This is a genomic window from uncultured Tyzzerella sp. (assembly GCF_963558545.1).
Lineage (GTDB): Bacteria > Bacillota > Clostridia > Lachnospirales > CAG-274 > Tyzzerella.
Genome location: NZ_CAUWHO010000013.1, coordinates 1 through 44,661 on the forward strand (window position 1 = coordinate 1; position 44,661 = coordinate 44,661).

At 26.2% G+C, this 44,661-nt stretch carries 53 protein-coding genes; 11 read left to right on the forward strand and 42 right to left on the reverse strand.

The annotated features are described in order from the left end of the window. Positions 1-92 (reverse strand): sporulation transcriptional regulator SpoIIID (locus R5Z65_RS03165; RefSeq protein WP_317367076.1); only part of this gene is annotated, 92 nt, incomplete at its 3' end. A 155-nt stretch (positions 93-247) separates the two neighbouring features. Here R5Z65_RS03165 and R5Z65_RS03170 point away from each other — a divergent pair. Further along, complete coding sequence (locus tag R5Z65_RS03170; RefSeq protein ID WP_317367021.1) at positions 248-1,348, forward strand: stalk domain-containing protein; 1,101 nt, start codon at positions 248-250, stop codon at positions 1,346-1,348. A gap of 70 nt (positions 1,349-1,418) precedes the next feature. Here R5Z65_RS03170 and nspC read toward each other — a convergent pair whose 3' ends face one another. Together nspC and R5Z65_RS03180 are read right to left on the reverse strand one after the other, a co-directional pair. Beyond that, positions 1,419-2,555: a carboxynorspermidine decarboxylase gene (gene nspC, locus R5Z65_RS03175; protein WP_317367022.1), complete on the reverse strand. Its 1,137-nt coding sequence runs from the start codon at positions 2,553-2,555 to the stop codon at positions 1,419-1,421. A gap of 147 nt (positions 2,556-2,702) precedes the next feature. Beyond that, on the reverse strand, positions 2,703-3,902 hold the full coding sequence (locus R5Z65_RS03180; protein WP_317367023.1) for a saccharopine dehydrogenase family protein: 1,200 nt from the start codon (positions 3,900-3,902) through the stop codon (positions 2,703-2,705). A 187-nt stretch (positions 3,903-4,089) separates the two neighbouring features. On the opposite strand from R5Z65_RS03180, the gene coaBC reads away from it, so the two are divergent. Then, a complete protein-coding gene (coaBC, locus tag R5Z65_RS03185) occupies positions 4,090-5,295 on the forward strand; it encodes a bifunctional phosphopantothenoylcysteine decarboxylase/phosphopantothenate--cysteine ligase CoaBC (RefSeq protein WP_317367024.1) in 1,206 nt (401 codons plus the stop codon). Then, complete coding sequence (locus tag R5Z65_RS03190) at positions 5,288-5,716, forward strand: GNAT family N-acetyltransferase (RefSeq protein WP_317367026.1); 429 nt, start codon at positions 5,288-5,290, stop codon at positions 5,714-5,716. The genes coaBC and R5Z65_RS03190 overlap by 8 nt, the downstream gene beginning before the upstream one ends. Before the next feature lie 38 nt (positions 5,717-5,754). Here R5Z65_RS03190 and R5Z65_RS03195 read toward each other — a convergent pair whose 3' ends face one another. The 5 genes from R5Z65_RS03195 to R5Z65_RS03215 form a co-directional block, all read right to left on the reverse strand. Beyond that, the gene (locus tag R5Z65_RS03195; protein ID WP_317367028.1) at positions 5,755-6,138 is read right to left on the reverse strand and encodes a DUF2085 domain-containing protein; all 384 of its coding nucleotides are present in this window, start codon (positions 6,136-6,138) and stop codon (positions 5,755-5,757) included. A gap of 74 nt (positions 6,139-6,212) precedes the next feature. Beyond that, on the reverse strand, positions 6,213-6,497 hold the full coding sequence (locus R5Z65_RS03200; RefSeq protein WP_317367029.1) for a zinc-ribbon domain-containing protein: 285 nt from the start codon (positions 6,495-6,497) through the stop codon (positions 6,213-6,215). A gap of 30 nt (positions 6,498-6,527) precedes the next feature. Beyond that, positions 6,528-6,803, reverse strand: a complete 276-nt coding sequence (locus tag R5Z65_RS03205; protein ID WP_317367030.1) for a zinc ribbon domain-containing protein — start codon at positions 6,801-6,803, stop codon at positions 6,528-6,530. Between the two features lie 132 nt (positions 6,804-6,935). After that, positions 6,936-7,466 (reverse strand): DUF4364 family protein, encoded by a 531-nt coding sequence (locus R5Z65_RS03210; RefSeq protein WP_317367032.1) that lies wholly within the window; start codon positions 7,464-7,466, stop codon positions 6,936-6,938. A gap of 150 nt (positions 7,467-7,616) precedes the next feature. Next, on the reverse strand, positions 7,617-7,919 hold the full coding sequence (locus R5Z65_RS03215; RefSeq protein ID WP_317367034.1) for a hypothetical protein: 303 nt from the start codon (positions 7,917-7,919) through the stop codon (positions 7,617-7,619). Between the two features lie 149 nt (positions 7,920-8,068). On the opposite strand from R5Z65_RS03215, the gene R5Z65_RS03220 reads away from it, so the two are divergent. Then, positions 8,069-8,374 (forward strand): hypothetical protein, encoded by a 306-nt coding sequence (locus R5Z65_RS03220; RefSeq protein WP_317367035.1) that lies wholly within the window; start codon positions 8,069-8,071, stop codon positions 8,372-8,374. Positions 8,375-8,430: 56 nt separating this feature from the next. Here R5Z65_RS03220 and R5Z65_RS03225 read toward each other — a convergent pair whose 3' ends face one another. From R5Z65_RS03225 to rplU, 8 genes are all read right to left on the reverse strand, one after another. Beyond that, positions 8,431-8,997 (reverse strand): zf-HC2 domain-containing protein, encoded by a 567-nt coding sequence (locus R5Z65_RS03225; RefSeq protein WP_317367036.1) that lies wholly within the window; start codon positions 8,995-8,997, stop codon positions 8,431-8,433. After that, complete coding sequence (locus tag R5Z65_RS03230) at positions 8,978-9,556, reverse strand: sigma-70 family RNA polymerase sigma factor (protein ID WP_317367037.1); 579 nt, start codon at positions 9,554-9,556, stop codon at positions 8,978-8,980. Before R5Z65_RS03230 ends, R5Z65_RS03225 begins: the two co-directional genes overlap by 20 nt. Positions 9,557-9,644: 88 nt before the next feature. Beyond that, the gene (locus R5Z65_RS03235; RefSeq protein WP_317367038.1) at positions 9,645-10,568 is read right to left on the reverse strand and encodes a ribonuclease Z; all 924 of its coding nucleotides are present in this window, start codon (positions 10,566-10,568) and stop codon (positions 9,645-9,647) included. 61 nt (positions 10,569-10,629) lie between these two features. Continuing rightward, entirely contained in the window at positions 10,630-11,364 is a 735-nt protein-coding gene (gene trmD / locus R5Z65_RS03240; protein WP_317367039.1) for a tRNA (guanosine(37)-N1)-methyltransferase TrmD, read from the reverse strand. Beyond that, positions 11,364-11,867 (reverse strand): ribosome maturation factor RimM, encoded by a 504-nt coding sequence (gene rimM / locus R5Z65_RS03245; protein WP_317367040.1) that lies wholly within the window; start codon positions 11,865-11,867, stop codon positions 11,364-11,366. Before rimM ends, trmD begins: the two co-directional genes overlap by 1 nt. Before the next feature lie 103 nt (positions 11,868-11,970). Next, on the reverse strand, positions 11,971-12,255 hold the full coding sequence (gene rpmA / locus R5Z65_RS03250) for a 50S ribosomal protein L27 (RefSeq protein ID WP_317358048.1): 285 nt from the start codon (positions 12,253-12,255) through the stop codon (positions 11,971-11,973). A 2-nt stretch (positions 12,256-12,257) separates the two neighbouring features. Further along, positions 12,258-12,566, reverse strand: a complete 309-nt coding sequence (locus tag R5Z65_RS03255) for a ribosomal-processing cysteine protease Prp (protein WP_317367041.1) — start codon at positions 12,564-12,566, stop codon at positions 12,258-12,260. A 16-nt stretch (positions 12,567-12,582) separates the two neighbouring features. Then, the gene (gene rplU / locus R5Z65_RS03260) at positions 12,583-12,894 is read right to left on the reverse strand and encodes a 50S ribosomal protein L21 (protein ID WP_317367042.1); all 312 of its coding nucleotides are present in this window, start codon (positions 12,892-12,894) and stop codon (positions 12,583-12,585) included. Between the two features lie 204 nt (positions 12,895-13,098). On the opposite strand from rplU, the gene R5Z65_RS03265 reads away from it, so the two are divergent. From R5Z65_RS03265 to clpX, 4 genes are all read left to right on the forward strand, one after another. Next, the gene (locus R5Z65_RS03265; protein ID WP_317367043.1) at positions 13,099-13,656 is read left to right on the forward strand and encodes a phosphatase PAP2 family protein; all 558 of its coding nucleotides are present in this window, start codon (positions 13,099-13,101) and stop codon (positions 13,654-13,656) included. Between the two features lie 75 nt (positions 13,657-13,731). Continuing rightward, a complete protein-coding gene (tig, locus tag R5Z65_RS03270) occupies positions 13,732-15,021 on the forward strand; it encodes a trigger factor (RefSeq protein WP_317367044.1) in 1,290 nt (429 codons plus the stop codon). 318 nt (positions 15,022-15,339) lie between these two features. Next, positions 15,340-15,924 (forward strand): ATP-dependent Clp endopeptidase proteolytic subunit ClpP, encoded by a 585-nt coding sequence (clpP, locus tag R5Z65_RS03275; RefSeq protein WP_317367045.1) that lies wholly within the window; start codon positions 15,340-15,342, stop codon positions 15,922-15,924. A gap of 17 nt (positions 15,925-15,941) precedes the next feature. Beyond that, a complete protein-coding gene (clpX, locus tag R5Z65_RS03280) occupies positions 15,942-17,201 on the forward strand; it encodes an ATP-dependent Clp protease ATP-binding subunit ClpX (protein WP_317367046.1) in 1,260 nt (419 codons plus the stop codon). A 106-nt stretch (positions 17,202-17,307) separates the two neighbouring features. Here clpX and R5Z65_RS03285 read toward each other — a convergent pair whose 3' ends face one another. The 5 genes from R5Z65_RS03285 to yfcE all read right to left on the reverse strand — a co-directional run bounded on the left by R5Z65_RS03285 (position 17,308) and on the right by yfcE (position 21,212). Further along, positions 17,308-17,790 carry a PTS glucose transporter subunit IIA gene (locus R5Z65_RS03285; protein ID WP_317367047.1) on the reverse strand — a complete coding sequence of 161 codons (483 nt, stop codon included), beginning with the start codon at positions 17,788-17,790 and terminating at the stop codon, positions 17,308-17,310. 28 nt (positions 17,791-17,818) lie between these two features. After that, positions 17,819-19,501 carry a phosphoenolpyruvate--protein phosphotransferase gene (gene ptsP / locus R5Z65_RS03290; protein WP_317367048.1) on the reverse strand — a complete coding sequence of 561 codons (1,683 nt, stop codon included), beginning with the start codon at positions 19,499-19,501 and terminating at the stop codon, positions 17,819-17,821. 12 nt (positions 19,502-19,513) lie between these two features. Next, positions 19,514-19,777, reverse strand: coding sequence for an HPr family phosphocarrier protein (locus R5Z65_RS03295; protein WP_317367049.1), 264 nt, complete (start codon positions 19,775-19,777; stop codon positions 19,514-19,516). Between the two features lie 300 nt (positions 19,778-20,077). Continuing rightward, a complete protein-coding gene (locus R5Z65_RS03300; RefSeq protein WP_317367050.1) occupies positions 20,078-20,662 on the reverse strand; it encodes an HAD-IB family phosphatase in 585 nt (194 codons plus the stop codon). Between the two features lie 4 nt (positions 20,663-20,666). Next, entirely contained in the window at positions 20,667-21,212 is a 546-nt protein-coding gene (gene yfcE / locus R5Z65_RS03305; protein ID WP_317367051.1) for a phosphodiesterase, read from the reverse strand. A gap of 167 nt (positions 21,213-21,379) precedes the next feature. Between yfcE and R5Z65_RS03310 the strand changes: the two genes are divergently transcribed. Beyond that, positions 21,380-21,634, forward strand: a complete 255-nt coding sequence (locus R5Z65_RS03310; protein ID WP_317367052.1) for a hypothetical protein — start codon at positions 21,380-21,382, stop codon at positions 21,632-21,634. 27 nt (positions 21,635-21,661) lie between these two features. On the opposite strand, the gene R5Z65_RS03315 is transcribed toward R5Z65_RS03310, so the two are convergent. From R5Z65_RS03315 to R5Z65_RS03385, 15 genes are all read right to left on the reverse strand, one after another. Next, positions 21,662-22,357 (reverse strand): acylneuraminate cytidylyltransferase family protein, encoded by a 696-nt coding sequence (locus tag R5Z65_RS03315; protein ID WP_317367053.1) that lies wholly within the window; start codon positions 22,355-22,357, stop codon positions 21,662-21,664. Positions 22,358-22,365: 8 nt separating this feature from the next. Beyond that, entirely contained in the window at positions 22,366-23,526 is a 1,161-nt protein-coding gene (gene neuC / locus R5Z65_RS03320) for a UDP-N-acetylglucosamine 2-epimerase (RefSeq protein ID WP_317367054.1), read from the reverse strand. Further along, positions 23,526-24,521 carry an N-acetylneuraminate synthase gene (gene neuB, locus R5Z65_RS03325; protein WP_317367055.1) on the reverse strand — a complete coding sequence of 332 codons (996 nt, stop codon included), beginning with the start codon at positions 24,519-24,521 and terminating at the stop codon, positions 23,526-23,528. The genes neuC and neuB overlap by 1 nt, the downstream gene beginning before the upstream one ends. After that, the gene (locus R5Z65_RS03330) at positions 24,521-25,144 is read right to left on the reverse strand and encodes a NeuD/PglB/VioB family sugar acetyltransferase (RefSeq protein ID WP_317367056.1); all 624 of its coding nucleotides are present in this window, start codon (positions 25,142-25,144) and stop codon (positions 24,521-24,523) included. The genes neuB and R5Z65_RS03330 overlap by 1 nt, the downstream gene beginning before the upstream one ends. Before the next feature lies 1 nt (position 25,145). Continuing rightward, on the reverse strand, positions 25,146-26,180 hold the full coding sequence (locus R5Z65_RS03335) for a sugar phosphate nucleotidyltransferase (RefSeq protein WP_317367058.1): 1,035 nt from the start codon (positions 26,178-26,180) through the stop codon (positions 25,146-25,148). A 9-nt stretch (positions 26,181-26,189) separates the two neighbouring features. Then, complete coding sequence (locus R5Z65_RS03340) at positions 26,190-27,329, reverse strand: LegC family aminotransferase (RefSeq protein WP_331678005.1); 1,140 nt, start codon at positions 27,327-27,329, stop codon at positions 26,190-26,192. Between the two features lie 33 nt (positions 27,330-27,362). Then, a complete protein-coding gene (locus tag R5Z65_RS03345) occupies positions 27,363-28,490 on the reverse strand; it encodes an N-acetyl sugar amidotransferase (protein ID WP_317367060.1) in 1,128 nt (375 codons plus the stop codon). 31 nt (positions 28,491-28,521) lie between these two features. Further along, positions 28,522-29,499: an NAD-dependent 4,6-dehydratase LegB gene (locus R5Z65_RS03350; protein WP_317367061.1), complete on the reverse strand. Its 978-nt coding sequence runs from the start codon at positions 29,497-29,499 to the stop codon at positions 28,522-28,524. A gap of 97 nt (positions 29,500-29,596) precedes the next feature. Further along, the gene (gene fliS / locus R5Z65_RS03355) at positions 29,597-29,977 is read right to left on the reverse strand and encodes a flagellar export chaperone FliS (protein ID WP_331678006.1); all 381 of its coding nucleotides are present in this window, start codon (positions 29,975-29,977) and stop codon (positions 29,597-29,599) included. A 17-nt stretch (positions 29,978-29,994) separates the two neighbouring features. Then, positions 29,995-30,378, reverse strand: a complete 384-nt coding sequence (locus R5Z65_RS03360) for a flagellar protein FlaG (protein WP_317367062.1) — start codon at positions 30,376-30,378, stop codon at positions 29,995-29,997. Between the two features lie 16 nt (positions 30,379-30,394). After that, entirely contained in the window at positions 30,395-30,817 is a 423-nt protein-coding gene (locus R5Z65_RS03365) for a hypothetical protein (RefSeq protein ID WP_317367063.1), read from the reverse strand. Positions 30,818-30,838: 21 nt separating this feature from the next. Beyond that, positions 30,839-32,383, reverse strand: a complete 1,545-nt coding sequence (gene fliD, locus R5Z65_RS03370; RefSeq protein ID WP_317367064.1) for a flagellar filament capping protein FliD — start codon at positions 32,381-32,383, stop codon at positions 30,839-30,841. 59 nt (positions 32,384-32,442) lie between these two features. Continuing rightward, the gene (locus tag R5Z65_RS03375; RefSeq protein WP_317367065.1) at positions 32,443-32,775 is read right to left on the reverse strand and encodes a hypothetical protein; all 333 of its coding nucleotides are present in this window, start codon (positions 32,773-32,775) and stop codon (positions 32,443-32,445) included. 11 nt (positions 32,776-32,786) lie between these two features. Continuing rightward, a complete protein-coding gene (locus R5Z65_RS03380) occupies positions 32,787-34,574 on the reverse strand; it encodes a 6-hydroxymethylpterin diphosphokinase MptE-like protein (protein ID WP_317367066.1) in 1,788 nt (595 codons plus the stop codon). A gap of 93 nt (positions 34,575-34,667) precedes the next feature. Beyond that, a complete protein-coding gene (locus R5Z65_RS03385; RefSeq protein ID WP_317367068.1) occupies positions 34,668-35,507 on the reverse strand; it encodes a flagellin in 840 nt (279 codons plus the stop codon). A gap of 222 nt (positions 35,508-35,729) precedes the next feature. Here R5Z65_RS03385 and R5Z65_RS03390 point away from each other — a divergent pair, with 222 nt between their 5' ends. Next, positions 35,730-37,700 (forward strand): sulfatase-like hydrolase/transferase, encoded by a 1,971-nt coding sequence (locus tag R5Z65_RS03390; protein ID WP_317367069.1) that lies wholly within the window; start codon positions 35,730-35,732, stop codon positions 37,698-37,700. Between the two features lie 90 nt (positions 37,701-37,790). Further along, positions 37,791-38,489: a sugar phosphate nucleotidyltransferase gene (locus R5Z65_RS03395; RefSeq protein ID WP_317367070.1), complete on the forward strand. Its 699-nt coding sequence runs from the start codon at positions 37,791-37,793 to the stop codon at positions 38,487-38,489. Positions 38,490-38,530: 41 nt separating this feature from the next. Here the strand turns inward: R5Z65_RS03395 and R5Z65_RS03400 are convergent, their stop codons facing one another. The 6 genes from R5Z65_RS03400 to feoB all read right to left on the reverse strand — a co-directional run bounded on the left by R5Z65_RS03400 (position 38,531) and on the right by feoB (position 44,365). Beyond that, positions 38,531-39,055 carry an NYN domain-containing protein gene (locus tag R5Z65_RS03400; RefSeq protein ID WP_317367071.1) on the reverse strand — a complete coding sequence of 175 codons (525 nt, stop codon included), beginning with the start codon at positions 39,053-39,055 and terminating at the stop codon, positions 38,531-38,533. A 14-nt stretch (positions 39,056-39,069) separates the two neighbouring features. Next, entirely contained in the window at positions 39,070-39,909 is an 840-nt protein-coding gene (rlmB, locus tag R5Z65_RS03405; protein WP_317367072.1) for a 23S rRNA (guanosine(2251)-2'-O)-methyltransferase RlmB, read from the reverse strand. 10 nt (positions 39,910-39,919) lie between these two features. After that, the gene (locus R5Z65_RS03410; RefSeq protein WP_317367073.1) at positions 39,920-40,312 is read right to left on the reverse strand and encodes a ribonuclease III domain-containing protein; all 393 of its coding nucleotides are present in this window, start codon (positions 40,310-40,312) and stop codon (positions 39,920-39,922) included. Further along, positions 40,312-41,721: a cysteine--tRNA ligase gene (gene cysS, locus R5Z65_RS03415; protein WP_317367074.1), complete on the reverse strand. Its 1,410-nt coding sequence runs from the start codon at positions 41,719-41,721 to the stop codon at positions 40,312-40,314. Before cysS ends, R5Z65_RS03410 begins: the two co-directional genes overlap by 1 nt. 24 nt (positions 41,722-41,745) lie before the next feature. Then, complete coding sequence (ispF, locus tag R5Z65_RS03420; protein ID WP_317367079.1) at positions 41,746-42,219, reverse strand: 2-C-methyl-D-erythritol 2,4-cyclodiphosphate synthase; 474 nt, start codon at positions 42,217-42,219, stop codon at positions 41,746-41,748. 91 nt (positions 42,220-42,310) lie between these two features. Beyond that, the gene (feoB, locus tag R5Z65_RS03425) at positions 42,311-44,365 is read right to left on the reverse strand and encodes a ferrous iron transport protein B (protein WP_317367075.1); all 2,055 of its coding nucleotides are present in this window, start codon (positions 44,363-44,365) and stop codon (positions 42,311-42,313) included. Positions 44,366-44,661 lie beyond the last annotated feature (296 nt).

A 44,661-nucleotide genomic window follows, 5' to 3' on the forward strand; every position in this document is an offset into this window, starting at 1 on the left:
CCAAACTTTTTAGCAGTTTCTCTAACAGTAGCATTTTTATTAATAATAAAATTTGCTACATCTACTGCCCTTTGTTCTATATAAGGCTTCAAAAAGAACTCCTCCTAAAAAATAACATGTTTAATTATATGAAAAAGTTACTAATATATTCCTTTATATAAATTTATAATTGACATTTTTTTACTATTTATATATAATTAGTATTATTATTTATATGTTTTTCTAAATACTTAAAGGAGAAATTATTATGAAAACTATATTTATAAAATTATACTTATTTTTAAATTTAATTATTTTTATGTCAGTTCCTATAAATGCTCAAACTAAAATTAAATTATGGATAAATAACAATTATATAAAAACAGATGTTCCTCCAGAAATTTATAATGAAAGAACTTATGTCCCTGTTAGAGTTATTTCCCAAACTTTAGGCTATAATGTAGAATGGCTAGAAGAAACTAGAGAAATAAAAATTAATAACGATAGTATTAATTTAATCCTAAAAATAAATTCTCAAGATTATATAATTAATAACGAAGTAAAAAAATCAGATGTTTCTCCTATCATTGTTAATGGAAGAACTCTAGTTCCTGTACGTCTTATAGCAGAAAGCTTTAATGAAACTATAAACTGGGACCAAAAAAATAAAACTGTAGCTATTGGAAATAATTATGAAAATTTTATTTATGAAGAAGCTACTGTAACAAAAACTGTTGATGGCGATACAATAGAGGTTGATATTAATGGAAATATCTACACTGTACGTTTAATTGGTGTAAACACTCCAGAAACAAAACACCCCAAAAAAGGTGTAGAATATTATGGTAAAGAAGCTAGTAATTTTACAAAAAATCAACTAAATGGAAAAAAAATATATTTGCAAAAAGATGCTTCTGATACAGATAAATATGGTAGGTTATTACGTTTTGTTTGGTTAAATAAACCTGCTAATATTACTCCTACAAAAGATGAAATAGAAAAAAATATGTTTAATTCCATTTTAGTTAAAAATGGATATGCAAATGTATCTACTTATCCACCTAATGTTGGATACCAACAAAATTTTATTGAATTAGAAAAAATAGCAAGAGAAAAAAACTTAGGCTTATGGAAAAATAACAATATAATTACAGAAATTTCTACTGAAAATACTACAACAAATAATATTAAGCAAAAACCAGTTATAGAAACATCATCAAATACTGGTAAAATTAAAGGAAATAAAAATTCTAAAATTTATCATTTACAACACCAACAATACTATAATAAAATTAAACCAGAAAACATTGTTTATTTTGACACAGAACAAGAAGCTATAAATGCAGGATATAGAAAATCAAAAAAATAATATAAAAAGCATAGAAAATATATTTTCTATGCTTTTTATATTATCAAATTATAATTTATCTATTTATATACTAAGATAATCTATTTTTGAAATCTTCATATCCAAATCTTTTTATTAACTTTACACCTTCTTTTTCTGTGTTAAAATATATAGATGGTAAGTTTATTCCATTAAACGTATTATTTTTTACCATAGAATATATTGCCATATCACAAAAAACTAATCTATCTCCTTCTTTTAATGGCTCTTTAAAAGAATAATCTCCTATAACATCTCCAGATAAGCAAGTAGGACACCCAAGTCTATAAGTGTACTCATATTCATTAGGCTCTCCTGCACCTATTATTTTAGGTCTATATGGCATTTCCAAAACATCTGGCATATGACAAGTAGCAGATGTATCTAATATAGCTATATCCATACCATTTTTCATAGTATCTAAAACAGTTGATACTAAAAAGCCTGTATTTAGAGCAATAGCCTCTCCTGGCTCTAAATACACATCTATATCATATTTATTTTTTATAAACATAATACATTCTATAAGTGTATCTAAATCATAGTCATCTCTAGTAATATGATGCCCACCACCAAAGTTTAGCCATTTCATATTTTTAATATATTTACCAAATTTTTGGTCTACAACCTCTATAGTACGCTTTAATGTATCAGAATTTTGTTCACACATAGTGTGAAAATGTAATCCATCTAATCCCTCTATATATTCTTTTTCAAAATTTTCTAAAGTTGTACCCATTCTAGAATTTGTAAAACAAGGATTATACATATCTGTTTCTATTTCCGAATACTCTGGGTTAATTCTTATACCAACTTCTACTTTTTTACCACTATTTTCTATCTTTTGTTTATACTTTTTATATTGATTAAAGTTATTAAAAACTATATGGTCGCTATATTTTAATATATCATCAAAATCTCTTTCCATATAAGCTGGAGAATATATATGAACTTCTTTTCCCATTTCTTCATATCCAAGTCTAGCCTCAAATAGCGAACTAGAAGTTACCCCCTCTAAATATTCTCCAATAATATTAAATGTAGAAAACATAGAAAAAGCCTTTGTTGCAAGTAAAATTTTTGCCCCTGTCTTATCTTGTACATACTTTAATATTTCAAGATTCTTTCTTAATAATTTTTCATCTACAATATAACAAGGTGTTTCTAAACTATTAAAATCTATGTTCATTTTTTCCTCCTTATAATTTTTTGAAATAATTAATTATCCTTTAATTATTAAATTAAATTTTTAATCTATATTAATCAAGTTTTTGAATACTTTACATTAAAAAATAGATATTCCCACTTCATATGAAGTGGGATTATATTTAGAATATTATTCTACCATATCAGGATTAAAGCTTTCTTTCCAAGGAAGTCCCCATTTATTAAGAGCCTCCATAAATGGGTCTGGGTCAAACTCTTCTATGTTATATACCCCTGCTTTATCCCATTTTTTAGTCATAATCATCATAGCACCAATCATAGCTGGAACACCTGTTGTATAAGAAATAGCCTGTGAGCCAACCTCTTTATAGCATTCTTCGTGGTCACAAACATTATAAAGGTAGTATGTTTTTTCTTTTCCATCTTTTATACCTTTAAATATACAACCTATATTTGTTTTACCTTTTGTTCTAGGCCCCAAACTTGCAGGGTCTGGTAAAATAGCTTTTAAAAATTGAATAGGTACTATTTCTTTCCCTTCAAAATTGATAGGTTCAATACTTGTCATACCTACATTTTCTAACACTTTAAGATGAGTTAAATATTTTTCAGAAAATGTCATAAAAAATCTTATTCTTTTAATACCTGTTATATTAACAGCTAAAGATTCTAACTCTTCGTGATATAAAAGATACATATCTTTTTCGCCTATTTCTGGGAAATTATATACTCTTTTAATTTCCATAGGCTCAGTTTCTACAAACTTGCCTTCTTCAAAATATCTACCTTTAGATGTAATTTCACGAATATTTATCTCTGGGTTAAAGTTTGTAGCAAAATGATGACCGTGGTCACCTGCATTTGCATCTAAAATATCTATATAATGTATTTCATCAAAATGGTGTTTTAAGGCATAAGCTGAAAATACTCCTGTAACACCTGGGTCAAAACCACTACCTAAAAGAGCAGTTATACCAGCTTTTTCAAATTTTTCTCTATAAGCCCATTGCCATTTATATTCAAATTTAGCAGTATCAAGTGGCTCATAGTTAGCAGTATCAACATAATGTACTTTTGTAGCAAGACAAGCGTCCATTATAGTTAAATCTTGATAAGGTAATGCAAGATTTATAACAACATCTGGCTTAAACTCATTAATTAAAGCAATAATTTCATCAACATTGTCTGCATCAAGCTGAGCTGTTGATATTTTAGTGCGTCCTCCATCAAGCTTTTCTTTTAAAGCATCACATTTAGACTTTGTACGGCTAGCAATACAAATTTCTTCAAAAACGTCTGGATTTTGGCAGCATTTATGAACTGTAACACTAGCAACTCCACCAGCACCAATAATTAAGGCTTTTCCCATTTCTTTTTTATCCTCCAAAATAATTATTTTTATATATAACAATATAAAATTGTTTGTGTAAAATTAATTATACAAAATAAAACTTAATTAATCAAGATTTTTACAAAAATAATTAAAAATTTTTTGTTAAATATATAAATAATAAATATTTTATGTTAAAATATATAAAAAACTAAGGAGAAGCACTATGTTAAAAGGAAAATGTATTGTAATTGGTGTTACTGGTGGTATAGCTTGTTATAAAGTGGCAAATTTAGTTAGTATGCTAAAAAAATCTGGTGCAGATGTAAATGTTATAATGACAAAAAATGCTACTCAATTTATATCTCCTTTAACCTTTGAAACTTTAAGTGGAAATAAATGCGTTGTAGATACCTTTGAAAAAAAGTCTAACTATAATGTAGAGCATATATCTTTAGCAAAAAAAGCTGATATTATAATGGTTGCCCCTGCTACTGCTAATGTTATTGCAAAAATGGCTAATGGAATATCAGATGATATGCTTACTACCACTATATTGGCATCTAAATGTAAAAAAATAATCGCACCTGCTATGAACACAAATATGTATGAAAATAAAATAACTCAAGATAATATAAAAAAATTAAAATATTATGATTTTGAAGTTATAGAACCTGCTGTAGGTCTTTTGGCCTGTAATGATAATGGTATAGGTAAAATGCCAGAGCCTAACATTTTATTTGAATATATATTAAAAGAAATTGCCTTTGAAAAAACTATGTTAGGCAAAAATATATTAATATCTGCTGGTGCTACTTGTGAATATATAGACCCCGTTAGATATATTACAAATCCATCTAGTGGTAAAATGGGATTTGCTCTTGCAAAAGTGTGTATGTTAAAAGGTGCTAATGTTACTTTAGTATGTGGAAAAACAACTGCACCTGCACCTATGTTTACTAATATTATAAATACTATATCGGCAGAAGATATGTTTAATATATTTAAAGATATACATAAAAACTTTGATATAATTTTTATGACTGCTGCAGTATCAGATTTTACCCCTTTAAATGTTCATAAAGAAAAAGTAAAAAAACATATGGTAAATGATAATACCTTGCAATTAAAACAAACTAAAGATATTTTAAAATACTTAGGAGAAAATAAACCTAAAAGTCAAATATTATGTGGTTTTTCTATGGAAACAGAAAATCTCTTAGAAAATTCTAAGCTAAAACTTACTAACAAAAATTTAGATTATATTGTAGCTAACAATTTAAAAGAAGAAGGTGCTGGATTTAATGTAGACACAAATATAGCAACCCTTATATCAAGTGATAATTATATATCCTTTGGAAAATTAACAAAATTTGAGCTTGCCAATAAAATTATAAATACTATAATTAACAATGGAGATAAAAATGATTAGAATATTTAATATAGATGATTTAGATAATCTTATGGATATATGGCTTAATGCCAATGTTAAAACACATAATTTTATAGATGAAAGTTACTGGGTTAACAACTTTGATTATGTAAAAACATTATTGCCAACATCAGAGATTTATGTATATGAAATAAACAATAATATTATTGGATTTATTGGAACTAATAAAAAATATATAGAAGGAATTTTTATTAAAGAAGAATACCAAAATAAAGGTGTTGGAAGTAAACTTCTTAATTATATAAAAAATTTATATGATGAATTATATTTAAGTGTATATAAAAATAATAATAATGCAATAAAATTTTATAAAAACCATAACTTTAGTATTGTAAAAGAGCAATTAGATAAAAATACAAATGAAATAGAATTAGTTATGAAGTATAAAAAGGAGCTTTAAAAGCTCCTTTTTATACTTCATATTAAATAATATATATTTTATAAAATAGCCTTATCTGGTTTAATAATACTTACGATTTTTAAAGCAATTTCAACTGCAAAATAATGAAATTTTAAAAAAATAAATATAAAAGCTATTCCAAATAAAAACCCCGTTACAACCCTTTTAAAATTATTACTTTCATATTTAGTTATAAGCTGTATAAATCCGTCTATTATAAGTGGTAAACTTAATAATATAATATATACCCACCTTAAATTCTTTATTTTAAATGCTACTGGTATAGCAAATATCATTCCTATAAGCTCACCTGTACATCTAGCACAAATAGGAAATTGTTTTCCCTTATAAAAAAATGACCTATCTGCTCTACAATGGCACATAAAAAGTATTTTTAAAAATTTTGATAACTTATTGTACATAACAACACCTTAAAACTACCTCTTTTAAAATAAGCCGAAGATAAAATCTTCAGCTAAAATACATTTATTTAATATTATGCAAAATTTAACATAATACCAACTATTAATAATATATACACTAAATAGAATATAACCCCAGCTCCTATGCTAACTAATGCACCTATGATACATTTTTTAGCGTTTTTAGGTTTTTGGTCTTTCCATACAAAATATAAAATAATACCTGCAACTGGTATACAACAACCTAAAAAGAAATATCCTATATTATCTGTATCTATAGGATTTCCCACTGATGCACCACAATTTTGACAAGTTACACTATTGTCTGGTATATCTTTTCCACAATTTTTACAAAACATAATTATTCCTCCCTAAAATTAATACTTATATTACATTACTTCAAACATAGATAAAATAAAAACTGTAATTATATACAATACCAAAAAAAGTAAATATAATAAAAATCCTTGTATACATTTTTTAGCAGTTAATGGTTTTTGGTCTTTCCACACAAGATATAATACAATACCAGCAATAGGTACACAGCAACCTAAACACATATAACCATTATTACCTGTATCTAATGTATCATTACAAAGCACACCACAATTTTGACAAAATTTACTATCATCTTTTACCTCTTTTCCACAATTTTTACAAAACACAAAAATCTCTCCTAAATTTAATTTTTATACATTATACCATTATTTTCTGTTTTTTTCAATAAAAATATTTTTGTATGTAATTTTAGCATTTGATTTTAAATAAAATATAAAGCCATATTAATTAAATATGGCCTATTTTTCATCACTATTTAATAAAGTTTTCATAAAAGATAAATAATACTTAGAGGCATCTTTTTTCCAGTTATCACATATGGTATTAGCATATCTTTTAGATGCAACTTTTAAGCTCAACTCTATAAGTGGTTTTTTGTCTTCATATACAGCACATTTTACTGTATATTCGTTGTTATTTTCTGTAAAATTAGCTACTATATCTAAATCTTTTTTTATTTGATTTTTATTAATAGCCACATATTCATTTATTTTTTGTTTTATAGAATTAGGAATAAGATTCTCAAATAAATTTAATGTTTTATACCCCTTTTTAGATATTGTATAAGTGGTTTTATTGTGTTCTATATTTTTTATAATATACTCACTTTCTGTAAGCTCACTAAGGTATTTGGAAAGTGAAAAATAATCCATATATTCAGAAGCTAAAGCAAACTCTTGTATATAAGATAAAGACATAGGTAAATTTATTTTATGTAACATATACATTATTATAAGCTTACTTTCTGCTAACTGTGAAGAGTTTTTCATCTATAACACCTCTTAAATTTTATATTTACGATTATTATACAATAAAATTTTTATTATGTCGATAATATTTAATAATTATTTATAAAATTTTTTATGTACTAATAGACTATAAAGTATAGTCTATTAGTAAGGAGTTTTTTCTCGTTTTTGTTAAATAGCATTATGAGTAAAGCTTGCTATTTTAGATATTGGTATTTCTGTAACAGACCCAAGCCAGTTATTATATCCATATCCATAACCTTGGTTATAGTTATATCCATAACCAGAACAGCTAGAGCCTAAAGGACAGCTAGGAGCAGCACCTATATTTGTTATTAATTTTACATAATTATCATTTACAGCAACTAACACACCAGTAAATCCATTACCGGAGCATCCACCACTTGTTGTAAATATTGTTACTGTTTGACCAATATATCTTGTTAAACCATCTAATAAGCAATTATCGTTCACTTTAATTCCCCCTTTCAAGCTTCTTAATGTATATTATGGTTTTTATATAATTTTGTTACAGTTATTTAAAATAAATATATTGTATACAACCGTAACCTTTAATTATAATTTACATAATATATTATATAAACAAAAAGGAGGTAAAAAATATGGATAACTGGATGTGCTCTGCAAAAGAAGACCTTTGTAGATATATAGGTCAAACTGTTACTATTTTTACTACAAGTGGTGGTTACTCTGGTAGTGGATTTACTGGTGTTCTAATATCTGTTAGTGACTGCATTGTAAGGTTACTTATTAATGCTGGAGATGCACCATCTTGCCCTTTAGGCTCTAGCTGTTCTGGTTATAGATATAACTATAACCAAAGCTATGGTTGTAGCGGTAATCCTTTAGGAGCTATTGCTATTATACCTACAAACTCTATTGCTGCATTTACTCATAATGCTATTTAATGTTTAAAAATATAATATAAAGCCTGTACAAAACTAAATTTTATACAGGCTTTATATTATATTTTTAAACTTTCTCGTCTGCGGAGTAAAAAATGTGCTATTATGATACATATTATTGTTATTATAGATGTGTATTTTAACCCTTCTATAATATAAGGTAATATAGTATTTAATAAGGATATCATATCTGTTATATTTAATGTATCTATAGATATATTAAATATGTTTTCAAAAAATTTATAATATCTACATATAATTGGATATTGTTCTGGTTTTGATAAAAATACTTCCTTGTTTAAAGATACTATCAAAAATAGAGAAAACATTAAAGATGTCATTCCTAAAAATACATATGCTACCATATTCTTTTTAGTTTTTTCCTTAATATATCTAGGCTCTATATGTTCTATTTGTTTCATAATGTTAATTTCAAAATCTTCAGGTGCTTCTATAATATAGTCTGCATCTAAGGAAAATTCATCTAATATTTGAGTGTAAAGTTCAAAACTTTCTCTACATTCATCACATTGTTCTAAATGTTTTTGTAATAAAAAATTGTCTTCTTCTGAAATATTAGAGTCCATATAATCCATCATAAGTTTATTAACTTTGTTGCAATCCAATATCCTCACCCTCTTTCATTTTTAAAAGTTCTTCTTTTAGTAATCTTCTACCTCTAAAAATACGGTTTTTCACTTTAGATAAAGGCTCATTTATAGTTTCTGCTATCTCCTGATAGCTAAGTCCTTGTTGGTGATATAAAATAATAGGAACTTTATAAATATCTGGTAAATTATTTAATACCTGGTTTAATAGTAATCTTTCCTCTTTTTCTAAGCAATCTTGTTCTGGTGTATTTTCTGATATAAGCTTATATTCTACCTCTTCCATAGGTACTGTTTCATATTTTTTCTTTCTTCTATAATCTATAACGTGATTTGTAGCTATTTTTACAATCCAAGTAGAAAACTTAAAATTTGGAAAATATTTATCTAAATTTTTATATACTTTTATAAAAACTTCTTGTGCCAAATCATTTGCATCATCTTGGTTATTTACCATTTTTAAAACAACAGAATAAACTAAATTTTTTTTTCTAGATATTATTTCTGAAAAGTATTCTTTTTCTCCATTTAAACACTTTTGCACAAGTTCATAATCTGTCAAATCCTTTACATTCATTTTCATCACTCCGTATATATTAAATTAATTATTATTTTAGCATATAACAATTATACGATAATTTTTATTAAAAGTTTACAAAATTTTTCTAATCTTTAAAATATATAGTTTTAGAAATTCTATCATATCCTATAATGGTATTTTTAAATATATTTGTTGCATTTTGTATAAATTCTTGTGGTTGTGTTAAAGCTGGGCTAAAATGTGTAAGCCAAAGCTCGTCTACATTACCATATTTAGCCATAGTTGCTGCTTCGCTAAATATCATATGTTTTTTAGCTATTGCACCTTCTTTTTTTTCTTCTTCTCCATACATCCCTTCACAAACAAATAAATCTGACTTATATATAAAGCTGTGCATTCTTTCTAAAGGCCTACTATCTGTACAATAACATACCTTTATACCTGTCCTATTTTCTCCTAAAACCATATTGGGTTTAAAAATTTTACCATTATGCTCTACCTCATTACCTTTTTGTAGTACGCCCCATAGCTCTCTTGGTATATTAAGGCTTATAGCTTTTTCTGGCAAAAACTTCCCTGTTCTTTTAACCTCTATCTTATAAGAAAAACAAGGTATTTTATGCTCCATAAACATAGCTTGTATATTAAATCCACTTATATTTATTTCTTCACTTATATTATTTTCTTCATCTATGTCAATCTCTATTATATCTACATTAAATGGTAACTCTGGAAAAATTGTAGACAATCCATCATAAGCCCTTTTTGTACCCTTAGGTCCTATTATTAAAAGATTTTCTTCTCTACCAGAATTACCTATGGTAAGTAATAACCCTGGCAACCCTGATATATGGTCTGCGTGTAAGTGTGTAAAACAAATTATATCTATGTTTTTAAATCCCCAACCAAGTAATTTAGCTGTAACTTGTGTACCCTCTCCACAGTCTATAAGTAACATTTTTCCATTTAATCTAAATAACATAGATGTTAAAAACCTATCTGGTAGAGGCATCATACCCCCAACCCCTAATAAACAAACATCTAACATAACATCACCTAAAATCTAATTATAGTAATTTACTATATTATAACAAAATACATAGCTTATATCAATTATTTCTAAAATAATCTTCTAAAAATATCCTTTCTTTTTCTGTTATAATACACTTTTTTAAAAGGTCTGGTCTTTTTTTATACGTTCTAACCAAAGATTGTTGCCTTTTCCATTCTTCTATTTTTTTATGGTTTCCTGATAATAATATTTCTGGAACTTGTTTATCATTAAACACAAAAGGCCTTGTATAGTTTGGATATTCTAATAAATTATCACTAAAACTTTCATTTAAAAAACTTTCTTCTTTTCCTAAAACATTTGGCACTAACCTAGATATGCTATCTATAAGCATCATTGCAGGTAGCTCTCCCCCTGTTAGTATAAAATCTCCTATAGATATTTCATCTGTAACTATTTCCTCTATTACTCTTTCATCTATTCCTTCATAATGCCCACATAAAATTATTAAATCTTTTTCCTTAGATAAACTATGTGCCATTTCTTGATTAAAGGATTTACCTTGAGGTGTCATATATAAAACTTTTGTACCTTGTTTTACTTTATCTTTTATACTTAAATAACTGTTATACACAGGTTCTGGTTTCATAACCATACCAGCACCACCACCATAAGCATAATCGTCTACCTGATTGTGCTTATTATTAGAAAAATCTCTTATATTAATACAATTTATATTTATTATATTATTTTCTATTGCCTTTTTTATAATGCTATGGTTTAAACCATTGTATACCATTTCTGGAAATAACGTTAAAATATAATAATTCATTATCTTAGCCCTTCTAAAAGATGTACTTTCATAGTTTTTTCTTTTACATCAACATTTAAGATACATTGTTTAATAGCTGGTATTAAAATTTGGCTATCATCTTTTTTTACTAAATATACATCGTTAGCACCTGTAAATATAATATCCTCTATTGTTCCTATATTTTCACCTTCATCTGTAAAAACTTCCATACCATATAAATCTCCAATATAATATTCATCTTCTTCACAAGGTATGGCTAAATCTTTTGATATTTTTATTTCTGTATTTTTAATAAGCTCTGCATCATTCATAGTATCTATACCTTTAAATTTTAAAAGTACAAACTGTTTATGAAATCTAGTACTTTCTATTTCATATAAATCCATACCACTACGTTTAGATATATATACTTCTTTTAATTTTTTAAATCTATTTATATCATCAGTTGTAGGCAATACCCTAACTTCACCTTTTATACCCTGTGTATTAACTATTTTACCAATAACAAAATAATCTGACATATCATTTTTCTCCTTAAATATTTATATTTAATTTTATATTAAAAAATATTTATTGTCAATTTTTAATATAAAAAAGGTATAGCTAAGCTATACCTTTTTTATATTATTCAGCGATAGGATGAACAGAAAGTTGTTTTTTATCTCTACCTTTTCTTTCGTATCTAACAATACCATCAACTAAAGCAAAAAGTGTATCGTTACCACCTTTACCAACGTTTACACCAGGGTGAATTTTAGTACCTCTTTGAGTGTAAAGAATGTTACCAGCTTTAACAAATTGTCCGTCAGCACGTTTAGGTCCTAATCTTTTAGATTCAGAATCACGACCGTTTTTAGTAGAACCTACCCCTTTTTTATGAGCAAAGAATTGAAGATTAATTCTAATCATTGTTACACCTCCTTATATTTTAAAGAAATATCTTTAGGATACTCTATCTCAATACCTTTAAGACCAAGCTCCATACTAGATAATAATAAAATAGCTTTTTCACAAATGCTATCTTTATTTATAATACATTTTAAAAATCCACCATTAGTATCGTAATCTAAACTGTATTTAGCATCTGTAAAAGCCTCAAGGCTATTGACAGTATTTAATGCTAAAATAGATACAGCAGAACATACAATATCTCTCCCGTGGTTTTTAATTTCAAAGCCTATTATACTTTCATTATTTTTAAAAAATACAGCTTGTATCATTTTAAAAACCTAATAATTAACCATTAATTTTTTCAATTTTAAGCATTGTAAAAGGTTGTCTATGACCTTTTTTCTTGTGGAAACCTTTTTTAGGTTTGTATTTATAAACGATAACTTTTTTAGCTTTACCATCGCCTATAACAGATGCATTAACAGTTGCACCAGCAACAACAGGAGCTCCAAATTTAACATCATCACCGTTAGCTACAGTTAAAACTTTGTCAAAAGTGTAAGAAGAACCAGCTTCTACCTCTAATTTTTCAACTTTGATAATGTCTCCTTCAGAAACTTTGTATTGTTTTCCACCAGTTTCGATAATTGCGTACATCCGTACACCTCCTTAAAAATAACTCGCCAGATTTGGTGCTAAGCTTAAACCTCTCTGTGCGGCAAACAATAAATATTATAACATTACTACATATTTTTGTCAATATAAAATAACCAAATTTAAAACTAAAAATGTAAAAATTATTATTCATTATATCCATTTTTTGTGTTATAATAAATACACTATGAATTATGTGAGGTAAATATGGATATAATTTTTAATATTGATAAAAATATTATACTAAATATAAATGAGATTATGCCAAACTATCCTATACTAACATCTATTTTTTCTTTCATAACTCATCTTGGAGATGCAGGTTTTATATGGATAATAATTGGTATAATTTTAATATTAAAAAAAAATACAAGAAAAAACGGTATAATAATGCTTGTATCATTGGCTATATGCTCTATTATAGGAAATGGTATTTTAAAAAATTTATTTGAAAGGCAACGTCCTTTTATAGAACTATCTTTACAGCCATTTATATCTGCACCTAGTGGATTTTCTTTTCCGTCTGGACATAGCTTAATATCTTTTGTTGGTGCTACTTGTGTATTTTATACTAACAAAAAATGGGGTATATTATCATATATATTTGCACTTTTAATAGCTTTATCAAGAATTTTGCTAATAGTACATTACCCTTCAGATGTTATTATTGGCTCTTTATTGGGTATAATAATATCAACAGGTGTTATATACATATTTAAAAATTTAAATACATATAAACTTTTTAAATATTATTGTAACAAATAATTGATTTTTACTAAAATATATGCTATAATTAAATTATATGTAATTTTTACCAAGATTTTAAGGAGGATATGATAAATGAATAATATTGAAAATATGGATATTAATAAGTACAAGTTAACATTTTCTGTTAGTGCTGAAAAATTCCAAGAAGGTTTAGATTATTCTTTTAATAAAAACCAAAAACATTTTAATATTAAAGGATTTAGAAAAGGTAAAGTTCCTAGACAAATTATAGAAAAAACTTACGGTGTTGAAGTATTTTATGATGACGCTTTTAACTTTGTTTTACAAGATGCTTATGCTTTAGCTGCAGAAGAAAGCAAATTAGAAATAGTTTCAAGACCTGAAATAGATGTTGTTAGTGCTTCTAAAGAAGAAGGTGTTGTATTTACTGCTATCGTTTATACAAAACCAGAAGTTAAAATATCAGATTACAAAGGTTTAGTATGTGAAAAGCCTAGCTCTACTGTTAATAAAGATGATGTTGAAGAATACCTTAACAGAGAAAGAGAAAAACATTCAAGAATTAATCCTGTTACAGACAGAGCTGTTAAAAGTGGCGATTTAGTAAATATAGACTTTGAAGGCTTTATTGATGGTGTTGCTTTTGAAGGTGGAAAAGGTGAAAAATATGACCTTGAAATAGGCTCTAAAACTTTTATAGACACTTTTGAAGACCAAATCATTGGTAAAAATATTGGTGACGAATTTGATGTTAATGTTACATTCCCAGAAAACTATGGTAAAGAAGAATTAGCTTCTAAACCTGCTGTATTTAAGGTAAAAATTAACGAAATTAACGAAAAAATTCTTCCAGAATTAAACGATGAATTTATCCAAGATACTACAGAGTTTGAATCTTTAAAAGATTACAAAAAAGAAATTAAATCTAAGCTTACAACTATTAAAAAAGAAGAAGCAGACAAAAAAATGAAAGAAGCTGTTTTAGAAGCTTTAATAGAAAAAGTAGAGGTTAATATACCTTCTGCTATGATTGAACTTGAAATAGACCATAAAATTAATGAATTTAGAAATGGCATAGCTGCTCAAGGTTTATCTTTAGAATCTTACTTAAACTATATGGGACAAAGCTTAGAAAATATGAGAGAGGCTTACCGTATAATTTGTGAAAAACAAGTTAAAGGTAGACTAGCTTTAGAAGCCGTAGCAGAAGCAGAAAAAGTTAAAGTTTCTGAAAAAGATATTGATGCAGAATTAACTCGTATAGCAGAAGCTTATCATATTGATAAAGAAAAAATAGAAAGTATCTTTGGAGAAAAAGAAAAAGAAAATATTATTAAAGACTTAAAAACTCAAAAAGCACTTGACTTTTTAGTTAAAAATTCTGTTCAACCAGAAGCTTAATAATACTCAATTTTTTTAATACTTTGTATTAAAAAACAGATATTCCTATATATTTTTATTCTTAAAAATTAATACAAATAACCGTATATAATTTTTACCCTAAAAATATAAGTCATATCTTAATTGTATTTAATAACGTATAAAACAAAAAGGGGTTATTACCTCTTTTTGTTTTATACTATATAAAATAAATCTTTTATAAAAATAAACAAACTTAAAATTTTTGGTTAAAATTATTATTTAAAGCATAATTTACATAATTTGGGATATACTATTCTTTAGGAAATTTTATATATTAAAACTTTAAGGAGGCTTTTTATGAGTTTAGTACCTATGGTTGTTGACCAGACTAATGCTGGTGAACGTTCTTATGATATTTATTCAAGACTTTTAAAAGATAGAATTATATTTTTAGGTGAGGAAGTAAATGACACTACCGCTAGCTTAGTTGTAGCACAGCTTTTATTTTTAGCAGCAGAAGACCCAGATAAAGATATTAGTCTTTATATAAATAGTCCTGGAGGCTCTGTTACTGCTGGCCTTGCTATATACGACACTATGCAATATATAAAACCAGATGTTTCTACTATATGTATAGGCCTTGCTGCTAGTATGGGAGCTTTCTTATTAGCTGGTGGTGCAAAAGGTAAAAGATATGCCCTTCCTAATGCAGAAATTATGATACACCAACCTTTAGGTGGTGCTAGGGGGCAAGCTACTGATATGCAAATACAAGTAGAACAAATATTAAAAATTAAAACTAAATTAAATCAAATGCTTTCTGATAATACAGGACAATCTTTAGAAACTATTAAAAATGATACAGAAAGAGATAACTATATGTCTGCAGAAGAAGCCAAAAATTATGGCCTTATAGATAATGTTATCACAAAACCACAATAGTTAAGGAGTTGAAGTAAATGCCTTCAAAAAACGATGAAAATAAAATCTCTTGCTCGTTTTGTGGCAAATCTCAAGATGATGCTAAAAAATTGGTAGCAGGTCCTAAAAAAATATATATATGTGACGAATGTGTAGACCTTTGTTGTCAAATTATATATGAGGAGTTTCCAGCAGAGCCAATACATTCAGAATTTTCAGACGATTTTAAACTGCCAAAGCCAAAAGAAATAAGAAAATATCTTGATGAATACGTTATAGGGCAAGATGATGCTAAAAAAGCTTTATCTGTGGCAGTTTATAATCATTATAAAAGAATTACATCTAACCCTATAGACTCAGATGTAGAGCTCCAAAAAAGCAATATACTATTAATAGGACCTACTGGTACTGGTAAAACATTACTTGCTCAAACATTAGCTAGGCTTATAGATGTTCCATTTGCTATTGCAGATGCAACAAGCCTTACAGAAGCTGGATATGTTGGAGAAGATGTAGAAAATATCCTTTTAAAAATAATACAAGCAGCAGATTTTGACATTGAAAGAGCTCAAAGAGGTATTATATACATTGATGAGGTAGATAAAATTGCTAGAAAATCTGATAATCCATCTATTACAAGAGATGTTAGTGGAGAAGGTGTACAACAAGCACTCCTTAAAATATTAGAAGGTACTATTGCATCTGTTCCACCTCAAGGTGGTAGAAAACACCCTCATCAAGAGTTTATCCAAATAGATACGTCTAATATATTATTTATATGTGGTGGTGCTTTTAGTGGGCTAGAAAAAGTTATCCAAAAAAGAACTAAAAATAAAGTTATAGGTTTTGGTGCTGAAGTTCAGTCTAAACAAGATTTAATATCTGGACAAATATTAAAAGATGTTGTACCTCAAGATTTACACAAATTTGGTCTTATACCAGAGCTTATAGGACGTATGCCTGTTGTTGTTACTTTAGATAATTTAGATGAAGACTCTTTAGTATCTATCTTAACAGAACCTAAAAATTCTCTTATAAAACAATATGAATATTTGTTTAAACTAGATAATGTAGTTTTAGAATTTGAAGAATCTGCTATAAGAGCTATTGCTAAAAAAGCTATATCCCAAGAAACAGGTGCTCGTGGTCTTCGTGCAATAGTAGAAAGTTTTATGACTGACATTATGTATGATATTCCTTCGGATTCAAGTATCGAAAAATGTATAATAACAGAAAAAGTTGTGGAAAAAGAAGAAAAACCAACTTTTATATATAAAGATAATCAAGAATTAGCTTAAATAAATGATTATATATTATTGTCTGCATTCTATATATTAAAATTTATTACTCATAATAAAAATTATAAAAGGTGTATACTCATTTTTGTATACACCTTAAAATATATTATTCAAAAGTTGCAATAATGTCTTCTCCAGCTTTTACGTCCAATCCTGTTTTAAAACTTACATTTTTAGCTTCTCCTTCATCTGTTATAACTAACATACTTGTTGTAAGATATCCTTTTTCTTTAATTTTTTCTATATCAAAAGTAATAAGAGTTTGCCCTGCGTGTACTTTATCACCCATTTCTACTAAGCACTCAAAGCCTTCACCTTTCATATTTACAGTATCAATACCTATATGAAGAATTATTTCCATACCATTATCAAGCCTTAAAGCACAAGCGTGCTTAGAATCTTTCATTATTAATGCTATTTCTCCATCTGCTGGAGCTACAACCTTGTTACCTGTTGGTATAATTCCTATACCATCTCCCATACTTTTACTAGCAAAAGCCTCATCTTCCACTTCAGAAATAGGTATTACTTTACCAGTTAAAAACGCTTTTAGCTCTTTATTTTTATTTTTCTTTAAAAATGAAAACATATTTATACCTCCACATTACTTAAATATATTATTTTTCTAAAAAATCCATAATACTTTCAACCGTTGTTTTAGATAAAACTTCATTAGCATAATTTTTGGCATCAGTAAAAGAAGTTTCTAAAATATGCTTTTTAACTTTATTTATCTCAGATGCGGACATAGAAAATTCATCTAATCCTAAACCTAATAGTATTTTAGCTGCTTTTTCATCACTTGCAAATTCTCCACACATACCAACTTTAATATTTTCTTTATGCCCAGCATCAATAACTTTCTTTATACTTTGTAAAACAACAGGGTGAAAAGAATTGTACATATTGGATATTTTTTTATTCCCTCTATCTACTACAAGCATATATTGGGTTAAATCATTAGTACCAATACTAAAGAAATCTACATATTTAGCAAATTCATCTGCTAATATAACAGATGCTGGAGTTTCTATCATAATACCAACTTCAATCTTTTCATCAAATTTAATATTTTCATCTCTAAGCTCTTGTTTACATTGTTCTAAAAGTTTATTAGCCTCTATAATTTCTTCTATGGAAATAATCATAGGGTACATTATTCTTATATATCCAAATGCACTAGCTCTTAATATGGCCTTTAACTGTGCTTTAAACACATCTTTAAGCTCTAAAGATATACGGATAGCTCTCCAACCTAAAAATGGATTTTCTTCAAAATCAAATTTATAGTATGGTAAAGACTTATCTCCACCTATATCTAAAGTACGTATAGTAACTTCTTTATCTTTGCACAATAATGCTGCTTGCTTGTATACTTTAAATTGCTCCTCCTCCGTAGGAAAATGAGTACTCTCCATATATAAGCATTCACTTCTAAAAAGCCCTATTCCATCTATATTATGCTTAACAGCCATTTCTATATCTAGTATATTGCCTACATTAGCACATAATTGCACTTCTCTACCATCTTTTGTAATAGCTTTTAAATTTTCAAGCTTTTTAAGCATTTCTTCTTGTTTATTAAAATTTTCTTGAAGATTTTTATATTCTTCAAGCTCATTAACTTCTGGATTTATAATGATATTTCCTTTGTATGCATCCATAACTATAATATCATTATCTACTACGGATTCTATTATACCATTAACACCTACTAAGGCCGGAAGACTTAAATTTCTTGCTATAATTGATAAATGGCTTGTAACACCTCCAAGCTCTGTAATAACCCCTTTAACTAAGCTAAGGTCTATTAAAGCTGTATCAGAAGGCGTCAAATCTTCTGCTATTAATACCACTTCTTCTTTAATATTTTCAAAAGGATTTACATTAATTCCTTTTAACTTAGACATAATCCTACTACCAACATCTTTAACATCAGTAGCCCTTTCTTTCATATATTCATCGTCCATCATTCTAAATACATTAGATATTTCTTCTATGGAATTAGCAACAGCTACCTGTACATTTTGCATTTCATCACTTATTCTGCTAATAACAGCATCATATAATGTAATATCCTCTACAATCATATTATGCCCTTGAAATATTTCAGAATCTTTAGCCAAATTTTCTATTTCTTGTTTAGCTTCCTTTAAAGCCTCTTTAAACTTATTAATTTCCTCATCTTTGCTTGTTATTGCATAATTTTCTGGTGTTAAATCTGCCTTTTGTATAACATAGGCTTTTCCTATAACAATACCTTTAGAAGACGTTTTTTCAACAAATAGTTTTTTTGACATAATAAACACCTCTTATTCGCCTAAACCGTTTTCGATAGCCTCAATTAATATATTTAAATCTTTTGATTCATTATCTCCATCACATTGGATAGTAATTTCGTCTCCACATTTTATGCCTGCTGCCATAATATTTAATACACTTTTAGCATTTACATTTTTTTCATTATAAATAATTTTTACACTTGATGTACATTGGTTAGCTAACTTAGCAAATTCACCTGCTGGTCGCATATGTAAGCCTGCTTCATTTTTTATAGTAACATTTTTTTCTACCATAGTTTTAAGTCCCCTTCTATTTTATTAATACAATATATTATTTTTTACAAATTTTTAAATATTATTCTATACAAGTTTATAACATTATTTAATAATACTTAGTTTTAGTATAATTAAACATAAATATTAATATGTTTATAAAAAAAGTATATTCCTATTTTAAAAAAATGTCAACTATTTTACATTTTTACATAATAAAAAGGTTATTTATTACAATTATATAAATAACCTTTTGTATATTTTTTATAATTTTTAAAATTTATTTATTTTATGCAATTTTACAATATACATCATTTTTCTTTACCTTTTATCTTTTTTATATTCCCACCAAGGATACAAATTATCTTTATCTACTATATAACTTTTTTTAGCAATCTCTGCTAATGGCTCATCTGAAAAAGAGTCGGAATAAAATTCTTTTATTATAGTTTTTGGAATTTCTTTGTTAAGCCTTATAACTTTTTCTTTTCCGTAACAGTTAAGCCCTGTATATTTGCCTGTTTTTTTATCTACCTTAGATGCTATAAGATGTTTTATACCTATCCTTTTACATATTGGCATTAACAAAAATTCTGGAGATGCAGATATTATAATATCCGTATCTTCCTGTTTTTCATAGTACCATTTTTTTATACCTTTTATATTTGTATCCCAAAATTTTTCTACTTCTTTATCAATATCTTTTACAATATTAAAACAACTATAAAACTTTTCTTTAAATCTTGTTTTTTCCATAAACCCTAAAGAGAAAGGTATAAAGTAAAAAAGTTGCTTAGGTAGATATATTGCTATTTTAGGTTGATTTTTTAATAAATATAAATAAAATTTTTGTGTACTATCTCCATCAAAAATAGTCTTATCAAAATCATAAACATTTACTTCCATATTATTAATTAACTACTAAAGATTTTAGTTGTTCTCCCTCTAAATTTTTTATAACAAACTCTTTATCTTCATATATCATATAGCTATTTTCCTGTTCTTCTTTTGGTAAAGATATAGACCCAGGATTTATATAAGTACCTTTTTCAAGTTTTTCTATTGTATTGATATGAGTATGTCCGTGTATTAATATATCTTTATCTTCTATATTAGGCATATTGTCTTTATTATATAAATGTCCGTGTGTTAAAAATAAATTAATTCCGTCTACATTTAAAATATTGTAATCTGACATAATAGGAAAATCTAAAACCATTTGGTCAACTTCAGAATCACAGTTTCCTCTAACACAAATAATTTTTTCTTTTAATATATTTAAAGTTTCAAAAACTTTTTTAGGGTCATAATCTTTAGGTAATGGATTTCTTGGCCCGTGGTAAAGTATATCCCCCAATAAAACTATTTTATCAGGATTTTCTTTTTGTATAATCTCTTTTAAAATATTACAATAAAACATAGAACCGTGTAAATCTGATGCAAATAAAATTTTCAATTTATATACCCTCTTTCATTTTCAATATAATTAATAAAAAATTAAAATTATTATTGTTAATTATTAACAAAATTAAATTTAGCTCGAACATTTGTTTGCTTTATTCGAACATTTGTGCTATTATATTATCATAAATAACAAATTATTACTTATTAGGAGGTTATTATATGAGTTTACATATAAAATTTTTAATAGGACTTACTATTGGCTGTATTGGATTTTTATTTTCTTTTATTATATGTGCTGTTTTATCTTGTCCTACTAATATTATGATTTTACCTTGTGGTAGTTTTTTAATAATTATTGTTAGCTGTTTTATAGGGTTTTATGTATCATATAATAACCTTACTTTTAAATTTACTCCATTATATAACAAAAATAAATTACATTCAACAAGTATTTTTATAAAATTAGGCTTTTGATTATATATAATAACCAAAAGCCTGATTTTAACTAAATATTTTTTTTATGTATAGGTTAGCTATGTCCAAATCTATTGGTTCATCTATATCTAAGGAATGATATTTATCCATTACATACCCATATTTACTATCCTTTAAATATCTATCTATTCTTATATCTTTAACATAATTTATATATATAGCCCCATTTAAAAGATAGTATTTATCCATTTCTTGTCTTAAGCTTAAATTTGTTTCTATTAATGGAGTAATTGCATTATACTTATCCATATTCCTTATTAATGTAGGGTTTTTATCTGTTTCACATACAGATAAAATACTTGGCAAATTATTATTTATAAGCATTTCTAAAGCTTCATCTATGTGATGCTCATTTCTAAATGGTGAAGTTGGTTGTAATAATATAAGTATATCATATTCTTTGCCTAATTTTTTTAGCTCATCTATAGTATAAATTATAGATGTTATTACATTAGAGTTATCTTCTGCTAGCTCTTTAGGCCTAAAAAATGGTACTTCTGCACCATATTCTTTAGCAACATTAGCTATTTTTTCTCCATCTGTACTTACTATAACACTATCTATATATTTACTATTTTTAGCAGCCTCTATTGTATAAGATATTAAAGGCTTTCCATTTAAATCTATTATATTTTTATCTTTTATCCCTTTACTGCCTGCCCTTGCTGGTATAAAAGCCAAAACTTTCTTATTATCTATCATAATATCACCTAAAATTTAATATCATAAAATTTTTTCATATTATCATTATTATTTTTTAAAAATTGTTTTATATAATATATTATATTTTTACAAGTATTGTCCTTTTCATAAGGATTATTATATCTTTTAATTTCCTCTTTAAAGCTTTTGCTTAAAGCTTTTTTTATAGACATTTCTATATTATTTTTTTCATAATCACAATTTATAACACTATGAGAACATATCCTTCCTTTTTGTCTATTGCCTATATTTACTGTAGGTATTTTAAACGTGGGAACTTCTATTATCCCACTAGATGAATTACCTACAACAGCATCTACAAATTGCAATGCACTAAAATAATTTAACTGACCCATTGTATCAAAAGCTATTGTATTTTTATTTTTACTTACATATTCATCTATCATATTATTTATAATTCTACCGTCTGTATCTGCATTAGCTTTAGTAAAAATAACATTTATATCTTTTATACTATCTATAGCATCTAAAATATTTTTAAACTGTTCTTTAGAAGATTTATTTTCTAAAGTTACAGGATGAAATGTTAAAATTACCGTATTATTTTTTATTTTAAAATTAATTCTTTTTTCTAATTGCTCTTTATTTAAAAGATTTAATTTTTTTATATTTTCTGTTCCTATAGCACCTACATTAAATACAGTTTCTGGTTGTTCTCCTAACTGTATAACTCTATTTTTATACTCTTCTGTACTTGTAAAATGTATATGGCTCATTTTTGTTATACAATGTCTTATGCTATCATCTATAGCACCTTCTGTTATTTCTCCACCGTGTAAATGTGCTATTTTTATATTACATACCATAGCACATATACATACTGCAAAAATTTCATATCTATCACCTAAAACTACTATTAAATCTGGTTTTAGTCTTTCAAAAACTTCGCCAAAACTTATTATAGATAAACCTATAGACTTGTTTATTCCTATTTTTGTATCAGAGCTTAAAAGCATCTCTACTTTTTCATCTATTATAAATCCGTCATCTTCTATTGTTTTATATGTAAGTCCAAACTCTGTTGATAAATGAGAACCTGTTACAACTATTTGCAAGATAAAATCTTTATCATCTTTTATCCCTTTAATAATAGGCTTTAATAGTCCATATTCAGCTCTAGAACCTGTTACTATGCATATTTTTTTCATTATAGCTCAATCCTTTCATCTGCTACAAAATCTCTCTTAGCAACTTGTCCTAAAACTTCATACCATTTCATAGGAGATATGCCATCTCCAGGTCTTTTTATTGCTAAATTTTCATTAGTAAATACTTCACCTTTACATATATTACTTTTTGCAACTATACTTTTCCTAGCTATAACTATATTTTTCTTTTCAGACTTAGAAGGGACTTTTATACCGTTACCTAATGCTTTTTCTATATTTCTAATACTGGTAACCATTTGTTTTAATTCTCTTGGCTCTAAACTTGCTTTATGGTCTGGTCCATCTAAGTTTTTATCTAATGTAAAATGCTTTTCTATAACAGTAGCTCCTAGTGCTACTGCTGATATAGAAACCTCTATACCATCTGTATGGTCAGAATAGCCTATTGGTAAATTTAACTCTTTTTCTAATGTTTTTATTGCTAGTAAATTAACATCTTCCATAGGTGTTGGGTATTCTGTATTACAATGTAATACAGTAATATTTTTATCGCCATATTTATTAAGTACACTTATAGCATCTTTAATTTCATCTAAATTACTCATACCAGTAGATATTATTATATTTTTATATAATTTACCTATTTCTTCTAAATAAGGTAAATTTGTTATTTCACCTGATGGTATTTTTACAGTATCTATCCCTAAAGATAATAATAAACTTGCACTTTCTATGTCAAATGGAGATGATAAAAACATTATGCCTTCATTATCACATATTTCTTTTAAATAGATGTGGTCTTCTTCTGTTAGTTCTAGCCTTTTTATCATATCGTGTTGACTTTCTTGTTTTTCAGTATTTTTAATTTGATAATCTGCCTTTTTAGCATCTTTAGATACAAGTTTATCGGCTTTAAAAGATTGAAATTTTACAGCATCAACACCTGCTTTTTTTGCCTCTAAAATCATTTTTTTGGCAAGTTCTAAATCTCCATTATGATTTACACCTATTTCTGCAATTATAAATACACTCATTATTTAACAACTCCATAACATTTACTATTTTCTAATACATTTTTAATAACAGTACTACCAGCACCTATAATACTATTTTTATTTATTTCTATACCGTGTATTACAGTAGAATTAGCACCTATAAACACATTTTCTTTTATATTTACATTACCACATAAAATAGTACCAATAGATATATGGGAAAATCTACCAACATAGCTTTCGTGCTCCACTATAGCACCTGTGTTTATTATAGCCATATTATCAATTTCTACATCAGAATTTAAAATAGCTCTTTTACCAACAAATATACCCTCCCCTAATTTAACATTACTAGCTAAAATAGCTGTTTTATCAATTATGTTTGGTATATTAAATCCTATTTTTTTTATTTTTTTATAAATGATATTTCTAATATTATTATTTCCTATAAATCCAATACAAATAAATACATTTCTTATACCTTTATTATAAAAATATTGCAAATCATCATCTGTTCCTATAACTTTATATCCTTTATATGATTGCCCCATTTTTTCTTTTATATCAATAATACCATATATTTTATAAGTACCAACATTTTCTATACTATCAATAATACTTTTACAATGCCCTCCAAAGCCTATTAATAAAATATCTTCCATATTATATTTCTAGCCTTTCCTTCATTTTTTCCATCTCATCAAATTGTCCCATATCAAACCAACATTCTTCTTTTAATACATAAGTACCTATATTTTTACCGTCTGATATACATCTTTCTATTATATCTGTAATGTGTATAAAAGTATCTTTTGGTATATATTGCAAAAATTCTGGCTCTATAATATATATTCCTGTATTAATAATAAAAGAAAATTTTGGCTTTTCTCTCATTTTTAATATATTACCATTATCATCTATATCTATAACACCATAGGATAAATTTTGATTTTTTTCTATACAAATAACAGTTGCTATATTTCCCATTTTTTTATGCTTTTCTAAAATTTTAGAGTAGTCATAATCTATCAATACATCACAATTAGTTAAAAATACTGTTTCTTTTATTTTATCTTTGATAAGATATAAGCCTCCACCAGTACCTAAAAAAATTTCTTCATCTATAAAATTTATTTTTTTATTTATTTCAGAAAAATAGGTTTTTATAAAGTTCTTTTTATAGTTTACTATCATATGAAAATCATTACAACCATATTTTTCAAAACTATCTATTATATGTTCTGTAATAGTTTTTTCACCTATAGGCATTAAAGGTTTTGGTAGTATATTAGTGTATGGCTTTAGTCGTGTTCCCTTACCTCCAGCCATTATTACAACTGGTATATTTATACTATTATTTAAAAACTTTTTATTTTTTTTTAAAAATTTAATGTTAATTATTATATCATCTCTATTTAAAATAGGCAAACTAATAATATCATTTTCTTCCATATATTTTTTATAATTTATATTTTCATCATTATATATATAATATGGATTGTAATTTCCAATAGTCTTTATAATATTATCTAAATTACCATTATTTATAATATATCTTCTTATGTCACCATCTGTAACACTTGCTAATAATTTATTATTATTGCATATAAAAACTATACCCTTTGAATTTTCATCTATTTTTTTTAAAACATTTAAAATAGTTTCTTCTTCTGACACAATATAACTACTTAAATCCATATTAGCACCTCAGCTATTTTCTATTTCTTTTATCTTTTTACATACATATAAAACATCTTCACAAAGTAAATTAGAACTACAAGGTATATTTAAAACTTTATCATAATAATAAGTAGCTTTTTCTATTTTATAGCACTGACAATCTTTATAAGGCTCTAATGTATGTATAAGCTTCCAAATAGGTCTTGTTTGAATTTTATTTTTTTGTAATTCTTTAATTAATAAATCTCTCTTATCTGTCAAATATGAATAAAACCAATAGTTTGACCTACATTTTTTATTAAACTGTAAAAGATTTATTTTATTTTCATTATATAGGTTATAATTTTTCTTTTTAATATCTATAAATTCTTCCAATCTTTCTAATTGAGCAAGACCTACTGCTGCCTGTAAGTTTGTCATTCTATAATTATAACCTATCTCATTATGCACAAAATATACTTCATCATCTTTTGCTTGTGTTGATAAATATTTTATTTTACTTGCAATATCCTCATTATTACAAACAACCATACCACCACCACCAGTAGTAATAATTTTATTTCCATTAAAAGAATATATCCCTACATCTCCTATTGTACCTGCATACTTGCCTTTATATACCCCATCTTCATAAAATGTACCAAGACTTTCTGTTGCATCTTCTATAACTTTTAAATTATACTTTTTACATATTTCCATAATATCTTCCATATTTGCCATATTACCAAAAATATGTACTACTATTATAGCTTTTATATGCTTATTTGTTTTTTTATTTATTAATTTATTATTTACAAAAATACATTCTTTTTCACAAAATTCTTGTAACTTTCTGGCATCTAAACAAAGACTATCGTCACAATCCATAAATATAGGTTCTGCTCCTACATATTTTATAGGATTTACTGCTGCAATAAATGTAAGTGTTGGGACTATAACCTCATTATTACTATTAATATTAAGAGTTAATAATGCTAAATGTATACCTGATGTACCACTTTGACAAGCAACAGCATAATTAGAGTTTGTATATTTTTTTACATTATTTTCAAAATCTACAATAAAACTTCCTGCTGTGGAAACCCATTCATCTTTTAAGGCTTTTTCTACATATTTTATTTCATTACCTTTTATATTTGGTACAGATAATGGTATCATTTTATTCATAATATCCCTCCTAATAAAACCATAATTTAATTTTTATTTCCATAAAGGATTTTTTAAAACCCATTCTCCAAAACTGTTTTTTTCAAATAAATCTCTATCATAAAATTTATCTATTATATTCCAAAATTCACTTTCTCTATACCCTGTAAATTGACAAAAATCTCTAACACAATTTACATCTAATAAATGGTCTCTTTTTTTAACTATATCTATAGCTTCTTCTCTTGTTAGCATACCATATCTAATATACCTAGATGTATAGTCTGTTGCACATCCATGTCCAAATTTAGGGTATTTTAACCAAGCATGAACAAGGTAGCCAACACTATCTACTTGGTCATAGTTTTCAGCATTCATACTTCTATTCCACTCGTGTGTCAAATCGTGGAATCCTCTATTTTTAGCAAATATATAGTTAGAATGACTATTCCATTTAATAAAATAACTTAAATAAATAGGGTCCAACTTATCTAATTCTTCTTTCGTTGGTGCTATTGTTAAATATAAATCTTTTTCTGTTATACCCAATTTCTCATCTACTAATTCTTCCATAGGTATATCTGAAGCAACACCATTTTTAAGTATTTCCCTTGCAGAATAAACCTCTTTTTCATCTTGTCCACCATATTCAAAACTTACATTTTCTCCATAAACTAATAATGGTGTATTAAATTTTAAAGACATATGCAAAGGATAAGTATATATTAATCTATCTAAAAACCAAGTTGGTTTCCCATATTTTTCAAATGTTTTTCTCATTAAAGCTTTTTGTAATTTTATATTAGGTTTGATACTAATTATGTTACAACCAAATTCTTCTGATATATTTTTTAAGTTATGAGCACCTGCTTTTGTAGCAGTAAAATTATCTTCTACTGTAAATAATATAGGGTTCATTCCTAATTTTTCTTTCATAATATGAACTTGGAAATGACTATCTTTACCACCCGATACTGCTATAGCACAGTCAAATCCATTTTTCCCATTCATTCCTCTATATTTGTCACATAACTTTTCAAGCTCTTTAAATCTTTCATCATAATCTATATTATCCCTATTATCATAATTAACACAGGCACTACATATCCCTTCGCTATTGAAACTTATACCTGGTCTTGTATTTGGCATAACACATTTCTTACAGTATTTAATATTTTTCATTTTATTCCTCCTGTATGTTATAATTATAAGCTTATATATTATAAATATCTGTTTTATATTTTGATATATTATTTCTTATCCAATCTATAGTTTCTCTTATACCTTCTTCAAAAGTATATTGTGGTTCCCAGTCAGTTAATTTTTTTATTTTATTATTAGCACCTAATAGTCTATTAACCTCACTTTTTTCGGGTCTTAATCTTTGTTCATCACATACAATTTTGGCTTTAGGGTTAATTTGAGATATAATCTCATTTGCAAGTTCACCTATAGATATTTCCTTATTAGTAGCAATATTTATCTCTTCACCGATAGTTTTATTAGATTTTGCTATTTCATAAAATCCTCTAACAGTATCTTTTACATAATTAAAATCCCTAGTAGGAGTTAAACTTCCTAATTGAATTTCTTGTTTACCATCTAAAAGTTGTGTAATAATTGTAGGTATAACAGCCCTTGCAGACTGTCTAGGACCATAAGTATTAAAAGGTCTAACTATGGAAATAGGCATATTAAAGCTTCTGTAAAAGCTTTCTGCAAGTCTATCTGCACCTATCTTTGTCGCAGAATATGGTGACTGCCCTTGGTATGGATGATTTTCATCTATAGGTACATACCTTGCTGTTCCATATACTTCAGATGTGGATGTTATTAATACTTTAGATGTATCAAAATCTCTACAAGCTTGCAAAACATTTAATGTCCCTTTAATATTTGTATCAACGTAAGAATCTGGAGAATGATAACTAAAAGGAATAGCTATTAAAGCTGCTAAATGAAAAACCTCATCCATACCTTTGATAGCCTCCTTAACACCATTAGGGTCTCTTATATCACCAGAAAATATTTCTATTTGATTTAACTTTTGTTTCTCTAAAGTATCAAGCCAACCCCAACTATTAAATGAATTATAATATGTAAATGCTTTTACATCATATCCTCTTTCTAATAAATATTCTACAAGATGACTACCTATAAATCCATCTGCTCCTGTAACAAGCGCTCTCATAAATCATAATCTCCTTCTTAAATAATAAATTACCTATATTCTAACAGATTTTCTTAATTTTTTAAACTATTAAAATATAGGCAATTTCTAAATTATATTAACTTTTACTAGCTCTAGCTATTTTCATAGCTTCTTTCCAAGTATCTCTAAAAGATCTTAAATGTTCTAAAACTTCATTTAATATTTCTATATCTTTTTTCATATTAGCTTCTGTAAGCCTTCTATATATATAATCATATGCTGCATATAATTCATGAGAAATATCATAATCCATATTTAATGTTACCTGAAACTCTCTAATTATATTCTTTACTTTTTGTATAGAATTATTAGCTATTTCATAATCTTTTTTTTCTATCGCTATAACAGCTTGATTAGCAAATTTAACAGCTCCATTATAAAGCATTAAAGTTAACTCTTCTGGTGTTGCTGTATTAATTGAATTTTCTTTAATTTTTGCATATGGATTATTATGCACTAAAATCACTCCTAATCTTAACTTTTTTCATCTATTAATAATCCTGCCATCTCCATAATTTTAGCTGCTAAGTCTAAGCTTTTTTCTGAAGGGATTTCTTTAATAACTTCTCCTGTTTCAGAATCCTTAATTTTAACAGTAACTCTGTTTGTTTTTTCATGTATATCATAAGAAAATTCTTTATTTGCTAATTTATACTTATTATTAACTTCTGTTACAAGTTTATCTAATGTTTCCTTACTTACAGAGTCTTCTTTTATAGCAGGGCTATTTTTTTCTATCTCTTTATTTGAATGTATATTATTAACTACATATTCACTTTTAATTTTTTCTTTATTGCTTAAACTTGGTTTTTCAATGTCTACGTTTGAAATATTAGAAAATTTAGTATTAATTTCCATGTTAATAACCTCCATGTTACCTAGAGCTATCGAATAAGTTCCCTTCAACTGTATTTTCATATGTACCTAAGTAACTTTTATTAAACTTAGATAATTCATTTACAGATTTAATTTTTCTTTTTAATAAATTAGAGATAGCATCTATTATTTCTTTATTTATTTTATCAAATTTAATTACTTCATTTATAATAAAATTATTTTCATCAATAATATTTTTAATATCATTATTTTCAATATTATAATTTTGTATAAAATCTTTTATTTTATTTTCTATATTATAAAGTTTATTAAATAATTTATCTCTATCTTCAATATAAGTATATATTTTATCAACTTCATCTTCAGAAATTTTAAATTCTTTATTTTTAGTATAATTAAGTATGTCTTTTAGAATACTATTTTTTTCAATTAATAGTTTTAAATATTCACTTTCTATCATATTTAACCCTTAATCCTTTAATTAATTAAATGAACTTAATAAAATTCCCATTTGAGTATTTTGTTGATTCATAGACTGCTCCATTTTAGCAAATAAATTATAATAATAATTTTCTTTATCATAGAGTCTTTGTCTTTCTTCTGCAAGTTTTTTAGCTATTTCTTCAATTTCTTTAGTTAAGTCATTGTTTACACCTGATATAGTACCTTCTATACCAGCTTTTTGAGTTAAATATCCTTTAACTCCAATAGCATCATCTATACTTTTATTAATTTTAGAAGCTATTCCATTTTCTGATGTAAATAATTGTTTTACATCTCCACTACGCTCTCTTAAAGCTTGTTTAAGCTTTTCCTCATCTATTTCAAGTTTACCACCAGAATTATAATCCTGACTAGTAGTTATTCCTATTTCATATAAAGAAATATTTTTACCACCAATATCTATAGATTTGTAAACATTATCTCTCATACTTCTTAAAAATTTATCTAAATGCTCAGATCTGTATAAAAATCCTTTTTTAGCTTGTTCTTCATATTTTTTTATTTCATCTTCAGTTAAGCCTTTTTTCTCCTCATCAGTCATAGGCTCATAATAACTATATTTATCAGATTTAGGTCTATTTTCTCTAACAGCTTTATTAAACGTATCTATAAGTTTATTATAATCATTTACAAAATCTTTTATTTTGTTAAATGTAGAATCTACATCAATATTAGATGAGATATTAACACTTCCTTTACTATTAATAGTAAAGCTTATACCATTCATCTCAATGTCATTAGAACTACTTGTAGCTTTTATGCCATCTACTTCAACTTCTGCATCTTGCCCTTCAACATGTACTGCATTTCTACTTTTATCGTCAAGGTCTACACCAAAATACTTTTTAAAAATTTCTTTAGTTTTTACATCTTGTATATCTATGTTACTATTATTCCCACTTTCCAAAGCTTCTAAAGTAAACCTTTTTGTTAACTCATTAAATCCAAGCTCAATACCTGCTCCGCTAGAGTTTACTTTATTTATTAAAGTCCTAATAGTATCATCTTTAGTTATTTTTATCTCTTTATTATCTTTACCAAATTTTAATGTTATTTCATTAGAATTACTAAATTCCCCATCAAAAGCATTAAATATATCAGTTAACTTAGAATCTAGCTTTATATCAACGCCTGGTTTAGCATTAATTTCATTACCTGTAATACTTTCTGCCTCTGCTTTTTTTATAATTTCTATATTATAATTTCCATTTTGGTTAGCATTTTTTATAGTTATAGCATTACTTACTTGGCCTGTAATTTTATCTATTACACTTGTTGTACTATTATTCCAAAATGCATCATATCCAATGTTATTAGATACATTAGTTCCTAACCATTTATTTTTAAAATCTTGAGTAGCAGAAATTATATTTCTATATGCCTCTTGCTCCCAACCTACTTTTATCTTATCTTTTTCTAGCCTAATCTTTTTAGCACTTTCTGCCTGCATTAACTTTTCTACCATACCTTCTGTGTCAAATCCTGATAACCCTGTTACACGATTTATATTTGATGTATACATTATAATACCTCCTTAAAAATTATATTTATATATTATATCGTCATTTTAAAATAATATATTTATGAATTTTTCAAAATTTCATTTAAATCTTCTATCTTTTCAATTATTTCATATTCTAATATATCTGCTATTAAATTAAAATCTTGATTTTCCATACCATCTAAAATTTCAGAAATATTTTCTTTTAAGTCCTCAATTGATATATTAACATTTTCTATATTCATTAAATTTAGACCATTAATACAATATGTTAATCCTTCTAATAAATCTGGTAAATCATTTAAATCACTATTTGTTCTAATAGTATTTATTACTTCTTCAATTCTTTCACTAACTTTTTTAATGTATTCTTTTATATCATTTAAAAGTTGTTTTTTATCTATATTTTCCATTATATACTCCTTTAATTTTCATATCCCATTTCTTCTTTTATAATTTTAATTAAATTTCCTAAAACTTCATCTATAGTAGTATATATTTTTTCATTCATTAAAGCAAAATTAATATTTTCATCTTCAACTTCGTCTATAACATAATATTCTGTAATATCTGTTATGTATGGTTCTATTAAAGATACCATAATTTTATTTCCCCTTATTTTCTCATCTATTTCATCTAATCTTTTTATAAGATTATTATTTTTATTAAAACCTGATATAGGATATTTAACATTATTCAATATTTTTTTTACTAATTCAACAGATTCTTTTGTAAATTCTTTTATTTCACATAAATCATAATAAACTTCCCTAACTTTTTTAAAGGCTTCTTCTTTATCATTGCAAATAATATTGCTTTCTTTAAACTTATTATTTATTATTTTTTGTATATCGCAATATTTATCTTTACAATAAATATCTATACATTCTCTTAAAGTTCTCGTTTCTACACCTGGTATTTTAAGTCCGCCTTCACTAGCTTGTATTATTCTTACATTTTGAGGTAAATCTTTTGCATAATTTTCAAAAATTTCTCTGAAATACATAAAAGGTTCATTAGAGTATACAGTATTACCATACATATCTTCTACTGGCATATTATAATGATGGTATTCTTTATAATCATACAAATTCTTATCATGTACACTTCCTTTTGCATGTATATTATCTTTTGTCCATGAAAAGTCTTGTCCTATTAGTATTATTTGTGATGCACCAAAATATGTTGCAACTGTAGTACAAAAATATGTTACAGTAGGTCCTACAGATACACCATCTTCCTCTATATCCTTTAATACAAACTTTAAAAATTCATTTAAAGTTATGGATAAAATTTTATTAGAGTTATGCTTTTTTAAAAGTTCATTATTACAATATTTTGTATATATTAATGGTATATTAGCTTCAAAATCTGTTATCCCATATTGCAAACTATCAATAGTAGCTATAAAATCTGGAACTATTCCCTCTTTTTCTAAAACCTTAGCAGCAGAAAATACACTTATTATACAAACTTTCCCTTTTAGTTCTTTAAGTAAATGTATATTTTTATTAAGAGAAGGTCCAGCTCCAACTACAATTATAGGTTTATCTTTAAACATATTTTCAAAATCAAATAATTTATAAGAATTTAAAAAATAACTAAAATTAGAAAAAGTACTCTTTAACCAGATATATTTATATGCATGCCTTGTATGAAAGTTCATTTTTATATTTCTTAAAACTTCTTTTATTTTTTTAGCAAATTCTTTATAGGTGTCAAAATATATTTCTTTATAAAGGAATACACTTTCAATTCTATAATCACAGTTATCTAAATTTACCAAACTAAACATACTATCTATACTAAATGCTATAGAAATATCTTTATTACCTAAAATATGACACATATCAATATTTTTCATAGCAATATCAAAAATTTCTTTATCAGGTTCAAATACAACTATTCTTCCTCTTTCTTTTACTTGGTTATAAAGTTCTTCCACATAATAAGATAACCCAAATCCAAACATAAAAATTACAGAACCATAATTAATTTTCGGATAATTTTTATAGTATTTTTCAGCTTCTTTGATAGGGTTATATTTACTATGTAAATAAACACTTCTTTCATCTTTATCTATTTTTAGTGTTATACTGCCATTTTTACATATTTCTATTTTATCTTCATACTTATTTTTTTCTATGATTTCATACTTTCCATACTTTTTTTCATATGATAATACATTATTTTCATAAACTTCCTTGTTCATATTCTACCTCCTTATAATTATATATAGAGATAAACTTTTATCCCTATATATAATTATAAGGACTAAATATTTAGTCCTTATAATTATACTCTATTAACCAAGTAATTGAGTAATACTTTGTGGTGCTTGATTAGCTTGAGCAAGCATAGAAGTTGCTGCTTGTTGTAAAACATTAGCTTGTGTAAGTTCCATCATTTCTCTAGCCATATCTGCATCTTCTATACGAGAATTAGCTGCAGATAAGTTTTCTCTAGAATTTTTTATGTCATTAATAGAGTGTTCAAGACGATTTTGATAAGCTCCTAACTGTGCTCTTGATTCAGCTACTTTTGCAAGAGCAGTATCAAGGTTACTTATTATTCCAGGTAAACTAGCAACATCTGTAAAGCTTCCAGCAATATCTGAAATTCCTAAAGCACTTGTTTGAAGAGCCCCACCTGAAACTGCAACCTTTAACGTTTGATCTTTATTAGCACCTATTTGAAGTGTTATACCAGCACTAAGAGCACCTGTTCCTATATTTTGTTTATTGAATTGTGTTCTTCCTGCTAATGCATCTATTTCATCTTCTAATTGTTGTACCTCTCTTTGAATTTTAGCCCTATCTTCTTGAGTATTAGTTCCATTTGTTGCCTGTATAGCAAGTTCTCTCATTCTTTGTAACATATCTGAAACTTCATTCATAGAACCTTCAGCTGTTTGTACTAAACTTACACCATCTTCAGCATTTTTAGCTGCCATATCAAGACCTCTAATTTGAGATTTCATTTTATCAGATATAGCTAAACCTGCTGCATCATCAGCTGCAGAATTGATTTTTTTACCTGAAGACAACTTATGGTTAGCTTTTTGTTGTCTGTTACCAACTGCTCCTAAGTTTCTATGTGCTGTTAAAGCTCTAATATTTGTGTTAATTACAGTATTCATTGCCATAATAAAATTCCTCCTTGAATAAATTAATAATCTTCCTTGATTATTAATTATAACTTTATAAAATTATAATATTGAAATGATATTTAATTGGCCAATTATTTATCTTTCAATATATATATCGAACATTTTTTTATATACTTAACCCCTTTTTCATTTTTATTTTATTTGATTTTATTTTTTTTATATGATAGACTAATAATATATTTTAAGGAGTGGTTTAATTTGGAATATATAAATATTAAAAATGAAATTTTAACTTCTTTACAAAATAAAAATGTAAATGATGCAAAATTTTTAATAGCAAAAATAGAAAATAACTATAAAAATGATATTGACATAATATATTTTAATGCATATATTTGTTTTTTAGATGGAAATATAAATAAAGCCCATTATTTATGTAAAAAAGCACTTTCTACTAATCCATTAAATTTTTATCTTAATGAACTATTAATGCATATATGTATACTAAAAAATGATTTTGAACAATTAAATAAAATATTATGTTTTTTCTTTAATATATTTGAAATTAATAAAGAGCTTAATAATAAAATTTATGATTCATATAATATTCCTGAATATTGTAATTATATTTTTGATTTTTTTAGAAAAAATAATATAAAATATAATAATTATTTTTTTAGAAATGCTGCTTGGGGCAGACCTTTAAATAACTTTATTGGTAAAAATTTTAATGACTTTTTGTTTACAAAACCTTTAATCCAAAGCCCAGAATATTTTGACCAATTTTATAATAACCTTAGAATGCAAGGTTTTAAAATGTACTCTAATGAATATTTAGATAATAATAAAAAATATATTTTACCTATATACTCTTATGAAAAAGAAAATATAATTTCTATATATAACGAAAATGAGAATAAAGCCTATAAATTTATACTTAATAATATAAACTATTATTTATTTAATATTAAAGGTATAAGTAACTTAAAATGCAATTCTGATGTATTCATAGGAAAACCTATTCCTTGTTTTAAATTTGAAAATAATAAAGATTTAGTTTTAACATTATTTATAGACGGACTATCACAAAGTGTCATAGAAGAAAATGGTGGATTAAAAAATCTTATGCCACATACACATAGTTTCTTTAAAGATTATATGTATTGTAACAATTTTTATACATCTGGTGAATGGACATATGTTAGTATAGCTAGTTATTTTACAGGTCAATATACTGTAAATCATAAACTTTTCCATCCTAAGTTTAATATAACTTTAAGAGATGATATAAAGATATTATCTGAATATATTAACGATAAAAATTATTTTACATCTAAAATAGATGGTGATTGGCGTAGTAATTTTGCATATGGGTATTATCGTGGATTTGACCATATAATATACGAGCCTTCTCTTAATGGTAATATGACAATTAAAGATATACCTTCATCTTTAATAGAACATATGGAAACTTTTAAAAACACAAATATGTTTATTCATACTTGTATACCAGATTTACATGATATAGCAGATGGATATAACCTAGCATATCCTATACAAGCTATAGAGCCATATAATGAAAAGCCTATAAGTGAAAACTTTATTGCCTCCGAAACTAGTGTAAGAACGGAATATAGCGAAGCGAGAAAACACTCATACATTAGAATGATGAAATATATAGACACCCATTTAAGAAGTATTTATTGTTATATAGAAGATAATTTTGACCTTGACAATATAACTATAGCATTAATATCAGACCATGGACAAGGTTTTCTAGTAAAACCTGATGAGGAATTTTTATCTGATGGTAGAGTTAAGGTACCTTTATTAATAAGAAGTAAAGAAACAAAAAATATAAAATGTGATGAGCTTGTACAAAATGTAGATTACGTAGCTATAATGGATAAAATATTAGGACTTAATGTAAATTACAGAAAAATTGATGCTAATTTGCCTGGTTGTTTAGGTGGTAAAGAAAGAGAATATGCTTATTCTGAGAGTTTATTTCCTGGAGACCCTTACAGAGCACTTATTAATATGAAAGATTGTGAATTTTTCTTTGAAAGTAAAGAAAATGTAGAGCAAGATGGAAGAGTTATACTAGATGAATATAGAACTCATTTAAAAAACAAAAAAACAAAAGAAGATATTAATGATGAAGAACTGTTAAAAAAATGTATCGATATAGTTTTTGAACATATGAAATATAATAGAATTTATATTTAGGTTATTAAATGTTTCATAAATATATATGTATATATATTTATTCAATATTAGTACTAATATTGAACGTTTTTAAACAGAAAAGGTGATAAAATGAATGCAATTATTTTAGTAGCAGGTTTAGGAAAAAGGCTTTACCCTTTAAGCAAGCACACACCTAAACCGCTTATAAAAATAAACAACGAAACTTTTTTAGAAAGACAAATAAAATTTTTAAAAGATAGTGGTATTAATGATATTACATTAGTAACTGGCTATTTAAAAGAAAAATTTGAATTTTTAAAGAAAAAATATAGTGTAAATATTGTTTATAATAATAAATATGACATTTATAATAATATTTATAGCCTTTACCTTGTTAAAGACTTACTTGATAAAACATACATTTTAAATGGCGACATATATTATAAAAACAATCCATTTAATACAAAATTCGAAAAAACTACTTATCTTGCCCCAAAAAAACAATCCTTTAATGATGAATGGATACTTTCTGTTAATGAAAATAACAAGGTAGAGAAAATATCCATTGCCTCAGGGGAAAATGAATATATAATATGTGCTGGTGCATATTTAAATAGTATAAATAGCTTATCTTTAAAATTTCATTTAGAAGATATATATAAAAATAAAAAACATTTATTAAAAACATACTATTGGGATAATATAGTGTTAGATTATATAGATGAAATGGATGATATTTATTTATATCCTTTAAAGGATGAGGATATATACGAAATAGACACATTATATGAGTACTACACATTAAAAAACTTAATAGAAAATAACTAAAAATGGTAAAGATAAAATCTTTACCATTTTTAGTTTATATTTTATTTCATATTCTTATTTTGTCTCATTTTTTCAAACCATTCAGCAGTTTTAGCATCTAAATTATCAAAAAGCATATTATTTTTTATAGGTTTTATTTCTTCTATTTTTTTAGAAACTTTTTTTGCAGTAAATCTTATATCTGCCCTAAGCTCTGTTGCAGATACTCTTATAGCTCCAGAACCCATTATAATAATTTGCTCTAATCTATCTGATGTAGCAACTTTTACAATATAATTTTTTACTAAATCTTTTGTTATACGTTCTATGTAATTATCTGCTGTTTCTGCCTCTTTAGTATAAACAATATAAGTTTTACCTATTTTTTCTATACTTCCTTTGTTTCCTTTTACCCTATGTGCATCAAAAACTATAATAAGTTCAATACCTTTAGCCCCCTGATAATTAGAAAGGATAGATATAAGTTTATCTCTAGCATCTTCTAAGGAATACTCACACAATTTTTTTAAATCTTCCCAAGCAAATATAATGTTATAGCCATCTACAAGTAAATATTCTTTTTTCATAGGCTATCTATCCTTTATAAAAATTTTCTTTGTCTTACAACCTCATACATTAAAAGACCTGCTGCAACAGAAGCATTTAAAGATTCTATTTTACCATACATAGGTATTTTAACAGAATAATCACAATTTTCTTTAACAAGACGTGATACTCCGTCACCTTCATTACCTATTACAATACCTATAGCTCCTTTTAAATCTGCCTTAAAACAATCTGTCCCTTTCATATGGGCACAAGCTATCCAAAGTCCTTGTTTTTTAAGCTTTTCTATTTCTTTTGATATATTGTTTACTCTAGCTACTGGAACATACTCTAAAGCACCTGCTGATGTTTTACTAACAATAGCTGTAAGAGATACTGCTCTTCTTTTTGGTATTATAACTCCGTGTGCACCTACTGCATCTGCCGTTCTTATTATTGCCCCTAAATTATGTGGGTCTGTTATTTCATCTAATATTATAACAAATGGCTCTTCGCCACGTTTTTTAGCATTTTCTAGTATATCTTCAACTTCACAATATTCGTGTGCAGGGCAAAGAGCTATTACACCTTGTGGATTGTTTGTTCTTTTCATTTGCTCCATTCTTAATTTATCTACTTCCTGAACAACTATCCCTTTTTCTAAAGCTTTAGCTACTATAACCTTTAAAGTTCCTTCAACTTCACCCTTTTTAACAAATATTTTATCTATAGTTTTATTATGATTTAAAGCCTCTAGTACGCTATTTCTTCCCTCTAACTGAAAACTATCTTCTTCAAAATCATCTCTTCTTAATGTTCTTTTACTATTTGGCTTATTATGTTTATTTATAGCCTTATTTTTATTATTTTTATTATTTTTCTTTTGCTTTTTCATTTTTTCACTCCTAATTATTCATTATCTCCAAACATATTTTAAAAAGCTCACTTATTCTTTGTTGTTCTCCTTTTAAATAAAGGTAACCAAAAAGTGCCTCTAGTCCTGTAGCATTTTTATAATCTATCATTGTAGAATTTTTTGCTTTTGTGTTAGAATTTGCATTTCTTCCTCTTTTAAGGATAGCCTTTTCTTCTTCACTTACCATATCTAAAAGGCTTTTGTACATTTTAGATTGACTAGTAGCATTAACTAAAGCTTTAGATTTTTGATGTAGCTTATTAGCCGACATATTTGCTTGCTTTAAAATGTACTCTCTAACACAAAGGTCAAAAATACAATCTCCCATATAAGCAAGAGCAAGGGGAGAATATTGCCTTATATCTACTATTTTATCTTCCATTATTCTTTACTCCATATAACACCTGCTGATGTATCTCTTAAAATAATACCTTTTTCTTTTAAACTATCTCTTATTTCATCTGCAAGTTTATAATCTTTATTCTTTTTAGCCTCTTGTCTTTTTTCTATAAGTCTCTCTATTTCATTTTCATCTATATTGTCTTCTTTTTCTGTTTCGTATAAAATGCCCAAAACATTACAAAGGCTCAATATTTCATCTAATAACTTTTGCAAAAATTCTTTAGAAGATTTATCATTAGCAACCGAATTTATAAGCCTTACTATTTCAAAAATACAAGTAATAGCATTAGATGTGTTAAAATCATTGTCCATTTCTTCTTCAAAAGTGTTTTTATAACCAGATATATTTTTAAATATATCTAGTGTGTTTTCTTCATCTGTTAAATTTTCTGTTGTAGAGCTATTAATAAGATGATTTAAATTATTTACACAATTTTTAATTCTATCTAATCCTTTTTTGCTAGCCTCCATAGCCTCTCTACTAAAATTAATAGGTGCTCTATAATGTCCACATAAAATAAAGAATCTTATAACATCATATGGTATTTCATTTGCTATATCCCTAACAGTAAAAAAATTACCTTTAGATTTACTCATTTTTTCATTGTCTATATTAATAAACCCATTGTGTAACCAATATTTAGCAAAAGGCCTATGGTTACAACATTCACTTTGAGCTATTTCATTTTCGTGATGAGGGAAAATCAAGTCCTCTCCTCCGGCGTGTATATCAATTTCTTCACCCAAATATTTTTTTGCCATAACAGAGCATTCTATATGCCAACCAGGACGCCCCTCTCCCCAAGGAGATTCCCAAGCTATTTCTCCTTCTTTTTTAGGTTTCCATAGTACAAAATCTGTATCATTTTTTTTAGCTTCATCTAGCTTTATCCTAGAACCTATTTCAAGTTCATCTAGCTTTTTACCAGATAATTTACCGTATTCTTTAAAAGATTTTGTATCAAAAAATACTGTACCATTTACTTCATAAGCATTTTTTTGCTCTATCAAAGTTTGTATCATTTCTTTTATTTCTTTTATTTCTTCTGTAACTCTAGGTGCATATGTTGGTGCTTTTACATTTAAAGCCTTAGCATCTTTTAAAGCCTCTTCTATATATCTATTTGCTATAACGATAGTATCTACACCTTCACTGTTTGCCTTATTTATAATTTTATCATCTACATCAGTAAAGTTTTGTACATATGTTACATCATATCCTTTATATTCAAAATACCTTCTTATTGTATCAAAAACAACATAAGGCCTAGCATTACCTATGTGTATAAAATCATATACGGTAGGCCCACAAACATACATTTTAACCTTATTTTCTTCAAGTGGTATAAAATTTTCTTTTTGTTTAGTTAAAGTATTGTATAGTTTCATATTTTCCTCCTATTTTATTTGTATTTATTGTTTAACAACAAGACAAACTGCATTAGCACTTATACCCTCTAATGCTCCAGTAAATCCAAGCCCTTCTTCTGTAGTAGCTTTAACATTTATCTGGCTTTTATCTATATTAAGACACATAGCCATAGTTTCTTCCATTTTATCTATATAAGGACGCATTTTAGGTGCTTGTGCAATAATTGTAGAATCTATATTTATTATTTCATATCCATCTTCTTTTAAAATGTTGTATACTTTTTTAAGTAGCTCTAAACTACAAATATTTTTAAACCTATCATCATTGTCTGGAAATAGCTTACCTATATCGCCTTTTTTTGTAGCTCCAAGCAAACTGTCTATAATAGCGTGTACTAGTACATCTGCATCAGAATGTCCTAATAGCCCCTTTTCATAAGGTATTAAAACTCCCCCTATTATAAGTTCTCTATCTTCAACAAACCTATGCACATCATAACCATTGCCTATTCTTATATTCATAACCACACCTCACTTTTAATCCTTATATAAATTATACATTAAATTGGTATAGTTTTCAATGTAAAATATAATGTTTTAAAATATACTAAGAAAAAACTGTAAAGCAAAAAGTTATAGCCAAGCACATTAAAACACCAACTATTGTAGGTATAATAAAAGATAAAAATGTCCATTTTATACTTTTTGTTTCTTTATATACAGTAAGGCAAGTTGTAGAGCAAGGCCAATGGAATATACAAAATATAGCCATACTTATAGCAGTGTTTAAAGTCCACCCATTTAATAATAAAAGTTCCTTTAATTGGTGTATATTATCTATTTCTAAAAGAGTATTTGTACCTAAATAGCTCATTATTATTATAGGAAAAACTATTTCATTAGCAGGAAACCCTAATATAAAAGCCATTAGTATTACTCCGTCTAATCCCATAAGGCTAGCTAAAGGGTTTAAAAAATCTGTTGTGTGTAATAAAATTGTTTTATCTCCTATTACTATGTTTGCCATAAGCCAAATTACAGCTCCAGCAGGTATAGCTACAACAACTGCTCTACCTAAAACAAATAAAGTTCTATCAAAAATAGACCTTACTATTGTTTTTAAAATTTGAGGTTTTCTATAAGGTGGTAGCTCTAATGTAAAATTAGTAGGTATACCTTTTAATATTGTTTTAGATAAAATATTAGATATTAACAATGTCATACCTACACCTAGTAATATTATAAATATTAACAACATTGTAGATAAAAAAGAATTGAAAAATCCTATAGTACCCCCTATAAAAAACATTGATATAATAGATATTAATGTAGGAAAACGCCCATTACAAGGTACAAAGTTGTTAGTTAAAATAGCTATTAACCTTTCTCTAGGACTATCTATTATTCTACACCCAGTTATAGCACAAGCATTGCAACCAAAACCCATACACATAGTTAAAGCTTGCTTGCCACAGGCATTACATTTTTTAAACATTCTATCCATATTAAAAGCTATTCTTGGTAAATATCCTAAATCTTCTAATATAGTAAACATAGGAAAAAATATAGCCATAGGTGGTAACATAACAGCTACAACCCAACCTACAACTTTATAAACACCATCTACTAAAATATTTACAACAAAATCTGGCAAATGTATATATTCTAAACCATATCTAAGGTTATCTTCAAAAGTAAAAAACATATTAGAGAGCATACTAGAAGGATAGTTAGCCCCTACAATAGTTATCCAAAATATTAAGCCTAACAAAGCTAACATAACTGGTATTCCTATTGATTTACTTGTCAAGTATTTATCTATATTTAAAGCCTTTCTATAATAATCTCTATCTTTATATTCTACTGTTTCTTTTACTATTTTTTCACAATTACTATATATTGCATTTGTTATACTATCTGTAATATTTATATTATTATCTTTAATATATTTTTTTGCTTTTTCTAAAGATTTTAATATATTTTCATCTTTTGATAAACTAAAATCTATATATTTTTCTATATTTTTCAATAAACTTTCGTCATCTTCTAATAATTTTAAACAAATAAATCTTTTATCTAATTTCTTAGTATCTATATTTTCTAAGCTATTTTGTAATATATCAATCACTTTTTCTATATGCTCATCATATTTTACAATATATAAATTGTTATTATCTTTTTCTATTTTTTGTAATAGCTTATCTATTTCTCTCTTTTTTACAGCTGTTATCCCTACTACTTGTATACCTAGTATTTCGCTTAATTTATCTATATTTACATTTATATGTTTCTTTTTTGCCTCGTCTAAAAGATTTATACATAAAATTACATTTTTTCTTGCTTCTATTGTTTGCAAAACAAGTGCTAAATTTCTTTCTAAAGCTGTTGCATCACAAACTATTATTATTTTATAAGTATCCTCAAAGCATATAAAATCTCTTGCCACTTCCTCGTCTTTAGATTGGCTTATTAAAGAATATGTGCCTGGTACATCTATTACAGTGTAATTTTCATTATTGTATTTAAAATGTCCTTTTGCATTAGTAACAGTTTTACCTGCCCAGTTTCCTGTATGTTGATTCATTCCTGTTAAATTGTTAAAGACAGTAGTTTTACCAACATTAGGGTTACCAGCAAGAGTTAATATCTTTTCTTTATTCATACTATACCCTTTCTACTAATATGTTTTTGAGCCACTTATTATAATTATCTTATGTAAATATTTAAATTATTTAATAATATCTAATTAATAAAACTCCCCCTTTTAATATATTTAGTTTAAGGAAACTTTTATGTATTATATTTTAAAATTTATAAAATGTTACAAAATAATATTTAGTATACACATTAAAAAATTATAATAAAATATATAGTCTTAATATTACTCAAAAAAATGTGTTATACTTAATAAAAATACAATTATACAAGTTTAAAAGCAAATTTAAATAATGTTAAAAC

Excerpts from the sequence above, each read along its gene's own strand:
- R5Z65_RS03170 (WP_317367021.1), top strand. The coding sequence starts at position 248 with ATGAAAACTATATTTATAAAATTATACTTATTTTTAAATTTAATTATT.
- nspC (WP_317367022.1), bottom strand. The coding sequence starts at position 2,555 with ATGAACATAGATTTTAATAGTTTAGAAACACCTTGTTATATTGTAGAT.
- R5Z65_RS03180 (WP_317367023.1), bottom strand. The coding sequence starts at position 3,902 with ATGGGAAAAGCCTTAATTATTGGTGCTGGTGGAGTTGCTAGTGTTACA.
- coaBC (WP_317367024.1), top strand. The coding sequence starts at position 4,090 with ATGTTAAAAGGAAAATGTATTGTAATTGGTGTTACTGGTGGTATAGCT.
- R5Z65_RS03190 (WP_317367026.1), top strand. The coding sequence starts at position 5,288 with ATGATTAGAATATTTAATATAGATGATTTAGATAATCTTATGGATATA.
- R5Z65_RS03195 (WP_317367028.1), bottom strand. The coding sequence starts at position 6,138 with ATGTACAATAAGTTATCAAAATTTTTAAAAATACTTTTTATGTGCCAT.
- R5Z65_RS03200 (WP_317367029.1), bottom strand. The coding sequence starts at position 6,497 with ATGTTTTGTAAAAATTGTGGAAAAGATATACCAGACAATAGTGTAACT.
- R5Z65_RS03210 (WP_317367032.1), bottom strand. The coding sequence starts at position 7,466 with ATGAAAAACTCTTCACAGTTAGCAGAAAGTAAGCTTATAATAATGTAT.
- R5Z65_RS03220 (WP_317367035.1), top strand. The coding sequence starts at position 8,069 with ATGGATAACTGGATGTGCTCTGCAAAAGAAGACCTTTGTAGATATATA.
- R5Z65_RS03230 (WP_317367037.1), bottom strand. The coding sequence starts at position 9,556 with ATGAATGTAAAGGATTTGACAGATTATGAACTTGTGCAAAAGTGTTTA.
- R5Z65_RS03235 (WP_317367038.1), bottom strand. The coding sequence starts at position 10,568 with ATGTTAGATGTTTGTTTATTAGGGGTTGGGGGTATGATGCCTCTACCA.
- trmD (WP_317367039.1), bottom strand. The coding sequence starts at position 11,364 with ATGAATTATTATATTTTAACGTTATTTCCAGAAATGGTATACAATGGT.
- rimM (WP_317367040.1), bottom strand. The coding sequence starts at position 11,867 with ATGTCAGATTATTTTGTTATTGGTAAAATAGTTAATACACAGGGTATA.
- rpmA (WP_317358048.1), bottom strand. The coding sequence starts at position 12,255 with ATGATTAGAATTAATCTTCAATTCTTTGCTCATAAAAAAGGGGTAGGT.
- R5Z65_RS03255 (WP_317367041.1), bottom strand. The coding sequence starts at position 12,566 with ATGATACAAGCTGTATTTTTTAAAAATAATGAAAGTATAATAGGCTTT.
- rplU (WP_317367042.1), bottom strand. The coding sequence starts at position 12,894 with ATGTACGCAATTATCGAAACTGGTGGAAAACAATACAAAGTTTCTGAA.
- R5Z65_RS03265 (WP_317367043.1), top strand. The coding sequence starts at position 13,099 with ATGGATATAATTTTTAATATTGATAAAAATATTATACTAAATATAAAT.
- tig (WP_317367044.1), top strand. The coding sequence starts at position 13,732 with ATGAATAATATTGAAAATATGGATATTAATAAGTACAAGTTAACATTT.
- clpP (WP_317367045.1), top strand. The coding sequence starts at position 15,340 with ATGAGTTTAGTACCTATGGTTGTTGACCAGACTAATGCTGGTGAACGT.
- clpX (WP_317367046.1), top strand. The coding sequence starts at position 15,942 with ATGCCTTCAAAAAACGATGAAAATAAAATCTCTTGCTCGTTTTGTGGC.
- R5Z65_RS03285 (WP_317367047.1), bottom strand. The coding sequence starts at position 17,790 with ATGTTTTCATTTTTAAAGAAAAATAAAAATAAAGAGCTAAAAGCGTTT.
- ptsP (WP_317367048.1), bottom strand. The coding sequence starts at position 19,501 with ATGTCAAAAAAACTATTTGTTGAAAAAACGTCTTCTAAAGGTATTGTT.
- R5Z65_RS03295 (WP_317367049.1), bottom strand. The coding sequence starts at position 19,777 with ATGGTAGAAAAAAATGTTACTATAAAAAATGAAGCAGGCTTACATATG.
- R5Z65_RS03300 (WP_317367050.1), bottom strand. The coding sequence starts at position 20,662 with ATGGAAGTAAATGTTTATGATTTTGATAAGACTATTTTTGATGGAGAT.
- R5Z65_RS03310 (WP_317367052.1), top strand. The coding sequence starts at position 21,380 with ATGAGTTTACATATAAAATTTTTAATAGGACTTACTATTGGCTGTATT.
- R5Z65_RS03315 (WP_317367053.1), bottom strand. The coding sequence starts at position 22,357 with ATGATAGATAATAAGAAAGTTTTGGCTTTTATACCAGCAAGGGCAGGC.
- neuC (WP_317367054.1), bottom strand. The coding sequence starts at position 23,526 with ATGAAAAAAATATGCATAGTAACAGGTTCTAGAGCTGAATATGGACTA.
- neuB (WP_317367055.1), bottom strand. The coding sequence starts at position 24,521 with ATGAGTGTATTTATAATTGCAGAAATAGGTGTAAATCATAATGGAGAT.
- R5Z65_RS03330 (WP_317367056.1), bottom strand. The coding sequence starts at position 25,144 with ATGGAAGATATTTTATTAATAGGCTTTGGAGGGCATTGTAAAAGTATT.
- R5Z65_RS03335 (WP_317367058.1), bottom strand. The coding sequence starts at position 26,180 with ATGGATTTAAGTAGTTATATTGTGTCAGAAGAAGAAACTATTTTAAAT.
- R5Z65_RS03340 (WP_331678005.1), bottom strand. The coding sequence starts at position 27,329 with ATGAATAAAATGATACCATTATCTGTACCAAATATAAAAGGTAATGAA.
- R5Z65_RS03345 (WP_317367060.1), bottom strand. The coding sequence starts at position 28,490 with ATGAAAAATATTAAATACTGTAAGAAATGTGTTATGCCAAATACAAGA.
- R5Z65_RS03350 (WP_317367061.1), bottom strand. The coding sequence starts at position 29,499 with ATGAGAGCGCTTGTTACAGGAGCAGATGGATTTATAGGTAGTCATCTT.
- R5Z65_RS03360 (WP_317367062.1), bottom strand. The coding sequence starts at position 30,378 with ATGGAAATTAATACTAAATTTTCTAATATTTCAAACGTAGACATTGAA.
- R5Z65_RS03365 (WP_317367063.1), bottom strand. The coding sequence starts at position 30,817 with ATGATAGAAAGTGAATATTTAAAACTATTAATTGAAAAAAATAGTATT.
- fliD (WP_317367064.1), bottom strand. The coding sequence starts at position 32,383 with ATGTATACATCAAATATAAATCGTGTAACAGGGTTATCAGGATTTGAC.
- R5Z65_RS03375 (WP_317367065.1), bottom strand. The coding sequence starts at position 32,775 with ATGGAAAATATAGATAAAAAACAACTTTTAAATGATATAAAAGAATAC.
- R5Z65_RS03380 (WP_317367066.1), bottom strand. The coding sequence starts at position 34,574 with ATGAACAAGGAAGTTTATGAAAATAATGTATTATCATATGAAAAAAAG.
- R5Z65_RS03385 (WP_317367068.1), bottom strand. The coding sequence starts at position 35,507 with ATGGCAATGAATACTGTAATTAACACAAATATTAGAGCTTTAACAGCA.
- R5Z65_RS03395 (WP_317367070.1), top strand. The coding sequence starts at position 37,791 with ATGAATGCAATTATTTTAGTAGCAGGTTTAGGAAAAAGGCTTTACCCT.
- R5Z65_RS03400 (WP_317367071.1), bottom strand. The coding sequence starts at position 39,055 with ATGAAAAAAGAATATTTACTTGTAGATGGCTATAACATTATATTTGCT.
- rlmB (WP_317367072.1), bottom strand. The coding sequence starts at position 39,909 with ATGAAAAAGCAAAAGAAAAATAATAAAAATAATAAAAATAAGGCTATA.
- R5Z65_RS03410 (WP_317367073.1), bottom strand. The coding sequence starts at position 40,312 with ATGGAAGATAAAATAGTAGATATAAGGCAATATTCTCCCCTTGCTCTT.
- cysS (WP_317367074.1), bottom strand. The coding sequence starts at position 41,721 with ATGAAACTATACAATACTTTAACTAAACAAAAAGAAAATTTTATACCA.
- feoB (WP_317367075.1), bottom strand. The coding sequence starts at position 44,365 with ATGAATAAAGAAAAGATATTAACTCTTGCTGGTAACCCTAATGTTGGT.